The 57,671-nt window shown below is 33.8% G+C and carries 62 protein-coding genes (2 of these 62 cut by a window edge); 52 read left to right on the top strand and 10 right to left on the bottom strand.

Annotated elements, in window-relative coordinates; genetic code table 11:
- A protein-coding gene (locus BN349_RS08650) for a nucleobase:cation symporter-2 family protein (RefSeq protein WP_019241896.1) crosses the window boundary here: on the bottom strand, positions 1 to 677 show its 5' portion. 670 nt of this gene lie to the left of the window's left edge; the window shows 677 of its 1,347 coding nt (coding positions 1-677); its start codon is at positions 675 to 677; its stop codon lies off the left edge, out of view.
- A 283-nt stretch (positions 678 to 960) separates the two neighbouring features.
- Between BN349_RS08650 and BN349_RS08645 the strand changes: the two genes are divergently transcribed.
- Positions 961 to 2,184 (top strand): PucR family transcriptional regulator, encoded by a 1,224-nt coding sequence (locus BN349_RS08645; protein WP_198286495.1) that lies wholly within the window; start codon positions 961 to 963, stop codon positions 2,182 to 2,184.
- A gap of 84 nt (positions 2,185 to 2,268) precedes the next feature.
- Here BN349_RS08645 and BN349_RS08640 read toward each other — a convergent pair whose 3' ends face one another.
- The gene (locus BN349_RS08640) at positions 2,269 to 3,483 is read right to left on the bottom strand and encodes a PucR family transcriptional regulator (RefSeq protein WP_019241894.1); all 1,215 of its coding nucleotides are present in this window, start codon (positions 3,481 to 3,483) and stop codon (positions 2,269 to 2,271) included.
- A 222-nt stretch (positions 3,484 to 3,705) separates the two neighbouring features.
- Here BN349_RS08640 and uraD point away from each other — a divergent pair, with 222 nt between their 5' ends.
- From uraD to BN349_RS08590, 10 genes are all read left to right on the top strand, one after another.
- The gene (uraD, locus tag BN349_RS26745) at positions 3,706 to 4,212 is read left to right on the top strand and encodes a 2-oxo-4-hydroxy-4-carboxy-5-ureidoimidazoline decarboxylase (RefSeq protein WP_019241893.1); all 507 of its coding nucleotides are present in this window, start codon (positions 3,706 to 3,708) and stop codon (positions 4,210 to 4,212) included.
- Between the two features lie 12 nt (positions 4,213 to 4,224).
- Positions 4,225 to 5,214, top strand: a complete 990-nt coding sequence (gene pucL / locus BN349_RS08630; RefSeq protein WP_019241892.1) for a factor-independent urate hydroxylase — start codon at positions 4,225 to 4,227, stop codon at positions 5,212 to 5,214.
- On the top strand, positions 5,211 to 5,570 hold the full coding sequence (uraH, locus tag BN349_RS08625; RefSeq protein ID WP_019241891.1) for a hydroxyisourate hydrolase: 360 nt from the start codon (positions 5,211 to 5,213) through the stop codon (positions 5,568 to 5,570). The genes pucL and uraH overlap by 4 nt, the downstream gene beginning before the upstream one ends.
- A gap of 26 nt (positions 5,571 to 5,596) precedes the next feature.
- Complete coding sequence (tpx, locus tag BN349_RS08620; protein ID WP_019241890.1) at positions 5,597 to 6,136, top strand: thiol peroxidase; 540 nt, start codon at positions 5,597 to 5,599, stop codon at positions 6,134 to 6,136.
- A 402-nt stretch (positions 6,137 to 6,538) separates the two neighbouring features.
- Positions 6,539 to 7,393 (top strand): DegV family protein, encoded by an 855-nt coding sequence (locus BN349_RS08615; RefSeq protein WP_019241889.1) that lies wholly within the window; start codon positions 6,539 to 6,541, stop codon positions 7,391 to 7,393.
- A gap of 5 nt (positions 7,394 to 7,398) precedes the next feature.
- Positions 7,399 to 9,282 (top strand): ABC-F family ATP-binding cassette domain-containing protein, encoded by a 1,884-nt coding sequence (locus BN349_RS08610; RefSeq protein WP_019241888.1) that lies wholly within the window; start codon positions 7,399 to 7,401, stop codon positions 9,280 to 9,282.
- Positions 9,283 to 9,717: 435 nt separating this feature from the next.
- Entirely contained in the window at positions 9,718 to 10,152 is a 435-nt protein-coding gene (locus BN349_RS08605) for a BrxA/BrxB family bacilliredoxin (RefSeq protein WP_019241887.1), read from the top strand.
- Positions 10,153 to 10,154: 2 nt separating this feature from the next.
- Positions 10,155 to 10,925: a class I SAM-dependent methyltransferase gene (locus tag BN349_RS08600; protein ID WP_019241886.1), complete on the top strand. Its 771-nt coding sequence runs from the start codon at positions 10,155 to 10,157 to the stop codon at positions 10,923 to 10,925.
- 376 nt (positions 10,926 to 11,301) lie between these two features.
- Positions 11,302 to 11,925 (top strand): YpjP family protein, encoded by a 624-nt coding sequence (locus BN349_RS08595; RefSeq protein ID WP_019241885.1) that lies wholly within the window; start codon positions 11,302 to 11,304, stop codon positions 11,923 to 11,925.
- A gap of 163 nt (positions 11,926 to 12,088) precedes the next feature.
- Entirely contained in the window at positions 12,089 to 12,949 is an 861-nt protein-coding gene (locus tag BN349_RS08590) for an EamA family transporter (protein WP_019241884.1), read from the top strand.
- A 446-nt stretch (positions 12,950 to 13,395) separates the two neighbouring features.
- On the opposite strand, the gene BN349_RS08580 is transcribed toward BN349_RS08590, so the two are convergent.
- Positions 13,396 to 13,761, bottom strand: a complete 366-nt coding sequence (locus BN349_RS08580) for a GIY-YIG nuclease family protein (protein WP_019241882.1) — start codon at positions 13,759 to 13,761, stop codon at positions 13,396 to 13,398.
- A 90-nt stretch (positions 13,762 to 13,851) separates the two neighbouring features.
- Here BN349_RS08580 and BN349_RS08575 point away from each other — a divergent pair, with 90 nt between their 5' ends.
- The 6 genes from BN349_RS08575 to tatC all read left to right on the top strand — a co-directional run bounded on the left by BN349_RS08575 (position 13,852) and on the right by tatC (position 19,221).
- Entirely contained in the window at positions 13,852 to 14,796 is a 945-nt protein-coding gene (locus tag BN349_RS08575) for a thymidylate synthase (RefSeq protein WP_019241881.1), read from the top strand.
- 314 nt (positions 14,797 to 15,110) lie between these two features.
- Positions 15,111 to 15,599 carry a dihydrofolate reductase gene (locus BN349_RS08570; protein ID WP_019241880.1) on the top strand — a complete coding sequence of 163 codons (489 nt, stop codon included), beginning with the start codon at positions 15,111 to 15,113 and terminating at the stop codon, positions 15,597 to 15,599.
- An 82-nt stretch (positions 15,600 to 15,681) separates the two neighbouring features.
- Positions 15,682 to 16,404 (top strand): lysophospholipid acyltransferase family protein, encoded by a 723-nt coding sequence (locus BN349_RS08565; protein WP_019241879.1) that lies wholly within the window; start codon positions 15,682 to 15,684, stop codon positions 16,402 to 16,404.
- A 148-nt stretch (positions 16,405 to 16,552) separates the two neighbouring features.
- Complete coding sequence (ilvA, locus tag BN349_RS08560) at positions 16,553 to 17,821, top strand: threonine ammonia-lyase IlvA (protein ID WP_019241878.1); 1,269 nt, start codon at positions 16,553 to 16,555, stop codon at positions 17,819 to 17,821.
- Positions 17,822 to 17,948: 127 nt separating this feature from the next.
- Positions 17,949 to 18,158: a twin-arginine translocase TatA/TatE family subunit gene (locus BN349_RS08555; RefSeq protein ID WP_019241877.1), complete on the top strand. Its 210-nt coding sequence runs from the start codon at positions 17,949 to 17,951 to the stop codon at positions 18,156 to 18,158.
- A 310-nt stretch (positions 18,159 to 18,468) separates the two neighbouring features.
- A complete protein-coding gene (gene tatC, locus BN349_RS08550) occupies positions 18,469 to 19,221 on the top strand; it encodes a twin-arginine translocase subunit TatC (protein WP_034293930.1) in 753 nt (250 codons plus the stop codon).
- 88 nt (positions 19,222 to 19,309) lie between these two features.
- On the opposite strand, the gene BN349_RS08545 is transcribed toward tatC, so the two are convergent.
- Entirely contained in the window at positions 19,310 to 19,819 is a 510-nt protein-coding gene (locus tag BN349_RS08545) for a PCYCGC motif-containing (lipo)protein (RefSeq protein ID WP_019241875.1), read from the bottom strand.
- Positions 19,820 to 20,009: 190 nt separating this feature from the next.
- Between BN349_RS08545 and BN349_RS08540 the strand changes: the two genes are divergently transcribed.
- From BN349_RS08540 to BN349_RS08530, 3 genes are read left to right on the top strand one after another with little or no spacing between them, the layout of a single operon-like run.
- Positions 20,010 to 20,591, top strand: a complete 582-nt coding sequence (locus tag BN349_RS08540) for an SCO family protein (RefSeq protein ID WP_019241874.1) — start codon at positions 20,010 to 20,012, stop codon at positions 20,589 to 20,591.
- A 55-nt stretch (positions 20,592 to 20,646) separates the two neighbouring features.
- Positions 20,647 to 21,495 (top strand): DUF459 domain-containing protein, encoded by an 849-nt coding sequence (locus BN349_RS23660; protein WP_019241873.1) that lies wholly within the window; start codon positions 20,647 to 20,649, stop codon positions 21,493 to 21,495.
- Between the two features lie 27 nt (positions 21,496 to 21,522).
- The gene (locus tag BN349_RS08530) at positions 21,523 to 22,131 is read left to right on the top strand and encodes a YpmS family protein (protein ID WP_019241872.1); all 609 of its coding nucleotides are present in this window, start codon (positions 21,523 to 21,525) and stop codon (positions 22,129 to 22,131) included.
- A gap of 200 nt (positions 22,132 to 22,331) precedes the next feature.
- On the opposite strand, the gene BN349_RS08525 is transcribed toward BN349_RS08530, so the two are convergent.
- On the bottom strand, positions 22,332 to 23,087 hold the full coding sequence (locus tag BN349_RS08525; protein ID WP_019241871.1) for a DUF4397 domain-containing protein: 756 nt from the start codon (positions 23,085 to 23,087) through the stop codon (positions 22,332 to 22,334).
- A 325-nt stretch (positions 23,088 to 23,412) separates the two neighbouring features.
- Between BN349_RS08525 and msrA the strand changes: the two genes are divergently transcribed.
- The 24 genes from msrA to BN349_RS08400 all read left to right on the top strand — a co-directional run bounded on the left by msrA (position 23,413) and on the right by BN349_RS08400 (position 47,430).
- Complete coding sequence (msrA, locus tag BN349_RS08520; RefSeq protein ID WP_019241870.1) at positions 23,413 to 23,952, top strand: peptide-methionine (S)-S-oxide reductase MsrA; 540 nt, start codon at positions 23,413 to 23,415, stop codon at positions 23,950 to 23,952.
- Positions 23,945 to 24,370, top strand: a complete 426-nt coding sequence (gene msrB / locus BN349_RS08515) for a peptide-methionine (R)-S-oxide reductase MsrB (protein WP_019241869.1) — start codon at positions 23,945 to 23,947, stop codon at positions 24,368 to 24,370. The genes msrA and msrB overlap by 8 nt, the downstream gene beginning before the upstream one ends.
- Before the next feature lie 154 nt (positions 24,371 to 24,524).
- Complete coding sequence (locus BN349_RS08510; RefSeq protein ID WP_019241868.1) at positions 24,525 to 24,989, top strand: PTS sugar transporter subunit IIA; 465 nt, start codon at positions 24,525 to 24,527, stop codon at positions 24,987 to 24,989.
- Positions 24,990 to 25,265: 276 nt separating this feature from the next.
- A complete protein-coding gene (locus BN349_RS26870; RefSeq protein ID WP_019241867.1) occupies positions 25,266 to 25,430 on the top strand; it encodes a YjcZ family sporulation protein in 165 nt (54 codons plus the stop codon).
- Between the two features lie 319 nt (positions 25,431 to 25,749).
- Positions 25,750 to 27,105: an aspartate aminotransferase family protein gene (locus BN349_RS08500; RefSeq protein ID WP_019241866.1), complete on the top strand. Its 1,356-nt coding sequence runs from the start codon at positions 25,750 to 25,752 to the stop codon at positions 27,103 to 27,105.
- Positions 27,106 to 27,114: 9 nt separating this feature from the next.
- Positions 27,115 to 27,807 carry a 3-oxoacid CoA-transferase subunit A gene (locus tag BN349_RS08495; RefSeq protein ID WP_019241865.1) on the top strand — a complete coding sequence of 231 codons (693 nt, stop codon included), beginning with the start codon at positions 27,115 to 27,117 and terminating at the stop codon, positions 27,805 to 27,807.
- On the top strand, positions 27,792 to 28,451 hold the full coding sequence (locus BN349_RS08490; protein WP_019241864.1) for a 3-oxoacid CoA-transferase subunit B: 660 nt from the start codon (positions 27,792 to 27,794) through the stop codon (positions 28,449 to 28,451). Before BN349_RS08495 ends, BN349_RS08490 begins: the two co-directional genes overlap by 16 nt.
- A gap of 14 nt (positions 28,452 to 28,465) precedes the next feature.
- Positions 28,466 to 29,746, top strand: a complete 1,281-nt coding sequence (locus BN349_RS08485; protein ID WP_019241863.1) for a peptidase — start codon at positions 28,466 to 28,468, stop codon at positions 29,744 to 29,746.
- 15 nt (positions 29,747 to 29,761) lie between these two features.
- Entirely contained in the window at positions 29,762 to 30,607 is an 846-nt protein-coding gene (gene ablB / locus BN349_RS08480) for a putative beta-lysine N-acetyltransferase (protein ID WP_019241862.1), read from the top strand.
- 499 nt (positions 30,608 to 31,106) lie between these two features.
- Entirely contained in the window at positions 31,107 to 32,486 is a 1,380-nt protein-coding gene (locus tag BN349_RS08470) for a sigma-54 interaction domain-containing protein (protein ID WP_019241860.1), read from the top strand.
- Between the two features lie 107 nt (positions 32,487 to 32,593).
- Positions 32,594 to 33,997, top strand: coding sequence for a lysine 2,3-aminomutase (gene ablA / locus BN349_RS08465; RefSeq protein ID WP_019241859.1), 1,404 nt, complete (start codon positions 32,594 to 32,596; stop codon positions 33,995 to 33,997).
- 2 nt (positions 33,998 to 33,999) lie between these two features.
- Positions 34,000 to 34,278: a YokU family protein gene (locus BN349_RS08460; RefSeq protein ID WP_019241858.1), complete on the top strand. Its 279-nt coding sequence runs from the start codon at positions 34,000 to 34,002 to the stop codon at positions 34,276 to 34,278.
- Positions 34,279 to 34,446: 168 nt separating this feature from the next.
- On the top strand, positions 34,447 to 38,037 hold the full coding sequence (locus BN349_RS08455) for an AAA family ATPase (RefSeq protein WP_019241857.1): 3,591 nt from the start codon (positions 34,447 to 34,449) through the stop codon (positions 38,035 to 38,037).
- A gap of 2 nt (positions 38,038 to 38,039) precedes the next feature.
- Complete coding sequence (locus BN349_RS08450) at positions 38,040 to 38,477, top strand: hypothetical protein (protein WP_148335235.1); 438 nt, start codon at positions 38,040 to 38,042, stop codon at positions 38,475 to 38,477.
- 12 nt (positions 38,478 to 38,489) lie between these two features.
- Positions 38,490 to 39,095, top strand: coding sequence for a hypothetical protein (locus tag BN349_RS23650; protein ID WP_019241855.1), 606 nt, complete (start codon positions 38,490 to 38,492; stop codon positions 39,093 to 39,095).
- A gap of 334 nt (positions 39,096 to 39,429) precedes the next feature.
- Positions 39,430 to 39,618, top strand: a complete 189-nt coding sequence (locus tag BN349_RS08440; RefSeq protein ID WP_019241854.1) for a hypothetical protein — start codon at positions 39,430 to 39,432, stop codon at positions 39,616 to 39,618.
- A 634-nt stretch (positions 39,619 to 40,252) separates the two neighbouring features.
- On the top strand, positions 40,253 to 40,468 hold the full coding sequence (locus BN349_RS08435) for a YozE family protein (protein WP_019241853.1): 216 nt from the start codon (positions 40,253 to 40,255) through the stop codon (positions 40,466 to 40,468).
- Between the two features lie 330 nt (positions 40,469 to 40,798).
- The gene (locus tag BN349_RS08430) at positions 40,799 to 41,500 is read left to right on the top strand and encodes a hypothetical protein (RefSeq protein ID WP_019241852.1); all 702 of its coding nucleotides are present in this window, start codon (positions 40,799 to 40,801) and stop codon (positions 41,498 to 41,500) included.
- A gap of 213 nt (positions 41,501 to 41,713) precedes the next feature.
- The gene (locus tag BN349_RS25320; RefSeq protein ID WP_019241851.1) at positions 41,714 to 41,884 is read left to right on the top strand and encodes a YozD family protein; all 171 of its coding nucleotides are present in this window, start codon (positions 41,714 to 41,716) and stop codon (positions 41,882 to 41,884) included.
- A gap of 311 nt (positions 41,885 to 42,195) precedes the next feature.
- A complete protein-coding gene (locus BN349_RS23645; RefSeq protein ID WP_019241850.1) occupies positions 42,196 to 42,972 on the top strand; it encodes a serine/threonine-protein kinase in 777 nt (258 codons plus the stop codon).
- Between the two features lie 16 nt (positions 42,973 to 42,988).
- Entirely contained in the window at positions 42,989 to 43,759 is a 771-nt protein-coding gene (locus BN349_RS08415; RefSeq protein ID WP_019241849.1) for a sporulation protein, read from the top strand.
- A 395-nt stretch (positions 43,760 to 44,154) separates the two neighbouring features.
- Positions 44,155 to 44,862 carry a purine-nucleoside phosphorylase gene (gene deoD, locus BN349_RS08410; RefSeq protein ID WP_019241848.1) on the top strand — a complete coding sequence of 236 codons (708 nt, stop codon included), beginning with the start codon at positions 44,155 to 44,157 and terminating at the stop codon, positions 44,860 to 44,862.
- 265 nt (positions 44,863 to 45,127) lie between these two features.
- Positions 45,128 to 45,919 carry a M15 family metallopeptidase gene (locus tag BN349_RS08405; RefSeq protein ID WP_019241847.1) on the top strand — a complete coding sequence of 264 codons (792 nt, stop codon included), beginning with the start codon at positions 45,128 to 45,130 and terminating at the stop codon, positions 45,917 to 45,919.
- 53 nt (positions 45,920 to 45,972) lie between these two features.
- Entirely contained in the window at positions 45,973 to 47,430 is a 1,458-nt protein-coding gene (locus BN349_RS08400; RefSeq protein ID WP_019241846.1) for a S41 family peptidase, read from the top strand.
- 121 nt (positions 47,431 to 47,551) lie between these two features.
- Here BN349_RS08400 and BN349_RS23640 read toward each other — a convergent pair whose 3' ends face one another.
- The 3 genes from BN349_RS23640 to BN349_RS08390 all read right to left on the bottom strand — a co-directional run bounded on the left by BN349_RS23640 (position 47,552) and on the right by BN349_RS08390 (position 49,646).
- On the bottom strand, positions 47,552 to 48,541 hold the full coding sequence (locus tag BN349_RS23640; RefSeq protein ID WP_087960622.1) for an MFS transporter: 990 nt from the start codon (positions 48,539 to 48,541) through the stop codon (positions 47,552 to 47,554).
- Between the two features lie 15 nt (positions 48,542 to 48,556).
- A complete protein-coding gene (locus tag BN349_RS26740) occupies positions 48,557 to 48,769 on the bottom strand; it encodes an MFS transporter (RefSeq protein WP_019241844.1) in 213 nt (70 codons plus the stop codon).
- A gap of 286 nt (positions 48,770 to 49,055) precedes the next feature.
- Positions 49,056 to 49,646, bottom strand: coding sequence for a TetR/AcrR family transcriptional regulator (locus tag BN349_RS08390; protein ID WP_019241843.1), 591 nt, complete (start codon positions 49,644 to 49,646; stop codon positions 49,056 to 49,058).
- 128 nt (positions 49,647 to 49,774) lie between these two features.
- On the opposite strand from BN349_RS08390, the gene BN349_RS08385 reads away from it, so the two are divergent.
- The 3 genes from BN349_RS08385 (at position 49,775) to BN349_RS08375 (ending at position 52,225) form a co-directional block, all read left to right on the top strand.
- Positions 49,775 to 50,524 carry an AAA family ATPase gene (locus BN349_RS08385; protein ID WP_019241842.1) on the top strand — a complete coding sequence of 250 codons (750 nt, stop codon included), beginning with the start codon at positions 49,775 to 49,777 and terminating at the stop codon, positions 50,522 to 50,524.
- 323 nt (positions 50,525 to 50,847) lie between these two features.
- Entirely contained in the window at positions 50,848 to 51,336 is a 489-nt protein-coding gene (locus BN349_RS08380) for an RNA polymerase sigma factor (protein ID WP_019241841.1), read from the top strand.
- Positions 51,337 to 51,355: 19 nt separating this feature from the next.
- On the top strand, positions 51,356 to 52,225 hold the full coding sequence (locus BN349_RS08375) for a DUF3298 and DUF4163 domain-containing protein (RefSeq protein ID WP_019241840.1): 870 nt from the start codon (positions 51,356 to 51,358) through the stop codon (positions 52,223 to 52,225).
- A 237-nt stretch (positions 52,226 to 52,462) separates the two neighbouring features.
- Here BN349_RS08375 and BN349_RS08370 read toward each other — a convergent pair whose 3' ends face one another.
- Complete coding sequence (locus tag BN349_RS08370; protein WP_019241839.1) at positions 52,463 to 53,176, bottom strand: AlbA family DNA-binding domain-containing protein; 714 nt, start codon at positions 53,174 to 53,176, stop codon at positions 52,463 to 52,465.
- A gap of 181 nt (positions 53,177 to 53,357) precedes the next feature.
- On the opposite strand from BN349_RS08370, the gene BN349_RS08365 reads away from it, so the two are divergent.
- Together BN349_RS08365 and BN349_RS26640 are read left to right on the top strand one after the other, a co-directional pair.
- Positions 53,358 to 54,293 (top strand): CobW family GTP-binding protein, encoded by a 936-nt coding sequence (locus tag BN349_RS08365; protein WP_019241838.1) that lies wholly within the window; start codon positions 53,358 to 53,360, stop codon positions 54,291 to 54,293.
- A 56-nt stretch (positions 54,294 to 54,349) separates the two neighbouring features.
- Positions 54,350 to 54,478 carry a hypothetical protein gene (locus BN349_RS26640; RefSeq protein WP_019241837.1) on the top strand — a complete coding sequence of 43 codons (129 nt, stop codon included), beginning with the start codon at positions 54,350 to 54,352 and terminating at the stop codon, positions 54,476 to 54,478.
- 2 nt (positions 54,479 to 54,480) lie between these two features.
- Here the strand turns inward: BN349_RS26640 and BN349_RS08355 are convergent, their stop codons facing one another.
- Positions 54,481 to 54,723 (bottom strand): hypothetical protein, encoded by a 243-nt coding sequence (locus BN349_RS08355; RefSeq protein ID WP_019241836.1) that lies wholly within the window; start codon positions 54,721 to 54,723, stop codon positions 54,481 to 54,483.
- Between the two features lie 313 nt (positions 54,724 to 55,036).
- On the opposite strand from BN349_RS08355, the gene BN349_RS08350 reads away from it, so the two are divergent.
- The 3 genes in view from BN349_RS08350 to BN349_RS08340 are tightly spaced (at most 6 nt apart) and all read left to right on the top strand, a layout consistent with a single transcriptional unit that may run on beyond the window.
- Positions 55,037 to 56,005: a YncE family protein gene (locus BN349_RS08350; RefSeq protein ID WP_019241835.1), complete on the top strand. Its 969-nt coding sequence runs from the start codon at positions 55,037 to 55,039 to the stop codon at positions 56,003 to 56,005.
- Between the two features lie 6 nt (positions 56,006 to 56,011).
- Positions 56,012 to 56,701 (top strand): response regulator transcription factor, encoded by a 690-nt coding sequence (locus BN349_RS08345; protein WP_019241834.1) that lies wholly within the window; start codon positions 56,012 to 56,014, stop codon positions 56,699 to 56,701.
- On the top strand, positions 56,685 to 57,671 hold the 5' portion of the coding sequence (locus BN349_RS08340) for a sensor histidine kinase (RefSeq protein ID WP_148335232.1). It continues 435 nt past the right edge of the window; 987 of the gene's 1,422 nt are visible here — the first part of the coding sequence; the start codon lies at positions 56,685 to 56,687; the stop codon falls past the right edge of the window. The genes BN349_RS08345 and BN349_RS08340 overlap by 17 nt, the downstream gene beginning before the upstream one ends.

The following is a 57,671-nucleotide window of genomic DNA, read 5'->3' as shown; positions in this document are numbered from 1 at the left end:
GGCATACCAAAGTAAAAAGGTGTGACCATTGTAAACCAGCTTGCATCATTCAACGCTGATGTATTAATCATTCCTAAAAATCCTGCTAAAATGCTTCCCATCAGCATGGCCACTAAAATAGAAATCGCTTTCATAAATCCGCGAGATAACGTGTTAATGATTAGAAAGCAAATAAGTGTTAATGCTGCGATTAGTAAGTTAATTGGATCACCAAATGTAGATGAACCCGCTCCTCCAGCGGCATTTTTCATGGCTACAGGCATTAAAGAAACACCAATAATGAGAATGACGGATCCAGCGACAAGAGGTGGAAAGTATGCTACTAGTTTACCAATGTATTTTGACAGAAGTGCCACGATCAAACCCGAGACCATAACAGCACCTAATACACCTGTTATACTATGGATTTTACCTATAGCTATTACTGGTTCAACTACAATGAAAGAAACGGCCATAAGAGCGGGTAGCCTAATTCCAAAACCTTTACCACCGATAACTTGGATTAATGTAACGATTCCACATGAAAGTAAATCAAATGAAATTAGATAAACGAGCTGTTGCGGCGTTAAGCCAATAGCCGGACCTACAATTAGAGGGACAGCGACCGCTCCACCATACATTACACAAACATGTTGGAAACCTAACATTAGCATTTTTAATTTACCTATATTATCCATACTATTCTTCCTTATTGGTTTTTATCTTTTAAAATAGTGTTAATCACTATATTTGTATAATTTTGACATCCCTCCGTTCTAAAAATTCAATTATTTTTATAAATACAATTTCAAAAACTAGTATTAAAAAGTTACTTCTTGTTGTTTATTAAGAAACAGTATTTACATTTTTACTTTAATCAGAATATTAACACTATAACGAAAGTGAAAACAAGTTATTTTTGAAAAAATTGGATATTATTTTATTTCATTTGTGATTATAATTAAGAAAATGGGAGGGGATATGTTGAACTTTACTGTTGCAAACGCTTTAAAGACGTCAGTATTAGATCAATTTAAAGTTGTGGCTGGAGAGCAAGGATTGAATCGAATGATCAGCTCAGTAAGTATCATGGATAATCCTGATATCTCATTGATAAAAAGTGGAGAGTTACTATTAACAACTGGCTATGTGTTTAAAGACGATTTAAAAGCGCAGGTAGAATTAGTTGGAGAACTAGCAAAAAGAGGATGTGCTGGATTAGCAATTAAAGTACATAGGTTTTTAACAGCTATTCCCGAAGAGATGATTCTGGAGGCAAATCGGTATAGGCTCCCTATATTAGTGATTCCATACGAAGCTCCATTGTCAGACCTGCTCTATAGCTTAACAAAAGAAATCATTCTTACTGAGAACACGAATGAATCTTATACACGAAAAAGAGATGTATTTAATAGTATTATAAAAAGAGAACTAACAGATTCAAGAATAGTATCTAATCAGCTAAAGGAATTAGGGTTTTATACTGGAAACGACTTTATAGTACTTCGTATTGAATCCAACTTCAATGGTGAAAGAGTGGTATTCCCGTATGATATTAATGATTTGTATAAAAATGTCATTCCGTTCATTAAGCATGAAATGGATTTAAATCTTATAAGTGTTGAACTAGATTATCAATGGGTTATTGTTCAAAATAAAAGATTGAAAGTTGAAAATCGGTTAAGTAATCTAGTTAAATTTTTTGCTTTACAACTTGAGAAATATGTTTATGAAGTTTATCCAGGTCATTCTTTAGTTATAGGGATTAGCAAGGAAAAGCATGATATATTAAAAATTCCCGAAGGATTTGAAGAGGCGAATAAAGCTATCCGTCTAGGATTGAAGGATCATCTACTGGCTAAATCAAAAATATTTGAGTTTTGTAAATTTGAAGTTGATAGTTTACTGAGTAGTATTCAGGATAATGCTCTCGCTCAATTTGTAGAATCGACTCTTAGTCCAATCATTCAATATGATAAAGACAATAATGGCGAGCTTGTTAAAACATTAGAAATTTACTTGTTTTCAAGAGGGAAAATGGAAGATACATCTCGGGCGCTATTTGTTCATCGAAATACTGTGAAGTTTCGGTTAGCGAAAATTGAGGAGCTTCTTAGTATAGACTTACGTGATGGAGAGGTTCATTTCAGACTTCAACTAAGTTTAAAAGCTGCAAAATTATTAGGAATGACAACGGGAATGTAATGTTTTGATAAATGAAATGTTTTGGAAGAGTAAAAGACCGCCATCATTATTACATGCATGGTGGTCTTTTAAAATCCATTGTGATTATTGTAGTGTTTTTTCTGAAATCAAACGTTTAGCGTATAAAGCTAGTTTAAGCTCAAAAATCAATTGATCATAGCTGAAATCTATGTGTAACAGGTTTTTAATTCGTTTTATACGAAAGTGCATAGTATTACGATGAATACCTAGTCTTCTTGCAGCATCTGCTGGACGAAGTCCACTGCGAAAATATGTATCAAGCGTGTTTACTAAATCAGATTTTGTTTCAGCATCTTGTTGGATCAGAGGATGCAAGTAACTGTATACATAATCCTCTAGCACATCTTGGGGAGCATATTGCAGGATATTGTATGCTTGTAATCCAAAATAATCATGGATATTTTCAACTGAAGATAGTTTATTACCAAGTTCAATGGCTCTTGTAGCCTCTTGATAACTCTTCACTACTTTATTTAAACCAACCTGATAAGTTCCGATTCCAATATTTGCTCGAATCGATGGGGTTATGTGTGAGATATTTTGAATGAATTCTCTACTCACTTGTTTTACAAAATAATTGATTTCATTTCTGTCTGATTTACCATTGTCATGTAAGATGATTATGGTATCGTTATTCATTTCTGTAGTTAACATATCTATATCAGACTGGAGCTTAACTTTTTCTGTGAATTGCTGGAAATGGTTGTAAGTAAATTCGTCTTGATACTGTTCTTTTTGTTGCATCATTCGTAAGACAACACAAACAAATCCTCCGTTACGCTGTAATCCAAGGCTCGTTCCTTCCGTAAAGATTGCATCTTCTTGTTGAAAATCCGCACTTATTATTCGATATATAAATTTAGCTCTAGCATTGAGTTCCTGCTGTTCTTTCTGTACGGCTATAACTTCTTTTAGGATTGGAAACATGATGTCGGATAAAGAGAGATGGGGAGGTATTTCAAGAATGGGTAGGTTTAATTGGTCAGCTATTTGTAATAAATCACTAGGAATACCATTTAATTTTATACCTAATCCTACACATTGTTTCTTTGCTAATTCCTTTGTCAGTTCAATAATCTGATTGATATCTTTTTGGAAAATATATCCTGTTGTGAGTACTAGTTCTCCAGGCTTTAGCCAAGAAAGGACATCAGGAGCGTCGAAGCTATTTACAGATTTGATTTCTTTATTCAGCCCATCCATTCCAGCTAATATTTTACATTGCTTTAAAATGGGGATTTCTAATGCTTTAGCTAATGTGAAATTCAAGTTTATCAACCCTTCCACCTTTCATATTGTTCAATTCCATTATTTGTCATGTGTGTGTTTTAGTCAATTAAACATTTACAAAAAATGTAAATTTGTTGTGCGGAGAGAACAATATAAGAGGCCATTATTTGTCTTATTCAGATAATGACAAGAAGCTAATGGAATTTTATAATTAACTTAAATTTCTGATTTATCAGACTAAATAGTTGGATTACTTGAAGGAAGGAGGGGATGGATATCTCTATTAGTCTAGGAAAACTAAATACTATGAATCAAACAGCGTTCATCGAATCTCTAGGGTGGATATATGAGCTTTCCCCTTGGGTAGCAGAACGTACATGGTATGAAAAACCATTTCGCTCCTTAGATCATTTGAAAAAATCCATGTCTGACATTGTGCAAAAGGCTTCTGATATTGATCAACTTCTTTTGATTCGATCTCATCCAGACTTAGCTGCACGAATTGATATGGCGGAAGCTTCAGTTAAAGAACAGTCAACTGCAGGATTGGATAAGCTTACACATGAAGAGTATGTTGAATTTCTTAATCTTAACCATAGCTATAAAGAAAAGTTTGGATTCCCATTCATAATAGCCGTACGTAATCATGATAAACATTCGATTAAGGATGCTATGAAAAAACGTATGCTTGAAAATCCTGAAGTAGAAAAAAAACAAGCCATAAAGCAGATTAACTATATTGCTTCACATCGATTAGATCAATTTATTAATAACTAAGGAGGAATTAATATGAGTAATAAAGAGAATGAGAAACGAGTAATGTTCTATGGTAAAGGGGATGTTTTTGTATATCGCACATATTTACAACCACTAACAGGTGTTAAACAAATACCAGAATCAAATTTCACAGAAAGAAGTAATGTGATTTTTGGATTAAATTGCCAAATAGGGCTTAAAGGAGAAGCTTTCTTAACTTCTTTTACTGAAGGAGATAATAGCCTTGTTGTTGCAACTGATTCAATGAAAAACTTTATTCAACGTGAAGCGGCAAATTATCAAGGCACTACAGCTGAAGGTTTTATTAGGTTTATTTGTAATCGCTTTCTTGATAAATACGATCATGTTGATGCTGTAGAGCTTACTGCTAATGAAATTCCTTTTGATCATGTACTCGTACCAAACGGAGATAAGTTAGAAGTTAGTGGATTAGTTTATCGTCGTTCAAGAAATGAGTTTGCAACAACAACAATTGAGGTAGAGAGAACGGACACTGGAAATCAGGTTGTGAAGCATACAAGTGGCATCGCAGGTGTTCAACTTATTAAGGTTAAAGGTAGTTCATTTTACGGGTTTATCCAAGATGAATATACCACTTTACCCGAAGCATATGATCGTCCGTTATTTATTTATCTTGATTTCGATTGGCAGTATACGAACTTTGAGGATGCAACTGGTGCGAATCCAGAGAAATATGTAGCGGCTGAACAGATTCGTGATATCGCCAATTCTGTCTTCCACGAGTTGGATAATCGTTCTATTCAGCAGCTAATTTATCAAATTGGACTTAGAATTCTTGAGCGTTTTCCTCAACTTTCCCAAGTTCAATTCAAAACAAATAATCGTACATGGGAAACAGTTGTTGAGAATATCCCTAATTCTGAAGGGAGTGTGTATCAGGAGCCTCGTCCTCCATACGGTTTCCAAGGTTTTATTGTTACACAAGAAGATCTTAAAAAGGAAGCAGCAGTTTCTGACACTGCCTGTGCCTCACAAAAATGAGCGGTGGATTGACTACTCACGTTTTAGATTTATCTAAAGGAATGCCTGCAAAGGATTTACAGATTGAATTATGGTTAATTGGAGATAATGATGTTCGCACTTTATTGAAGACAAAATACACAAATGATGATGGAAGAATGGATAACCCTCTTCTCAGTGGTGAAGAAATGCAAACGGGAGAATATGAGCTGGTTTTTTATGTCGGAGATTATTTAAATGGCGAACATACAATATCTTCTGGATTACCTTTTTTAAATAAAGTACCCATTCGTTTTGGAATTGGGAGTAATCAACAACATTATCATGTTCCACTACTGGTAGCTCCTGGGGGATATAGCACTTATAGAGGTAGTTAGAAACAATGATAAAAAAGGAGACTTTTATGATACAAGAACGCATTGGAGTCGTTACGTTGGCAGAAAATCCTGTAACTTTGATTGGACCTGAGATTAAGATTGGAGAGAAGGCTCCTGATTTTGAATTACTAACAAAAGAACGGACAAAAGTTACTCTTTCGGATTTTAAAGGGAAGACACGAATGATTACGGTTGTACCTTCACTTGATACAGGTGTTTGTGATATGCAAACACGTCGCTTTAATGAAGAAGCAACTAAGCTAATGGATGATGTTGTAATACTAGCAGTGAGTGTTGATTTGCCATTTGCACAAGGAAGATGGTGTGAGAGCAATGGGGCTCAATCGATAACTGTACTGTCTGATCATCTGGAGATGTCATTTGGGAAAGCATATGGGACTTATATGAAAGAACATCGATTAGAGTGCCGAGCTATATTTGTAATTGATGCAAATGATACTATAACATACGTCGAATATGTACCAGAAGTAACAAATCACCCGAATTATGATGCAGCTATTAAAGCTGCTAAAGAAACATTAGATCAGCCAAATGCCACAAGATAATCATCCCTTTCTATATCCATGGTATAAAAATGTATATAATAGAAGAAATTGGATGTGGAATGATTGTGAGTATTTCCATAATCCTCATTTAAAATGGAAACAAAGGACGGCATTCTATAGATTTTATTATGAATTATATAAAAGTAAAAACCACTTTCTCAGTCAGGGTAAGTGGTTTTACTGTTTTTACAATTTTTTCTAAAAAGATGTTTTCTATCGTAAGTTAGTAATCTACAATATTCATATATATAAATATTGTAGAAGATTCAGTTGACCACTTTCGATACCATAAGCCCCTAAAGTATATGCTTCTAATCTTGTAAGAGTAGCATTAGCTGCAAGATAGTTAATGGAAAGGGTTACGTGAAAGAAATAATATTCTGGTAGCAGAGGTGAAAGTGGATGAATGAAAAAGTTGCTTGGGTAACTGATAGTACAGGATTTTTAGATGAAGAGTTAAAATATAATGAAGACCTTTATGTTATTCCAATCCAAATACATATAGAGGGGAAAGATTATAATGATGGTATTGATATAACAAATGCAGATCTGTATCAAGTAATGGAAGAAAGAAAAGCAATCGTTACAACATCACAGCCATCTGTTGGACAATTTACTCATATGTACGATAGTTTACACAAACAGAAATATGAACGTGTATACTCTTTCTTAATTTCAGAAAAGTTAAGCGGAACAGTTTCATCAAGTATTCAAGCTAGTCACTTGGTACAAATACCTGTAACAACTTTTGATTCTTGGTTGTTGTCTTATCCAATGACATATATAATGAAAAAAGCGATTAGTTGGCAAAGGCAAGGAGATCAGCCTGAAGAAATAATCCGTAAGGCCAAAAGATTAAGAAATAGCAATGAAACGTATGTTTTGATAGGTAGTTTAGAACAATTACATAGAAGTGGTAGATTGAATTCATTGCAATATTTTCTTGGAAACATTCTCAAAATCAAACCAATTATTTCGCTATTAAAAGGAAAGCTTGAGATTCAAGATATTGCTAGAAATGACAGACATACGGATAAAATTATTTTTAAAAAACTTCAACATGCAGTGGAACAATATCAAATTTCCGAATGCTTGATTTTATATGGACAATCAATAAAGCAGTCTGAAAAATGGGTAGAAAAAATTAAACATTCATTTCCTCAGCTAAAGGTGCATATTTATCCTTTAGGGACAGCAATTGGTGTTCATGCAGGAGGGAATACAATAGGTATAAGTTGGTTTAAGGAGAAGATCTAATCATAATGAAAATACTTACAGCAGAACATATAACAAAACAAATGGCAGAAAAAACTTTGTGGACTGACATCTCTTTTTCTATTTCAGAGGGAGAAAGAGTAGGGATTATAGGAGTTAATGGATGCGGTAAATCAACACTTATGAAATTGATAGCAGGTCTTGAAGAAAGTGATAACGGTGAAATTATTTCTCCTAAGGATTATCGAATTTCATACTTGGCACAGGACCCGACCTACGATGATTCATTAACAATAGTCGATTTCTTATTCGCTAGTGATACACCCTTATTTAATCTGATTAGAGAGTATGAGGATGCACTTTTACAGCTACAGAAAGATCCAGAAAATCAAAATCTACAAGATAAATTACTACAATTACAGCATCGAATGGATGTTGAAAAAGGATGGGACAGAAGTTCAGAAGGAAAAGTAATACTAAATAAGCTGAATCTTCCGGATGGTTCATTAAAAATCGGAACTTTATCAGGTGGCCAAAAGAAAAGAGCTGCATTAGCTAAAGCATTGATTGAACAACCAGATTTATTAATCCTTGATGAGCCTACGAACCATTTAGATGCCTCTAGTATTCAATGGCTTCAAGAATATCTAAATAAATTTCCAAATTCGGTTTTGTTTGTTACCCACGATCGTTATTTTCTTGATTCTATTACTACGAAAATTTGGGAACTCGATCAAGGAACATTATTTGAATATAAAGGTAATTATGAGAGCTTTCTAGAAAGTAAAGCGATACGTGAAGAAAATGAACAAACATCAGCTGCTAAATTGCATAGTTTATATAAAAATGAACTTGCTTGGATGAGAAAGGGAGCAAAAGCTAGAACAACGAAGCAAAAAGCTCGAATCCAACGTTTCGAACAGATAGAAAATGATGTGAATCGTCAATCATCAACTGAAAGTCTAGAAATAGAACTTGCCGGCGCTCGTCTTGGTAGGAAGGTAATCGAATGTAAGAATATCTCTAAGTCGTATGGACAAAAAGTTGTAATTGCTGGTTTATCTAGATTGTTTAAGCGCGGGGATCGTATAGGGGTTATTGGAAATAATGGAACCGGTAAATCCACATTACTCCGTATTTTAGCTGATCGAGAAGAAATTGATAGTGGAGAAGTAGATAAGGGGCAAACGGTTAAAATCGGTTTTTATACGCAAGAAAATGAAGATATGAATGAAAAATTACGAATGATTGAATATATTCGTGAGGAAGCTGAAAGTATTCAATTGAAGGATGGTAGTTATATTTCAGCCTCCGCTATGTTAGAAAAGTTTCTATTTCCAATGCATACTCATGGAACACCAATCTATAAGCTATCCGGTGGGGAAAAGCGGAGATTGTATTTGCTCAGAATATTAATGTCTTCACCAAATGTCTTATTACTTGACGAGCCAACCAATGACCTAGATACTCAAACCTTAACAGTATTAGAAGACTTTTTAGATGGTTTCTCTGGAGTAGTCATTACTGTTTCTCATGATCGTTATTTTCTTGATAAGGTAGCATCTGAATTGCTTATATTCAAAGGAAATGGACAAATTGATTCATACTTCGGTGAATATAGTGATTACCTACAGTCGTTAACGCCTGAAAAAGAGCAAAAGGTGATTGTAGAAACATCGATTGAAAAATCTGAACCGAAAGAGAAAAAGAAAAAACTTTCATACATGGAAAAAAGAGAATGGGATACCATTGAAGATGATATCCAAAAGGTTGAAGAAAAATTAGGCAAAATAGAAGAGGACCTACTGTTAATAGGCAGCGACTTTACAAAGGGTCAACAATTAATGGAAGAACAAAATGAATTAAATGAACAATTAGAGAAATTAATGGAAAGATGGGAATATCTATCCGAAATTGTTGAGAATAGTTAAAAAGGGGGCGCCTTCATAGTGATGGAAACACTAGAGGTGCCCTTTATTTTGATGAAACAGATTGCATTAGTACCTCATGTTAATCGGCCACGATATTAGATAATTTAGTAGTAACATTATGGCCTTTGTCTTTATAGTGATCTAGAATACCTAGATAAATGGCTTCGGTAGCTTTGTACCGATAAAGAGGTGAGGCAAGCTTTTCATTTTCTTCTTTGCAATCAATAAATGCAAGTTCGACTTATACGGCTGGTATTGTTATATTATCTCTCAATACTTGATAATTTGCTGGTTTGGTTCCTCGATTGCTTGTATTCATAGCAATATAGACAATAGAGTAGCAAGGTGATAAAAAAGTATCCTTTCTTTTAAAGAACACATATTTGTAGTATGCTTATTATTATTTACAAAATCAATAATTGGAGTGAATGTTATATGTCTAATGCATATGAAGAATATATGAAACAAGTGGCTCAACCGATGAGGGATGAATTATTACATGCAGGTTTTTCGGAGTTAACAACAGAAGATGCTGTTGCAGATTATATGGAAAAGGCTGAAGGATATACATTTGTTGTTATTAATAGTGTTTGCGGCTGTGCTGCTGGTTTAGCAAGACCAGCTGCTGTTCAATCCTTGTCAGAAGCAAGTAATAAGCCAGCAGCGATTACTGTATTTGCTGGTCAAGATAAAGCAGCAACAGCTAAGATGAGATCATACATGGCTGATATTGAGCCTTCTTCACCATCAATGGCTTTATTCAAAGGAAAAGAGTGTGTTCATTTTATCCCAAGACATGAAATTGAAGGACATACTATTGATGAAATAAGATCGAACATCGAACAAAGCTTTCGGGACCATCTTTCATAATAATGATTGTAACTACAGGTGGTCGTACGAATGACAGCTATATATTAAAAGCCAAAAATGTTGCTAAAGATTTACAGGCTTCCTATATTTCGCGTAACAAAAAGTCTATAGCAAATCTTCTTACAACCTATGATAATGTATTAATTGTAGGAAAAGACGGGCTACAATTATACAATGTCACCGGAAATGAACCGTACTTTTTTCATCCTAATTTAGCAATGATTCGGGTCAAAAGATTAATAAAAGGGGAAGCAGATCCTTTTATTGATGCAACTGGTTTGGAAGAAGGAAGTAGTATATTAGATTGTACTTTAGGACTTGCAGCAGATAGTATTGTAGCAAGTTTTGTTGTGAAGGAGCGAGGGCATGTTATCGGAGTAGAATCCAGTCCAGTGCTATCTTACATGGCAAAACAAGGTCTACAGAGTTGGAACGATCATAATATCGAGATAGTGGAAAGTATGAGAAGAATTCAAGTGGTAAATGATGATCATTATTCTATTCTAACTTCCATGAATGATCGAAGTGTTGATGTGGTTTATTTTGATCCGATGTTTGAGGAAAGTATTGAGGAATCTAATGCTTTGCAAACAATCTCACCTTTTACAAATTTTTCTTGCTTAACGGAAGAAACGATTGTAGAGGCTAAGAGAGTTGCTAGAAAGAGGGTTGTATTGAAGGACCATTTTAGAAGTACTCGTTTTCAGCAATTTGGTTTTCATCAACAAATTAGAAAAACAGCTAAATTTCATTATGGTATAATTGAGGTCTAAATAATGGGGCTTTTCAAAAGTTATCGTCGATTCCTTTTGAAGAGCCCCTAATTTGTATACTGGAAAATTTAAGAGGAGAGTATGTATAAAAGCAGTATTTATCCTAATCTGCAAAACATAGGTACATAAAATAGCCTAATTCAAAGATAATGAGGATTAGTATAACAATTGCCCATTCCATTACAAAACCTCCCTTAACACTGTCATTACCCCAAATATATGATAATAATTAGAAAGTCAGTCATTATTTCTTCTAAAATATGAAATAAACGAATTAATTTGTGAAAAAACATGAAACCTCTATCATTTTATTTCGTATTAAGTAGGTAATCGTGTATATTAGAATTGTAGAAAGCTATTAATGAGGTGTAATAGTATGAGTATCCCTAATTGGATGAAAAGAAGTTTTGTTATACTATTGTCCATTTTAACTTTAGGATTAGTATCTCCAGATGATTTCCATTGGCAAGATGAAGCCTCGGCTAATAAGCCTGGTAAAAAAAGTCTACAAGAAGAACGAGATTATTCTGTTGCAACAGCAACGTTTCCAACAATTAAAGAAACAAGTGAAAGAGAAAAACTTTTAGAAGATTTGTATGAAAAAGCAGAAGAAAGTAGCTATAGTAAATTTGGTGAAAGAATTAAACCTCGTATTGAAGAAGAATTTAATACGATTATCCTTCCTAAAATGGAAGAAACTATTTCGAATTACATTGAGAATTGTTCAGATGAAGATTTAGTGTATATCGGTATTTCTGAAAAGCCTTCTAAAGGAATGGGAGAGAAAATCTTCCATATTTATAATAAACAATCTGGTAAAGACATAATACGATTCCATGTAAGAAGAGAAAATCCCCCTCAACAAGGTTATTGGTTTAATTTTCATTATCATACCAGCCAAGATAATTATGAAACCCATCATAGTTTAGGTAGTATCTATTGGGACAAAAACACGCCTCCAAATTGGGGAGCAGAACAAAGAGAATATATGTTAAATTAAGAAAAAGCACCCTTATTGTAGTTGGTGCTTTTTTCTTTTATTACTATTCCTAAAAAAGAATATGCATATTCTTTACTGATAATCAATATCAATTAGAGTGATTATTTAACGGTAATGAGTTAAACTAAGTAATGGATAAATAATAGATAGAGAGATGATGAACATGAGTATTGTTTTGGCATTACTTGCAGCTTTATTTGCTGCATTAACGGGGATTCTTGCTAAGATTGGAATAAAAAATGTGAATTCCAATTTAGCAACGGCGATTAGGACCATTGTGGTATTAATAATGGCTTTTATGATGGTTGTTGTATCAAATCAGCTAGATAATATTTTTTTAATCAGTACAAAGGCTTTTATTTTTCTCGTCTTATCTGGTATAACAACTGGATTGTCATGGCTTTGTTATTTTAAAGCCATTCAAATAGGGGATGTTTCAAAAGTAGTTCCAATCGATAAATCAAGTGTTGTTATGACAATTCTTCTTTCATTTATCATTTTAGGTGAGCCAGCTACAGCAATGGTCATTGCCGGGGGAACCATCATTACAATAGGTACATTTGTTTTAATAGGAAGAATAAAAAGGAGTTCAAATACATCATATTCTAATTCATACATAGTATTAGCCTTCCTATCAGCCATTTTTGCAGCATTAACAGCCATTCTTGCCAAGATTGGTATAGAAGATGTGGATTCCAATTTGGCTACCTTTATTCGTACAATCGTCATTATTATTTTTGCTTGGGGAATTGTCTTTTTTCAACGTACGCACACTCAAATGAAAACAATTTCTAAAAAAAGTTATATTTTCTTAATTTTATCTGGCATGGCAACTGGATTGTCATGGCTATGTTTTTTTGCTGCTATTTCAATTGGAAAAGTATCTATTGTAGCACCGATTGATAAATTTAGCGTAGTTATTACGATGATTTTAAGCGTTATTATATTAAAAGAAAAGCCAACGAAAAATACAGTAATTGGCTGTATAATTATTACGATTGGAACGATATTTCTTTTATTTTGACTTTTGTTAGTGTTGTGAGGTTACCTTGTAAAAGGCCAATTCGAAGATCAGGAAAAAAGAATAGAGTTCCTCTAAATGGATGTATGGAGACTTGAAATGACTTTGCAAGATAGGATAAATAAAAAAAGACTACATCATTTTTGTATGATAAATGTAGTCTATGATTTTTTCATTTTCTCTTTAAAAAATAGTTTATAGAGAATAAAAAAGAAAAAATAAAAAGATATGGATATAACGAATGGAAGTAGATAGTGGTGGATTTGTTTAAATAAGAAAATACCTAAAAATAGTGAAAAAAAGAAAATATCTACATAGATAAAGGAATCCATGTTTAAATCCTTATATAATTCTTGAACGTCTTCTAAATGGTCGCTATACTTATTTCGATTTTCCATATAATCTCACCTATCGTATTGTATGATGATTTATGGAAAAGGTTCTAAGTATTAATCTAGAAGGATGAGATGACCTTTACATTTACAATCAGAGGCACCAAAATGTTTGATAAAGTATTGCCCTTTTTTAGCAAAATCGGCGCTTAATGCACATTCTCCACCTTCATGCTGATACGTTTGAATTTTTGTAACGATTGTATAGGGGCGAAAATAATCTAAATGCCAGCGCTTTTTTTTATCAACATCGAAATGTCTTTTCGTACGATGGATTATATTTTTCTTTGCACTGCCTATATAAACATAATGCCCTTTAGGGAAGTTAAACGTTCCCAACGCTCCAATTTTAATTTCTTGTGGCTCATTTAATGTAAGAAATACGGCATATAAAGTATGGCTAGAATCAATATTCCATTCCATTATTATCATTCTCCTTCAGAAACATTTTGAAAAAAGCTAAGAAAGTAAGGTAAAATAAATAATATTATACTGTATAGAGGGGTTATTTCGTTGAAACAATATTTAGAACTATGTGAACATGTATTACAAAATGGTGTGAAAAAAGAAGATCGAACAGGTACTGGGACAATCAGTACTTTTGGATATCAGATGCGCTTTAATCTACAAGAAGGATTCCCTTTATTGACAACAAAAAGAATTCCATTTCGCTTAATTGCAAGTGAGTTGCTTTGGTTTATTAAAGGTGATACGAATATTAAATATTTACTACAACATAACAATAACATTTGGAATGAGTGGGCTTTTAAAAAATGGGTAGAAAGCGATTCTTATAGAGGACCAGACATGACTGATTTTGGGCTTAGATCTCAAGCAGATGAACAATTTAATAAGCAATATGAAGAGCAAATGGCTTTCTTTATTCAAGAAGTTTTAAATAATGATGAGTTTGCTGCTGAATTTGGTGAATTAGGAGATGTATATGGTAAACAGTGGAGAGCATGGAAAACAACTTCAAATGATACAATAGATCAACTTAAAAATGTTATTGAAACGATTAAGAGTAATCCTGATTCAAGAAGATTAATTGTTTCTGCATGGAATCCTGAAGATATCCCAACGATGGCTTTGCCACCTTGTCATACACTGTTCCAATTTTACGTCATAGAAGGGAAATTATCTTGTCAGCTTTATCAACGAAGCGGAGATGTATTTCTTGGTGTACCATTTAATATTGCTAGTTATGCGTTATTAACGCATTTAATTGCACATGAATGTGGATTAGAAGCTGGTGAGTTCATTCATACACTTGGTGACGCTCATATATATAGTAATCATATAGAACAGGTGAATATCCAATTAGATAGAGAGCCAAAAGAACTTCCAAAATTACAATTAAGTAATAATTTTTCTTCTGTTTTTGACTGTGAAATGGAGGATATTTCTATAGAAGGCTATCAACCACATCCAGCAATAAAAGCACCAGTTGCTGTTTAATATAAGAATAAATAAAAAAGGCAACCTTTTTCAAAGATGGTTGTCTTTTTTCATTTTTTGAAATTGATTTTAACTCTTTATAATCTTTTCTATACATAATGGATTCGATATCGTAAAATCATTATGATATAGTGTGTTTATTTGATTAGAAAAATAATACATTTCATTAATGAAATGTAAATATAGATCAGTTCCAATATTGGTTGATATAGTAACTGTATCAAATAGTTTGATTGGAAAATCGAAATCATTATAGTAGCCGTTGTTACTAATAAAGGTATGGGGCAACGCTTGTTAGAGAGGATAGGGGATAAATGATTGTATCAATAATAGTGGCAATGGATGTAAATAGAGTAATTGGTAAAGATAATAGCCTTCCTTGGAGGCTTCCTAGAGAATTACAATATGTGAAAAAGACTACGATGGGTCATCCGATTATTTTAGGAAGAAAGAATTACGAATCAATTGGCAGACCGCTACCAGGGAGAAGAAATATCATTCTCACTAGAGATCATAATTTCCAAGCAGAGGGCTGTGAAATTACTCATACAAAAGAAGATGTGTACAAGCTGTGTGAAGGTGAGGAAGAAATATTTATTTTTGGTGGAGAGCAAATTTACAAGCTGTTCTTGGATGAGGTCAATAGAATATATGTAACGAAAATTCACCATGAATTCGACGGAGATACATATTTTCCAAGTATAGATGAAAAAGAATGGAAAGAAGTATTTGTAGAGCAGGGTATTACAGACGAAAAAAATCCTTATATATACTATTATCATATTCTGGAAAGAAAGAACTGATTTATTTTCTGCAAAGCTTTGTTTATAATGATGAAGTTGTATACAATAGCACAGCTTGAAATTCTTAGGAGGGAACAACTAGATGCGTTCGATAGCATTTTTTATGTATTTTTTTGGTTATTTAATTTATAGTGTACCGTTTTTAAATAAAGCAAGAAAATATACCAACGATTCAGAAACTATAGAGCAGCAAGATATGAAAAAACAAGTGATGGCAAAAAAGTGGGCAAGCACATTAGTGAAAATTTCTGGTGCGGATATTACGGTTAAGGGGGAAGAAAATATACCTGCTGGTTCTGTCTTAATGGTTAGTAATCATGAAGGTAACTTTGATATACCAGTATTGATTGGGTTCTTAAAAAAACCATTTGGATTTATATCCAAAGTGGAAGTGGAGAAGATTCCAATTGTTTATAAATGGATGGAAGTTATGAATTGTGTATTAATGGATCGAAAAGATCGAAGACAGTCGATTAAAGCGATAAGACAAGGAATTTCTTTAATTAAAGAAGGACATTCAATAGTTGTATTTCCAGAAGGTACAAGAAGTAAAGGTGGACCAGTAGCAGAATTTAAAGCAGGAAGCTTAAGATTAGGTATGGATGCACAAGCTCCTATTGTACCTATAGCTATTAAGGGTACTTCGAAGCTAATGGAAAAGAATAAAGGTTGGATTAAGCCGGGTAAAGTAACTGTATCCATATTACCTGCCATTACATATGAGCAATATAAAGATATGAAAATTAATGATTTAGCCATTGAAATTCAAAAAAGAATTCAAGTGGAAAGAGAAAGTTTACTTTAAACATGAGAGTGATTTGATCTAAATGCTAGATGAAATCACTCTTTTATTTTATAATTATTGAATTATTAGAAAAATCAGTTGATTTATATATTCATAGTGTTAAAATTTAAGGAATTATTAGTATTAGTTCTTAGAAAGAAGGGACCTTATGAATACAACAGCTAATGTGAAGAAGTGGGTTAGTGTAGAAGATATCCTAATCGCTTATCAACAATTAAAAGACGTAGTATTACATACGCCATTGCAAAAAAATGAACGATTATCGGAAAAGTATGAGTGTAATGTGTTTATTAAACGCGAGGATTTGCAGCATGTCCGTTCTTTTAAACTTAGAGGTGCTTATTATAAAATGAAAAGTTTGTCTGCTGAGGAAGCGTCCAAAGGTATTGTTTGTGCTAGTGCGGGCAATCATGCTCAAGGTGTAGCATATGCTTGTAAACAAATGGGGATTGAAGGTAAGATTTTTATGCCTGCAACAACTCCTAGACAAAAAGTAAATCAAGTGAAAATGTTTGGGAAAGAGATGGTGGAAATTCATCTAGTAGGTGATACTTTTGACGATTCTTTTGATCAGGCCATGGAATGTGCTACTAGTGAAAATCGTGCATTTATACATCCGTTTGACGATGAGAAAGTAATTGCAGGTCAAGGAACAATTGCGGTGGAAGTCCTAAATGATACGGAGGAAGCAATCGATTATATGTTTGCTGCGATTGGTGGTGGAGGGCTGATTGCCGGTATGTCCACGTACTTTAACAGTGTTTCACCTAATACGAAATGCATTGGTGTTGAACCAGAGGGTGCAGCAAGTATGAAAGCATCAATGCAGCATAATGAAGTAGTATCTTTAGATGAGATTGAAAAATTCGTTGATGGAGCGGCTGTAAAATGTGTTGGTGAGAAGACATTTGATATTTGTCACAGTCTTCTAGAGGATATAGTTGTTGTACCAGAAGGAAAGGTATGTACAACCATTTTAAGTTTATATAATGAACATGCAATTGTTGCTGAACCTGCTGGTGCTTTAACGATTGCAGCACTTGATTTCTATAAAGATCAGATTAAAGGGAAAAATATTGTCTGTGTAATTAGTGGTGGAAATAACGACATTGATCGTATGCAAGAAATTAAAGAACGTTCACTACTTTATGAAGGATTTTTACACTACTTTATTGTGAACTTTCCTCAAAGATCTGGTGCGCTTCGTGAATTTCTAGATGAAGTTTTAGGGCCTAAGGATGATATTACAAGATTTGAGTATACTAAAAATAATAACAAAGAATCTGGACCTGCATTAGTAGGTATTGAACTTAAATATCCTGAGGATTATGAAGGTTTGATCGTTAGAATGAAGAAAAAAGGTTTTCATTTTGTAGAGGTAAATAAAGACCAAAATCTATTTAATTTATTAATCTAAATAGTGTTATTTCTGAATTTTTAGATGTGGAGTTTTTATGAACAAACCTTCAATATCCACGCAAAGGTATAAAATAATAATATAATCTAAATAAGATTTGATTTAATTATTGAAAGGGTTGTTAGCAATGCTTCAAAACATTGGTATTCCAGGATTAATACTTATACTTGTACTAGCGTTGATTATCTTTGGACCAAAGAAATTACCTGAAATCGGTCGAGCATTTGGTCAGACTTTACGTGAATTTAAGAAGTCTACTCGTGAATTAACTAGTGACGTTATGGATGATTTAGATGATGATAAGAAAAAAGTTGAAAAAGTAGAAAAGCAAAATTAAGATGTATGACTGAAGGTGTGAGATGACGAACCATCTTACGCCTTTTTATTCGATTTTAATTTAGTAAATACTACAATGTGTGTAAACAACTTACTTATCTCGTTAATACTACTTTTAGAACATTTTTGATTTTTGACGTTAAAAGTAGTAATAAACAATAGGTTTAACAAAGTCTCAAAAGCAATTACTGCCAATGGGGTAGTGAGGAATGAGACATGAAGATGTCCGATGAAGCTAGACATCTAACGATCTAAGGAGAATGGACGATCCACTGATCAAAGTTTCAACAGAAGGTAGGCTTGATTATTCAATGGCAGATAAAGATTTGAATATGTTAGATCATTTAGATGAGCTCCGTAAACGTTTAATTATTATTGCAATAGCATTTGTTGTTTTCTTCTTAATAGGTTTTTTAAATGTTGAACCAATATATCATTGGTTTGTTAGAGGTTTAGATACACAGTTAATAGTATTAGGACCAGGTGAAATCATTTGGGTTTACTTTAAATTAGCGAGTATAATTGCCATTGCAGGTACAATACCAGTCTTTGCCTTACAATTATGGCTTTTTGTTAAACCAGCTCTAAAAAAGAATGAGATTAGATTGACACTATCCTATGTACCAGGTCTTTTTGTTTTATTTATCTTAGGGTTATGTTTTGGGTACTATGTAATATTTCCTTCGATTATGCATTTCTTAATTGAATTAAGTGGAGATATGTTTGTAACCAATTTTACAGCAGAAAAATATTTTAGCTTTTTAATCAATATGACTTTACCAATTGCTTTAGTTTTTGAATTACCTGTAATTGTGATGTTCCTCACATCAATTGGATTACTAAATCCGAAAGTCTTGTCTAAATTTAGAAAGTATGCATATTTCATCCTAATAATCATTGCTGCAATGATTACACCGCCTGATTTTATCTCGAATATTCTCGTTTCAATCCCGCTGATTTTGTTATACGAAATTAGTATCAGTCTTTCTCGAATTGTATATAAGAAACGACAAAAGCGATTGAATTCAGAAGTGGATTTTGAAGATTATGAAGAGGTAAAATAAAAAACATCAGCAACTAGCTGATGTTTTTTATTATCCTATAGTAATTATAGGGGGTCGTATTTTTGTTAGCCGAATAAGACAAAGAGAGTTATGCTTTTGGCATAGGAGTTGGTGTTGGCTTTGCATAGCCTTCTTTATATTTCTCGTCAATATATTTTCTAATTTCTACTGGGGTTTTACCTTTGTTTAACAGTACAACAGATTCGGCTGCGATTTCTTGGCAGACTCCACAGCGAGTACCATGATCATCCCATACGATCGAGCCGTCCTCGTTGTTTTTAAAAACAAAACAGTCATAGTTATTTTTATGATTAGCCGATTCACCACATCCGCAATAACATGGCATACTTTCTAATAAATCTTTATGTTTAGCAGCAGCACTGTAAACTAATTGCATTTCTTCAGGTTTATCAGCTAAAAAAGTAGGTAATTTTTCAACGCTGCTTGTTTTTTCTTGGATGTCGCCATTTTCTGCATGTTGTGTATGATTATCGTTAGAATGTGATTGTTCATCCTCATTTGATTTATTAGAGGAACATCCTGCTAGTGCTAATATAACTGCAGTCAGTATTGGCAAGAATAGTTTCTTTAATTTCATGTCATCACCTTTATTTTTTAATTAAATTCCATTATATAGTAACATACAATAATACTAAAATCTTCTATTTTTTGCTTACTTAGGAAATTTCAGCTTTGATCATAAAGAAGATATTCTTTTATTGTTCTAGCTAGTTTGATAGAATAATGTAAGAAAGTAGCATTTCAATAAAGGGATGGATGGGATTTTTTTGAGGAAAATTAGTGTAAAATTCGGGATATTATTCTTACTAATCGTACTTGCTGGATGTAAAGCGGAGGCTATTCCAAACAGTACTAATTGGGAATTAGAAGATTTTTCAGTAACAAATCAAGATCGTTCACCTGTGTCTCTTGACGATTACAAAGGAAAAGTCACTGTTGTTAATTTTATTTTTACGAACTGTAATGATGTTTGCTTACCAATGACTTCTAATATGTCAAAGTTACAATCAGCTTTAAAAGAAAAGGGATTTAAAGATGTAGAACTTTTATCTTTTAGCATCGACCCAACAGTAGATTCGCCAGAAAAGCTAAAACAATTTGGGGACCAATTCAAAGCAAATTATTCAAATTGGAGTTTTGTAACCGGTTATAATCAATCATATATTGAGAAATTTGCAGAAAAAAATTTTCATATGATAGTGAAGAAACCGGAGGCGTCTGATCAAGTGCTGCATGGTACAGATTTTTTTCTTGTGAATGAAGAAGGTAGCATTGTAAAAAACTATCCAGGTACAACTAAGTTCCCACTTGAAGAAATTTTAAAGCATATAAAAATTTTACAAAAATAATGATCTCTCGTCTATCATCCAAGGTTGAAATTCAGCATCAAAGGGAGTGAAGAACATGCTTAAGAAAATGATTGTATTATCTTTCATTTGTGTCCTATTATCTTCGTGTTCTTTACCTGATTTTAAGACGAAACTAACGAATCAAAATGTAAATGAAGCGCAATCAGAACAAAAATCGCAAATAGAACAAGAAGAGAAGAACCAATCCTTTGTAGATCAAACTCCAGCAGACCTTAAAATCGCTACAATTGGTGATTCTTTAACAAAAGGCGTTGGTGATCATTCTGAAAATGGTGGTTATCAAGCAACTTTATCTGCCCATCTAGAAAAAGATCAAAAGATCAAAGACATTAGTATATCGCATGATGGTAAAAAAGGGCTAACGTCAAAAGGGTTGGTTAACAAAATTCAAAATGATGAAGTGATGAGTGTTTTAAAGCAAGCTGATGTAATCATTATTACAATCGGTGGAAATGACGTGATGAAGGTTGTAAAAGAAAACTTTAAGCATTTAAAAACTTCATATTTTGAAAAAGGAATGCAGAGCTATGAAAAAAATGTACGAGAAGTATTAACTACTATTCGTGCGCAAAATAAGGATGCAGATATTTATTTAATGGGTTTATATAATCCGTTTGATAAGTGGTTTAGTAATATAAAAGAATTTGATGAAATTTTGTTGGAGTGGAATCGAACAAGTGAAGAAATAGCGAAATCATTCGATAACGTTCATTTAGTCAAAATTAGTTCTTTGTTTGAAAACGATAAAGAAAATTTGATTTATGAGGAAGATTACTTTCATCCAAATTCAAAAGGATATCAATTAATGGGAAATGCGGTTTATGAAGAATTGAAAAAATATACGATTTCTCCAACTGAACAACAAGAGAATAAAGAAAACTAATCATATTAAGGTTAAGGAGGAATCAACTTGAGATCAAGAACTAAGAAAAGAAATGTATGGAAAATTCTTTTCTTTACACTAGTTGGAATTATTGTGGCTTCTTTACTATCTATTGTTATTCTAGTGGGAATTCCAAGTGAAGTCCCTGAAATAGATAATTCAAAATCAAACTCTGAGGAAACATCGATTCTTCTTCAAAGTAATAAAGAAAGCTTAAATCAATTAATTAATAATAATATAGCTAAATATCAGAAAACGGGCTCGTTTCAATATGACGTTAGATTGACAGATGTTATTGAATTATATACGACAATACCTGTTTTTGATAATAATCTTCAATTAAAGATGACGTTTAAACCATATACTTTAGAGAATGGAGATTTATTATTGAAACAAGAGACAATGAAATTAGGGCAAATGAAATTGCCTGTTTCTTATGTCATGAATTTTATTAAAAAACAGAATGATTTACCGGAATGGCTTGTGATCAATCCGAAAAAGGAAGAAATTCAAGTACTCCTTTCCGAGATTATTTTAGTAGATCATTATACAATGAAAGTAAATAACTTTGATTTGAAAAAGGACGATATTTCCTTTCGGTTAGTCATACCTTCAGAAGGAGTGAAGAGTCATTAAGTTAATGATTCATTAACTGACTGCACACTCAATATCATGATAAAAAAACCTAGTAGAACATTCAATTTGAATGGCTTTCTAACTAGGTTTTTTTATTAGGAGTATATGAATTTTTTTGTTTGAACAAACTTTGTGAAATATTACGAAGTAGGGTGCCTAGGTTGAGTTTTGCTCCTGATGCTTGTTACTCATGTTGTTCATTATGGAGAAAGAATTAATGCTTCTAATGGTGCTCTTTCGTTCTCTAACCCGATAATATAAATAGAATGAATGGTATTAGGCATGAATTCTGTATTTGGTATCTCTAATGCAATAGTTTCTGTACCTGAAAGTCGAGCTTCAAGATCTAAAGTCATAGGAGTAACGCCTAAATAATTTGTTGACTTTCGAAATGGAATATTTGTAAATACACAATCAGCATGTTTAACTGCCAAATCCATTGGTGCTGTTTCTGGAGACAAATGGATGAAACGTAGCTTTGCTTCGCCATTTGGGACATTAAATTCTTCATGGTAAGTAAGAAGTTTAAGGTTGTTTTCACTACCCACTGTTGCAAGAGTATAACTTTTACCGCTTTCAACAATGATTTTTCTGCTAATGATGGTGGATATTTGGTTCCCGGTTGGATAAATGTCCATTTGATATTTCCCTTTAGGTAAAGCTAAATAATCCGTTACACTTTTATAAGGAAAATCTTTTATTATTCTAGTGCCATTAACGTAAATATCTACATTAGGCGCATCAGGTGCAACATGTAGTAATCTTATTTTTGCTTGTTGCTCTGGTGTTGAATCAGTGAAAGCAGATCTTTCGGATGCTACTGCTTTTTGTATGTTATTGTAATGTTTTTTATAGTAATAAATGTGTAAGGTAGGATTAATATATTTATAGTAATCTGCTAATAAACCATATTTTTCTGCTTTGGCTAAGTAATGATCAGGTGACATTGAATACATGCTAAATCTCCTCTCAATTTCCTATTATTCAGTGTTAAAAATCACAAAGATAGCCACTTAAAGATAAAAATAGTTATTCTTTAAGTGGAGTGTCACAATATTTTATTTAGTACATACTAATTTCATTTACTCATTTTTCGTACGTTATAAATGTATGCATAATAACTTGGGTAGGTGTCATATGAAATTTCTTTATTTTACACTCTCTTCACCCAGCTATTGAAAGGTAATAATAAGTGCTTATATTTGGATGATGGAAATAAAAAAGGTAAAATGAATGCAGTTCTTAAATAAATACATACTTAACCATAAAGGAGTGAATAGTATGGATAGAAAAGTAGAAATTGCAACCTTTGCTGGTGGATGTTTTTGGTGTATGGTTAAACCATTTGATCGATATGATGGTGTTGAAAAAGTCGTTTCTGGGTATACAGGAGGTACAAAAGAAAATCCTACTTATCAAGAAGTGTGTACGGATACTACAGGGCATTATGAAGCTGTTCAAATTACCTTTCACCCTGAAATCATTTCATATGAAAAATTACTTGAAATATTTTGGATGCAAATTGATCCAACTGATGTGGGTGGACAATTTTATGACCGTGGTGGCTCCTATAAATCAGCGATATTTTATCATAACGAAGAACAAAAACATCTAGCAGAAAAATCAAAACAGAATTTAGAAAAAAGCGGTAGATTTCCTTTGAAAATAGTAACTCCTATAATACCTGCTTCTACCTTTTATGAAGCTGAAGAATATCATCAACAGTATTATAAGAAAAATCCAGATCACTATAATTCCTATCATGTTGGATCTGGAAGAGCTGGTTTTATAAAACAATACTGGGGTGATAAAAATGAATAATGAAGACTTAAAAAAGAAATTAACTTCTATTCAATATGAGGTAACACAAAATAATGCAACAGAACCACCTTTTCAAAATGAATACTACAATAATAAAAAATCGGGAATTTATGTTGATATCATTTCTGGAGAACCTCTATTCACTTCACTTGATCAATTTGATGCTGGCTGCGGATGGCCAAGTTTTACAAAGCCAATCAAAGAGGAAGAAATAATTGAAAAATTTGATGATAGCTATGGAATGAGAAGAACGGAAGTGAGAAGCAAAACAGCTAATTCACATTTAGGTCATGTTTTTCCGGATGGTCCTGGTCCAAAAGGGTTACGATATTGTATTAATTCAGCTTCATTACGCTTCATTCCAGTAGAATCATTAGAAAAAGAAGGGTATGCAGAGTTTGTGAAACTATTTACATAAGTATCGCTTTTATGATAAAGTATGTTCTTGAAAAATAGAAATTTCTATTTTGAAATAGTTTTAAACTTGAAAGGCGGCAATAAAATGTTCTTTAAAAAAACTTTTTGGCAAAAAAAATGAAACTGAAGCAACAAATGAAAAAGTAGAACCTTTAATGAATAAGGATGTGCTAGTTGCTCCAGCAACTGGTAAATTAATACCTTTAGAAGAAGTACCTGATCCAGTGTTTGGTCAAAAGATGATGGGAGAAGGTCTTGCTATAGATCCATCTGAAGGAGTAATTGTAGCTCCGATTGATGCGGAAGTTGCTACAATTATTGGTTCGAAGCATGCAATTGGATTAAAAACGAAGAACAACACTGAAATATTAATTCACGTTGGTCTAGAAACAGTTGCTATGGGCGGAGAAGGATTTGAAGTATTTGTAAAAGAAGGAGATCAAGTTAAGCAAGGTGACAAATTGATTACATTTAATTTAGATCTAATTCGTGAAAAAGCAAAAAGTACGATCACACCTGTTATTATTACAAATACAGATGCACAAGAAAAAATTGAAAAAACATCAGAAGCTTCTCTTGTTAAAGGAGAAACAACATTATTAACTGTAACACCTAAATAATTATTATTTCTTAACAGACTTCTCAAAGGAAATACTTTGAGAAGTCTTTGATTAGTAAAAGAGTGAATTCCAAAAGTATCGCTTTTGGAATTCACTCTTTTTTTGATTACTGAAAAATAACTGACATCGTATAAGGGAATGGACGTAAGATAAAAAACAGCCAAGAAAATTTATGGTCTTTAAAAAAAATGGGCATATGCACATACAGACACAAGCCCACCGTCATAATGTATCAGTGTAGCATGACATTAAGAAATCTATGAGGAGCTGAAATATATGTACGGATATGGCGGATATGGATATGGCGGTTGCGGTGGCGGTGGATATGGTTATGGTGGAGGCTGTGGCTGGGGAGGCGGCAGCTTCGCTCTAATCGTAGTATTATTCATCCTTTTAATTATCATTGGAGCTTCCTTCTGTGGAGGAACTTGTGGCTGCTAATAAAAAAACGAAAGAGTTTGAAGCTTAGTTATAAGCTTCAAACTCTTTTTGCCGAAAAAGGGCATGTAAATATCATTTCAAATGATTATGTGTAAAATTGAGCTTCTCAAGGGAATGAACTAAGCGAACTATTTTAAAGAATGTTTATTGAAAAATTTAAAATTTATCATACTGACTTAACTCATATGAAGATTCTCTTGTTCATCTTTTTTTGGGTAAATGGCAATGTCTGAATGGAATGTGAATGCAAAAATATTAGCAAGAAAAATATATATACTCATATACATAATAGTAGCCTATTGTTAGGGGGAAATATGTGATGCAAGATTCTCCGCTTATTAAACCAGATTTATCTCAAAGTTATCCCATGATCGAACGAGGAGAAGGAGTGTATCTTTATGATAAGGATGGTAAGGAATATATAGATGCTTCTTCTGGAGCAATTACAGTAAATATTGGTCACGGTGTAGATGAAATTAAACAAGCAATGATAAAACAAGTTGAACAGGTTTCCTTTGTTTATCGTTCGCAATTTACAAGTGAGCCTGCTGAGCTTCTAGCGGCGAAATTAAGGGATTTAACAGCTCGAGGACTAACATATAGCTTCTTTGTAAATAGCGGCTCAGAAGCCACGGAAACAGCCTTAAAAATCGCCCTGCAGTATTGGCAAGAGAAAGGTCAGCATAAAAAGACAAAAATAATATCTAGATGGATGAGTTATCACGGGATTACATTAGGGGCATTATCGATGTCTGGTCATACTGTTCGAAGAGAGCGTTTTTGTATATTATTGGAAAGTTATCCGTCGGTATCTCCACCATATTGTTATCGATGCCCATATGATAAAATATATCCTTCTTGTGAACTGAAATGCGCAGATGAGTTGCAATCGATGATCCGGAAAATGGGTAAGGAAAATATTGCGGCATTCATTTGTGAACCTGTAGTCGGTGCCGCAGGAGGAGCCATTTCTTCACCTCCAGGTTATTTAAAAAAAATAAAACAAATATGTAAAGAGAATGATATTTTACTTATCGCTGATGAGGTTATGACAGGTATTGGCCGCACTGGTACGATATTAGGTTGTGATCATGATCAGATGATTCCTGACATAGTAGCATTTGGAAAAGGGATGAGCGGTGGTTATACACCAATTGCAGCTACACTGGTAAGTGAAAAGGTCATGAGACCCATTATAGAAGGATCGGGTAGTATTATGAGCGGTCATACGTTTAGTGCGAATCCGTTATCATGCGCCGTTTCTCTTGCTGTGATTGAGTATTTAGAAAGTCATAATATCATACAGCAGGTTGAACAAAAAGGCATTTTCATTCAATCAGAATTAAAAAAATTACAAAATAAATATTCTTTTATAGGTGATGTGAGAGGAAAAGGATTACTGATAGGCATTGAATGTGTTCAGGACTTTGAAACGAAAAAACCATTCGATAGAGATGTTCGACTGACTAATACAATCATTCAGCTTGCCCAACAAAATGGACTTCTACTTTATCCAGCGCAAGCAGGTATAGATGGTCTTATTGGTGACGCATTTATTATTGCTCCACCATTAACGATATTGCATCAAGAAATTTCAGAGCTAATATCACGATTGGATCAAACATTTGAACATATTCAACAATGGCTAAATCAAGCTAACATAACAACTAAATAGGAGGATTATATGAAAAATTTATTCAATAAAATTGTCTCCATTGATTCTCTTCGTGACTTATTTCGTGATGAAATGTCTATAATGTTTGGGGGATTTGGAGGAATAGGTTCTCCGCCTACATTAATCGATTATATATATTCTCTTGAAATTAAAGAATTAACCTTAATTGGAAATGATACCGGTTTTCCTCAAATAGGTATTGGAAAACTTGTTACTGGTAAAAGAGCAAAAAAGCTGATTGTATCTCATATCGGTTCAAATCCAAATGCAGGATTACAAATGACAAATAAGGAATTGGATATTGAGTTTTCACCTCAAGGTATATTAATGGAGCGTATTAGAGCGGGAGGTTCAGGGATTAAAGGATTTTTATCTAATATTGGTGTCAACCATGAAGCTGTAAGATTGGATAAACAAACTATCACTGTAAATGAAGAGGAGTACCTACTAGAAACGAGTCTAACAGCTGACGTTTCTATTATTTTTGCAAAAGCCGCAGATGAATTTGGCAATCTTATTTTTGATAAAAGTGCACGGAATACGAATCCACTTATCGCTATGGCTGGAGATTTGACGATTGTAGAAGCAGAACATATTGTTCCTTTAGGCGCTTTACATGCTGAAGAAATCATTACTCCAGGAGTCTATATTGATTATATTGTCCAATCGAACGGGGTGAATTGGAAATGGGCATGGGAATAGATAATCGAATGAAAATTGCCGTTAGAGCAGCACAAGAAATAGTTCCAGGCAAGATTGTAAATTTAGGAATTGGCATTCCATCATTAATACCAAATTTTGTGACTAGTAAGGAGAAAGTTTTTTTTCAAGCAGAAAATGGCATACTTGGAATTGCTGGTACACCTGAAAGCGGTCAAGAAGATGAAAATTTATGCAATGCAGGAGGCTTTCCAATTACTTTAAGAGAGGGTGGAAGTTACTTTGATAGCGCCTATGCATTTAGTATGATACGCAAAGGAAAAATCGATATAACGGTATTGGGTGCTCTACAAGTGAGTGAAAAAGGAGATTTAGCAAATTGGATTGTTCCTGGTAAAAAAGTTCCTGGTATGGGGGGAGCTATGGAACTAGCAAGCTGTGCCAAGAAAGTGATAGTTACAATGAATCATTGTAATAAAAATGGCAGTTCTAAAATTGTGAAATGCTGTGATTTACCATTAACTGCATCAGGTTGTGTACATATGATTATTACCGAAATGGGAGTATTTCGAATTGTAGATGAACAGCTGTATTTAGAGGAAATCTTTCATCCATATAGCGTAACTGATATTGAAATGAAGACTGATGCTACTTTTAATGTAAGTGAAACATTACAATTTATATAAATGGAGAGAAGCCTATGACGGTTAAAAATATCGTTCGAAATTGGATTAGAACTCATGAATATAAAGCTACCACCTTATTAAAGAAAATGGTTCAGCAGCGATCTGTTCGAGGAAATGAGGGAAAGGCTCAAGCGATTGTTGTTGAGAAGTGTCGACAATTAGGTTTGGAGATTGATTTATGGGATATCGACGAGAATCCAGAAATAAAGCATCATCCATATTTTCATTGCGATCGAAGTGATTTTTCGGGAAATCCTAATTTAGTTGCTGTCTTAAAAGGGAGTGGAGAAGGAAAATCAATTATTCTCAATGGACACATTGATGTTGTACCTGAAGGAAATGTGGAAGATTGGGACCAATCTCCATACAGTGGCTACGAAAAAAATGGGAAAATTTATGGGCGTGGTACAACAGATATGAAGGGGGGAAACGTTGCACTTTTATTAGCGATAGAATCGATTATAAAGAATGATATACAATTAAAAGGAGATATTATTTTTCAAAGTGTAATAGAGGAGGAAAGTGGCGGAGCTGGAACATTAGCAACCGTGTTAAGAGGATACAAAGCAGATGCTGCATTAATTCCAGAACCAACAAGTATGAAATTTTTCCCTCATCAACAAGGTTCCTTATGGTTTCGTCTACGTATAAAAGGAAAACAGGCACACGGAGGAACTCGTTATGAAGGAGTAAGTAGTTTGGATTTATCGTATTTTGTTATAGAACAAATAAAGGAACTAGAAACAACTCGAAATCAAAGCTTACTAGATAAACCGTTGTATAGAAATATTTCGATACCAGTCCCAATAAATATAGGCACATGCCGAAGTGGAAACTGGCCTTCTTCTGTTCCAGATTTGACGGTTTTAGAAGGGAGATATGGCGTCTCTCCGTATGAAAGTGTCGAAGAAGCGATGTTAGAAATGGAAGAAATAATTGACAGAATCAATCAAACGAATAGTTGGTTTAAACAAAAACCAATTGAATTTGAGTGGTTTGGGGCACGTTGGTTACCAGGTAAAATGGATGTGAATCATCCTTTTATGCAAACTATTTTACAAAACTATCAAGCTATTGAACATAAAGAAGCTGTTATTGAGGCTTCTCCCTGGGGAACAGATGGAGGTATTTTATCGACAGTTGGGAATATTCCGGTAATGGTATTCGGACCTGGTACTACGGAAAAAGCGCATGATTGTAATGAATATATTGAAATTGCCTCAATTGTAAAAACTGCTGAAATTATTGCTTGTACATTAATCGATTGGTGTGGAGTTGATGAAACTATTAAATAATGAAAGAGTGGTTTGATGAATCAATTACCTTATTCCATTTATGAAGATTTAGACGATTGCACATACACATTAGCAAGAGATGATTATAATAAACGAATAAGAATAGATGAATATTATGGAAATATTGACAGTGTGTTAAATTCAGCTGAAGAACATGTTGTTGCAAGCAATTGCGAAAAATTAATTTTTAAGGCTAGACAAGAAGACTTTCAAACTTTATTATCCAGAAACTTTGTTCTAGAGGCTAAGGTTGATAAATATTATTTAGGTAGCGATATGTATTTCTTTTGCAAGTACTACACATCAGATCGCCGCAAAAGTGATTATTGGGCTGAAGAAGATTATTTACTTGAAAATATATATAACAATAAAGAAAAGCAAAAACCAAAAGCCTCCATTGATCAATACACATTAAAAATATGTGATGAAACAGATGCAGATTATTTAGCAGAATTATATAGTTCTGTATTTAAAATATATCCTGTTCCATTAAATAATCCAGAATATATAAAAAAGTGTATGAGGAGTGGAAGTGTATATATGGGATTTTGGCATAACGGTAAGATAATGAGTTCAGTTTGTGCCGAGATGAACGATACGTATCATAATGCTGAAATAACAGATTGTGCTACCTTGCCCGAATATAGGCAGTTTGGCTTAATGCAAATTTTAATTGCTCATATTGAAAAAGAGTTACATAAAAAGAAAATCTTTTGTTTGTATTCTATTGCTAGAGCTCGTTCGTACGGAATGAATGCAGCTTTTTATCGCTTAGGCTATGAGTATAGAGGTAGATTAGCCAATAACTGTTATATTTATGAGGATATTGAAGATATGAATGTTTGGGTTAAAAATATTTAACGCCGAAAAACCGGCAACAAAAGATGAATATTCAGCACAAGGAGAGTAAAAGTGCCTTGTTAGCCTTGACCTTTATAACGACATGGCTAGAAGGTGCTTTTCTTTTTGTACAAGTTGTCTTTTGACCTAAAATGATTGTCGAAAAGAAAAGGGACCTTTTTTTGATTAAGTTACTTTTTTGAGGCTTGAAAAAGGTGTGTTGTGATAGCAGAAGATGCGCCTATGTTATTGGCTATTTTCACATACTTTGTTTTCAATCAACAAGGTAGTGAATATAGGCTAAGTTGAATACCATTTCAGGAGGCATACCTGTCTTGGAGGAGGATCGAATCTTACGTTCCAATCTCCCTTTTTTATCACTGAACTTAGACGAAAGCAACAATCTTATAGAAATCATTCTTGTTATAAATGAAATGCCAATAATTCAGCAAAAGTAGTAAATAATTCAGCCCTGATTCATATACATATAGTAACTAAACCTGATAAAGGAAGTGAAAAAGTGGTTGAAAAAGAAATAGTAACGAAAGAAATAATGGAGTCTATATTGAAGGTCATTGATGAGGGCATACATGTAATAGATTTGGACGGGATGACTATATTTTACAATTCAATAGCGGCTTCACTTGATGGGATGCGTGTCCAAGAGGTAATTGGAAGACATGTTTTAGATGTTTTCCCCTCGCTAACAAAGAAGACAAGTACCTTACTTCAAGTCATTCAAAGTGAAAAAGCAATTTATAATCGTAGTCAATCTTATGTGAATTTACATGGAGTAAAAATTGATACAATCAATACCACTCTCCCCATTTATGTGAATGAAAGACTGATCGGAGCGGTTGAAGTCGCAAAGGATTATACGAAACTGAGAAAGCTATCGGAAAGATTAATTGATTTAGAGAAGGCACATTCAACTGTAGTAAATCGAAAAAAGCGAGCTTTAGGTGCTGTTTATCGGTTTGAGGATTTAATTACGGGAAATCAAGCTTTCAAAGACATTATTGTTAGAGGTAAAAAAGCAGCTAAATCTTCTTCTTCAATCTTGGTATATGGTGAGAGTGGCACAGGAAAAGAATTATTTGTTCAAGGTATACATAATGCTTCTCCACGTCGTGAGCAACCATTTATTGTCCAAAATTGTGCAGCACTTCCAGAATCATTATTAGAAAGTATCATATTTGGTACTGCAAGAGGAAGCTATACAGGCGCGGTAGATAGACCTGGATTATTTGAATTAGCTAATAAAGGAACGTTATTTTTAGATGAAATTCAATCATTAAGTCCTGCATTACAAACGAAGTTACTACGCGTAATAGAAGATGGTGTAGTAAGGAGAGTAGGTGAAACGAAAAGTGTAGGAGTAGATGTTAGAGTTATTGCAGCCCTGAATGTTCATCCTGAGAATGCCTTAAAGGAAAATCTTCTTCGATTAGATTTGTTTTATCGCCTCAATGTTTTAAGCTTTCAATTACCTCCTCTCAGAGAGAGGAAGGATGATATTTTATTACTTATCCAGCATTTTATTCAACAGTATAACGAATCTTTATCTTTAAATATTCAAGGGGTTGAGCATCAGGTGGAACAATTATTCCTCCAACATCAATGGCCAGGAAATGTAAGAGAATTAAAGCATTGTATTGAATATATGATGAATATTACAGAAACAGTATGGTTGAAAAAAAGTGAATTACCGGTCTTTTTTCAAAAGTCATCGAATTTTTTAATGGAACAAGATATCCCGCCACTTAGGGAGGCTTTGAAAAAAAGAGAACAAGAACTGTTAAACAAAGCTTTAGAGCAAACGGGTGGTAATGTTTTAAAAGCGGCACAACTATTGAAAATACCAAGGCAAACCTTACAGTATAAATTAAAAAATGTATAAAGAATAAGAAATCAATGATTAAAAGAAAAACTGAATCCTAAAAAGATTCATTTTTTTTGGCATATTACTTGCATTATTACCTAGCAAAGAGCGAGGAGGTATTATGCATGAAGGATTTTTTATATAAACCAAAAAGACATTGGAAAGATATTGAACTATGGAAAGATGTTACGGAAGAGCAATGGAACGATTGGCTCTGGCAACTTACACATACAATTCGAACGTTAGATGAACTAAAACAAGTCATTCATTTAACTCCTGAGGAAGAAGAAGGAGTTTTTATTTCAACAAAAACAATCCCTTTAAATATAACGCCTTACTATGCTTGGTTAATGAACCATGATGATGCTCGTTGCCCAATTAGAATGCAGTCAGTACCCATTGGAAAAGAATTATATAAAACGCAATATGACCTTGAAGATCCTCTGCATGAAGATGAAGACAGTCCTGTTGCAGGTTTAACTCATAGATATCCAGATCGCGTTTTATTTTTGGTGACAAATCAGTGTTCGATGTATTGTCGTTATTGTACAAGAAGAAGATTTTCTGGACAGATTGGGATGGGTGTGCCCAAAAAACAATTAGATGAAGCTATTCAGTATATACGAGACACACCAGAAGTACGAGATGTATTACTTTCTGGTGGAGATGGATTATTAATAAACGATACGATTTTAGAATATATTTTAAAAAATTTACGTTCTATACCGCATGTAGAAATTATCCGAATCGGTACTAGAGCACCCGTTGTATTCCCGCAAAGAATTACAGAAAATCTATGTAATATATTAAAAAAATACCATCCAGTATGGTTGAATACACATTTTAATACAAGTATAGAAGTAACGAAAGAATCTAAAGAAGCTTGTGAGATGTTGGCTAACGCGGGTGTACCTGTAGGAAATCAATCTGTCATTCTAGCAGGAATCAATGATAGTGTACCAATTATGAAAAAGCTCGTGCATGATTTAGTGAAGATTCGCGTTCGTCCTTATTATATTTACCAATGTGATTTATCAGAAGGAATCAGTCATTTTCGTGCTCCAGTTTCAAAAGGCTTGGAAATTATTGAAGGCTTGAGGGGACATACTTCTGGTTATGCATGTCCTACTTTTGTCGTTGATGCTCCTGGTGGTGGTGGAAAAATCTCCTTGCAGCCGAATTATTTATTGTCGCAATCACCGACAAAAACGGTACTAAGGAATTTCGAAGGAGTCATTACGACGTATCCAGAGCCGGAATCTTACACGTCAGGGTTGGCAGATGAATATTTTGAAAGTATTTACGGAACTCAGCAGAAAAAGGAAACCGGCATCTCTGGCTTGCTGCAGGATGAGCAGCTGAATCTTGTCCCGAGCAACATGCCTCGGATTAATAAGCGAAAACAATATGAGGTCAATCCGGAACATGCCTCTTTGAAGGATAAGCGTGCCAAACGTGATGAGCTTAAAGAAAAGAAATTTCAGGCGGAGCAAAAGAAAGCTGCTTCACTGGCGAAGGGGAATGAGTAAGTATGGAAGTCTGCTATTGGTGTGAGCAGCCTAATCCGGCACAAATCAAGGATACTGTCTATTGGGAGCTGCCGGACGGCACGAAGGCGATTGAAATCCGCAATGTGCCGTCGTTCTCCTGCGAGCATTGCGGAGCACGTTATCAAAGTGATGCAACCGTGAAGGAAATCGAAAATCATTTGTTCATAATTGATACGAAGAATATTGAAAAGTCTCTGACCTATGAGCAATTGATGGTGAAGCGGAAGTTGTTAAAGAGGAATTATTTTGATTTTGGGTGAGTATATTTAAAGAGGATAGAAGAGCTAAATCAACGTGCTCTTCTATCCTTTTTTTTACTTTAATGGAAGTTATAGTATGGTAAGTTTTAATATTCATTTATGATAGAATAGTAAAATGTAGTTGTGTATTTTAGTGTATAAGTATGAATGTAGAGATAGGGTGAGAAAATGAGTTTTCAAAAATGGCTACGGATAATTCTTCCGGAAGTCCAATTGTTTGATTTTATAAAGGCGCATGGTTTCAAAGGCAATCAGCAAAAACAAACAGCGACACTTCAAACGAATCAAGGAGGAGCTGTTTTTTCTTCTGGTTTGGCGCCTAATTTTTCAGGTTCTAATCATAATTTGCCACAAACAACGGGTGCGATGCAAGAAGTGATTCAAGATACGAAAAAGGGCATCAAAAACCTGGGTTTACATCAATCAAATGATGAATTAGATGCGATTTTCAATGATATTAAAATTGAACTGAATCGCAACGTATATTCTCAAGAGAGATATATAGATGATTTGCTCGTTATTTTTAAAACAGCTTTTTTTGCGAGAGAAAAGGGCGCAGTTCAGAATACGATATTATTGGCCGGGCCTGCCGGTACAGGCAAGAAGCGAAGCTTAACGATTCTGATCGATGCTTTGTATCGAAAAAAACTGATTCCGTATAAACGATATTCGATGATTGATTTAAGCCAATATGGAGAAAACGATGTCCATACAAATTTTATTGTCGATTGTTCGGCTGCTTTCAGTTACGGAATTGGCACAGTTTGTTTCACAGGCTTCGAAAAAGCGCAATCAGAGATTTTATCTTATGTTACGAAACTTTTTAAGGACGGTTATTTCAGAACGTCACAAGGAATTGTCGTAAGCGCTTCGGATTACTTTTTATTATTGTACAGTGATGCTGATGCGAAAGGAAAGGTCGTGAATCGACAAATTCCAACTTCCATTGCCGAGAAAATTTCACCTGCTTTGTTACGGGAAATCCGTTCTTTTGCGATTACTTCCGCGTTGGATGTTGATACGCTAAGCAGCATACTGTATGCGCAACTGACGACTGCTGCTAATAGACTGTATGCGCAGGCTCAAATAACTATTGAGTTTGAAGCGGAAGTGTTCATTGAGCTTGCCAAGCGAATTTTGCCGACGAAGCGATACGGTGAGGCGATTGAAGAATTAGTAGAGAAAGAGTTTTTTGAGTTGCTTCTGAACGCCCGAGCGAGAGGAGAGCTTACGAGTGGCGATACGATTGTTATTAAAATGGAACAAAATGATCTGCTTGCCTGCAGCCGCAAAGGAAACATTCTATTAAAATCCATTCCTCTCGTTCAAGAGGAAACATTAGAAGATGTATTGAATGAGTTGAACAGTTTAATCGGTTTGGAATCTGTTAAAACATTTATTCATGAATTACTGAAGACAGTTGCCTTGCAGGAGAAACGAAAAGCGCAAGGAGTTGAAACGGCTCCGATGACCTTGCATATGGTATTTACCGGAAATCCTGGTACAGGGAAGACAACGGTCGCCCGCATGATTTCCCGGATTTTGAAGGCGATGGGCTTACTTTCTCAAGGGCAGCTCGTCGAAGTCGCAAGACAAGATCTTGTTGGGCAATATGTCGGCTCCACAGCGCCTAAAACGAATGAAGTCATTCAACAAGCATTGGACGGTGTGTTATTTATTGACGAAGCTTATACGCTTTCCCGTAACAAGCATGACAGTTTCGGCCAAGAAGCGATTGATACATTGGTAAAAGGAATGGAAGACCACCGTGATGATACAGTCGTCATTTTAGCGGGCTATACGAATGAAATGGAAACATTCCTAAAGACAAACCCAGGTTTGCGTTCGAGATTCCCTTTAATTGTGGAATTCCCGGATTATACGCCGAAGGATATGCTGCAAATGATGGAGCTGCAAGCAAAGCAGCGTGATTATACAATTGATGTGGCAGCGCATGAAGGGCTATTAGAGCTGTTTGAAGTAAAACAAATTCCAGGAAGAAATGACGGTGGGAATGGCAGGCTTGTTCGCAATCTTTTAGAAGAAGCGATTCGAAAACAATCTGTTCGAATCATGGAGTCGGATTCACAAGCATCCAACATGCTAGTGGCGAGTGATTTTGGCATCGGTACGAAAGCAGCATTCAATTTAGAGGATGCTTTCTCCGGTATAATCGGTTTGGATAATGTGAAAAGCTTTGTTTTAACATTAGAAAAACAATTACTTGCTGACCGCCGCCGTAAAGAAGCAGGTATTCAGACGAAAAAAGAACAAACGTTGAATATGGTTTTCGCAGGAAATCCTGGGACTGGTAAAACAACGATCGCCCGTCTGCTAGCCAGCATGCTGAAATCGATGGGGGTTTTGAAAAAAGGTCATTTGGTTGAAGTGGATCGCACGCAGCTGGTTGCTGAATACGTCGGTCAGACGGCTGCTAAAACTACGGAAGTGGTGGAAAGCGCGTTAGGAGGCGTCTTGTTCATTGATGAAGCATATACGTTAGTTGAAGAAGGACAGGGTGGATTCGGAAAAGAAGCGATTGATACATTGGTTCGCTTAATTGAAAACCATCGTGAAAATTTGGTTGTCATCATTGCCGGCTATACCGAAGAAATGAAACAATTCATGAAAGCCAATCCTGGATTATCTTCCCGTTTTCCACTGAATATTGAATTTCCCGATTATACAGCGGATCAACTTGCAAAAATGACGGACATTCAAGCGCATTCAAAAGGATTTATACTGGATGAATCTGTATGTACAGCCTTAAAGCCGTATTATGAAGAAAAACAAATTCCAGGAAGAAATGATAGTGGAAATGGTCGTTTAGTGCGCAACACGCTTGAAGAAGCCATTCGTAATCAAGCCATTCGAATTGTTGAACACCAGGATTTGCCGGTCGAACAATTGAATGTGCTGACAGTCGAAGATTTCCATGTGCAGCCTGTTAAAGAGGTGACAAATGCGCTTAATGAACTGGCTTCAGTCATCGGAATGGACGAGGTTAAGCAATTTGTCCGTACTTTATCCGCTCAAGTTGAAATTGAAAATATGCGTAAGCAATTGTCATTGCCAAGTTTGGGCTCCCAGTCGCTTCACATGATTTTTAAAGGCAATCCGGGTACGGGAAAAACGATGATTGCTCGGATTTTAGCGAAACGTTTGAAAGAACTAGGTGTGATTAAGCTTGATCATGTCGTTGAAACCGATCGTTCCGGTTTGGTAGCCGGTTATGTAGGACAAACCGCTTTGAAGACGAAAGAGGTATTGGAAAGTGCGTTAGGTGGCGTGTTATTCATTGATGAGGCGTATGCGTTAATGGGAAGCGCCAATGATTTCGGTCAAGAAGCGATTGATACGATCGTGAAATTTATGGATGATCATCGTGATAATATTATCGTGATTTTAGCCGGCTACGGTGAGGATATGGAAAGGTTTTTACAATCAAATGCCGGTCTTCGATCGCGTTTTCCGAATATCATTGAATTCCCTGATTACAGCGCAAAAGAATTGATGCAGATCAGTTACCAATTCTTAACGAAGAAAGGCTTCCATGTATCGGCAGAAGTCGAAGAAACATTGCTATCTATTTTCGAAACTGGCATGAAAGTTGAAAATGCAGGGAATGGTCGTTTTGCACGCAATATATGTGAAGCAGCGATTCGCGCACATGCGTTGCGGGTCAGTCAAATCGCTCAGCCTACTGTTGAGCAATTGACCACAATCAATCAGGTAGATTTCGAGAAGGCAGGGAATTGAACATGAAGAAAATTTTTGCGCTCGGAGGCGCGATTTTATACTATTTGCTTTATCCGATGATTTTAATCGTTGTCGTTTTCGGACCGTTAATGGAGTTTGATGTGCTGATGGATGTATATAAGTACAATGCTCCGAAAGCTGCATTTGGAATAGGCGCCACCTGCTTCGTTGGGTTTATGTTATTTTTATCGTTCAAATATTCACGTCTCAAATGGCTATACATTAAATTTCCTGTTCTCATTCCATTTTTTCAAATGTGCTTGATTATGTTAGCGGGTATAGAAATGGCTCTTCTATTTGCGAACCTTTGGGCTGATAACCAAACATTCCATAAGGGGATTGCGATTACACTATCAATCATCAGCATTGCGGCAGCGAGAGCGTATTTATCCTATTGGTATTACAAATATCCAATTAGCTATAAAGTACACAAATTGTAAAGGTGATGAATGATGCGAGAAAGAAAAATAAATAAAAAACATGATACTAGGCATATAGAGACATGGGAATCAGACAATTTAAATCAAGAAGCGGAGGAGAAATTAGTCCCGCATCAATCGAAGCTGAAAGACTCTATTAAATGGATTGCTGTCTTCTGTTTAGTAGCCGCAATAGCGTCCAGCTTCTTCGTGACTAGTTCTTTAGATGAAGGTACGGCTGAGGAAGTTGTGGCCAATCGGGTCAGCACATCGACAAGCGCCGGGGAGCAAGTCATTTTGGATGAATCGTATGAGAACATTGAAGCAAGAGATTTTGAAGTGAGCAATGCCGGACCAGACGGTGGAGAAGCACGCATGCTCATCTGGGACTTCAATGCCGAAGACTTGGATGAAGTTTCCGTATTGGTCGATGGCGTGCCAGTAAAAGAGAAAATCATTTTGACGAATAATGCGACAGCCATCAGCATTCCTGTCCCGAGTACCATTACTATCACGGGTGTTCATGATAATGGCGGTGGAATCTCCTACGCAGTCAAATTCCCGAACAATAAAACGACGTATTTTAATATAGTCGGTGTTGGCCAGTCCAACACGTATACGGTTTTGCCAAATTTATAAAAAACAGATGTAACAGCTATTTATAAGAGATTCCTCTTCTAAATAGTTGTTATTTTATTTGAATTGAAACACTAGTATTAGGATGTTATTCATAAATCATGTAAGAAAATTCATACCTATCTTTGTTGTTTATTACAAAAACTATTAATAGAAGTATAGAATATGAGGATTTAATGTCAAAACCTAAATTGCTAAAAGAAATTACTTCGATTTTAGTTGATTGACAAAAATAAACATTTTTCACAAAAATTTCATTTTTCCTTCATTGTAATTTGAAGATATTTCTATATGATACATTATAGGGTATATTTTTGGGGTGAAGGGGAGAAAACACATGTATTTTGCATTGATGATCATGATGGTCGCAGCTATGTTTGTTTTATTTTTATGCGGGTACTATGTAGCTGTTATTAAACAAAAATACGGAAAAAATTGGTTGCACGCCGTACCAATTACAGTTGCTATTCTTATGTTTAATATTATATGGGCTATAGTAGAGATGGGAAAAGCAGGACGTTGGTAATAAATTGATTGTTAATTAAGGCTGTGGAAAAAGTGTTTTGTTTGCTCACTTTTTTCACAGCCTTTATGTGTTATTTAATAGGTTGTTTTTAAATCGCTAAGTAAAGAAAATAGTTGATAGCAAGGTATAGCAATTGGCTGTTTTCTAAAAGATTGTTGTTTCTAACAAGCTTGATAAAAAAAGCAGTGACCAAAAGGTTGATTGAATGGAACGTAAGGTGTGAGACTCCTGCGGGAGCAGCGAGACAGGTGAGATCCCACAGACGCTTTGCGTCAAGGAGGCTCACCGCCCACCCAGCGGAAAGAGAGCATCCTGGAGTGGAATTCGATCTATACTCGTTATTGTTAATAGGCAACAAAGTTTATGATAACAGCCTATGAATTAGAGCGTAAGTAAGGAGTTTCCTGTAGTAGCAAGCGGGCAGATAGGGGGCCATAGCTTCCCTATAGAAAGTAAACTATTTGGAGAAGATATCGAACTAAACTCTCTATTTGTACAATGAAACAAAGTTTTTGAAAACAGCTTAATAGGAACTATGTATGATAGTGTCAATTTAATGTTTTTCAAAGCTAGACGTAGGTGGAATATTTCGCTATATTATAACCAAAGAAATTTCGATAGATGGAGGAAGCAATTGAAAAGTTTTTATCACTTTTTAGTAACATTTAGACAGCCTAAAAATATAGATGATATAACAAAATTTGCAAATGATGCCTATCATGATCATAGCTTTCCTAAGCATTCAAAAGATTATCATGAAATTAGTCATTACTTAGAAATGAATGGCACTTATTTAGAAAGCATGACGATTTTTGATGATGCATGGGAGAAGTATATGGAACAAATGTAAAAGCATTAGTAGAGTTGATTTTCTCTACTAATGCTTTTTTCTTCGTTTAGGAAATGATAAAATCTTTGACACGTACTTCGTTCGTTTTCAAAACTGTTGAAGTCTAGCTCCGGCACCTTGCTTTTCTCTCAGAAATACTTGCTTTCCTTCTATTCATTTATTGTTAAAGATCCACAGTAACCAACATTTAATTAAGAATAATTTCACAAAAAAGATATGCAGATAAAATTGATAGATTGGTTGTGCCCATTGAAACGATTATCTATAACAGGTATCAGAAACGTGCATATACTATCATAAATAACGATTTGCTCCGAGAGGATGTCTCAAATGGGGAATAAAAAAAAGGCAAAATATAAAGTGGGTGATACAGTTGTCATTACGATGTATGGCACTGTTGGAAAGATAACAGATGTTAAATATCTAGAGGGCTCTTATGTGTACGAAGTAAATTATAGTGAAGGCTTATTTTTAGAATCACTTTTGGTTCCAATAAATGAATATGACGGCGAGATCCAAAAAGAAAAAGAGCATATAAATATAGAGTATAAGTATTTCTTTGGTGATCTTGTTCAGGTAGAAGGATATAAGGATGAATATTTTAAAGTGATTGGTTTTCGAACAGAAATTTGGAGATACAAAGAAAACGCATGGGAAGATGTTGTTTATGAGCTTTCAAGATTAACAGATGGAGAATGGCTTGAAGCTCACGAAGATGAGCTCATCTTAATCGCAGATGCAGAAAGTGCAGAACTATATTTTCAAAAATTAGAATTGTTGTATCCAATAAAAAAGAATGCAAGAAAAAAAGAAGTTCCCCCTTATAATGCTTTAAGAAAGGCAGAATGGCATACGCTGCAAGAGTTTCGAGCAAAGAGACAATTAATTGACGAATTGTTAGATTTGTATAATGATTATGCTGCTCTTTATCAAACATTTGAAGATGAAGAATATAAAAAAGTTATGTTACTTACACTGTTAAAACTAAAAGGATTATCGACGACACCTTATCAAAAGCAAAATAAAATATAAAAATAATCAGAAATGAAGTAAAAATGTTATTCTTTTTATTTTGTTATTTTACTTTGAAGAAAATATGTAATATTATAACAATTAAGCACATAAAGCTATATAGATACTAGGCTAGGAGTCTGCATTGGCCATATAGACATTTTTTGAAATGTAATGGGAATAAGAGTATTTATTTATGGCTTGCTTTATGTATTTAAAAAGGAGGCGATCTTTTTGAGAGAAATTGAGGTTGTAATTGATACAGAAGAAATAGCGAATTATTTCTTTCAAGAATTAACTAGGAGAGGATTTGTTCCGACTGTAGAAGAGCTCGAAGAAATTGCCGACATTACTTTTGAATATTTATTGGATAAGTGCATTATTGATGAAGAAACTGAAGAATGAGAAAAGATTCGAACGACGGTAAAAAAACCGTCGTTTTTATATGAAAAAAATTTTGTGTGAAATAAAAATTATGAAACTTTTGAAAGGATTTGTTCGTATGAATGAGAAAGGAGTGATTGACATGTTTAAAAAGATCATTAAATCGGTTTTAAATAATAGTAAGCCTAGCTATAAAAGATTTTCGAGTAGTAGTCGTAAACACTATTCAAAAAAACATAATTACTATGGCCATAAACATTATAAGCAATCCTATAAAAAGAGCTTTTTTAGTTCAAGAAGCTTTTCAAGTAGTTGATTGAAGAGGAATAAAAATGATTATTACAGCCTTACGTGAAAAGCGAATCAATCAGAAGTTCATTTCTTATTTTGAAAATAGCGCAACATATGATTTTATAACTATCTTAGGAGAGGGAACATTTGGAGTTACTTATTTAATTTTCGATAAGAAAACGAATAAAAAGGTTGTATTAAAACGTTTAAAAACGAAATATGCCAAGAAGCGAAAAAGTTTAGAGCATTTCCATAAAGAGATGAACTGCCTTCAAAAAAACATGCATCAAAATTTCCCTGCATTTATTAGTGAAAATACAATGGAAGAAATTCCGTATTTTATCATGGAATACAAAGATGGAAAAACGTTTGAACAACTAATATTTGATGAAGGTAAAGTATATTCGACTAGAGATACGATACAGATCGTAAAGCAATTATTAAAAATGGTCATGACGATTCATAGTTATGGAATTGTTCATCGAGATTTACGTATTCCTAATATTATTCAAAATAACGATGAACTCAGTATTGTTGATTTTGGTCTTGCATGCTCTATAGATAATGAGGCAATCATTAATCAAATAAAAAACCCGAAAAAGTCAGCTAGTTATATCAGTGATCTATATCATATTGGACATTTTATGTTGTATTTACTCTATTCAACTTACGAAATTTCGAATCGAAAAGAAAAAAGTTGGCAAGAAGAATTACAACTCACGAAAGATATAGTGGACTTTATTGAAAAACTGTTATTGATTCAATCACCTTTTCAAAACGCATTAGCAGCTTATGAAGCTTTAAATTCAATAGAATAATAGGGAGCGAAAAAGAATGTCTATGTTCAATAAAATATTGGCAAGTGTAGGAATTGGAAGTGCAAATGTTGATACAAAGCTAGAAAGAGACACATTTATGCCAGGAGACGAAGTATCTGGAGTAGTAGAAATTAAAGGTGGTTCTGTTGAACAATGTATTGATGAAATCTTTTTGTCTGTTACAACTTCATATGTAAAGGAAAGTAATGATAAGAAATATAACGAAACAGCTACTATTGAACGAATTAGAATAAACGAATCTTTTACAATTGGTGTCAACGAAAGTAAAACAATTCCATTCTCGTTCATCTTACCTTTAGATACACCATTAACTTACGGAAAAACCAAGGTGGTTATCTCAACTAACTTAGATATTAAAAATGCGCTAGACCCAAAAGATGATGATTATATTAATGTACGACCTACACCACTGATTCATACTGCATTTATTGCATTAACGGATTTGGGGTTTAAGTTAAGAAGCTCAGAATGTGAGCAAGCACCAAGAAATTTTCAAAGAAGAATGCCATTCATTCAAGAATTCGAGTTTGTACCTGTAAGTGGCCCATATCGTGGTAAATTAGATGAATTAGAGTTCACATTTTATCAGCCAAACGTTAATGAGGCGGAAGTGTTATTAGAGGTAGATCGACGTGCTAGAGGTCTTGCAAGTATGTTTGCTGAAGCTCTAGATATGGATGAAACAAAAGTAAGAGTAACATTAACTAGACAAGATTTAGCTGGAATGACGGAAACATTAAGACAAATTATATCTCGTTATAGCTAGTTGACCGATTCCAATATTAAAATGGTTTACAAGAACTAAAGCGATGTTTTCAAAATGATCAACAAAAATAAAATTTTGTTGATCATTTTTTTATTGTATTTGAAAATGAAAGCAATTTTTTTAGAAAATCTACTGTAATCAATCCATGACTTTATGTATGATAAAAAAGGCATAGGAAATAATGTTGAGTATATGAGATGAATAATAAGTATGTAAATATACTTTATAAAGATATAAGTAGATATTTATCCTTTCAAACATAAGGGAGATGATAAAGATAAAGGCGTTTTCATTTGATTAAAGAAAGTCGTATTTTCAGAAACATTTAATAATTTAACTACTTTAATAAGTTGTGATATAGTTATCTTGGAAATTTATTTAGGAGGATTATTACAATGAGTATTCATATTGGAGCTAAACCTGGAGATATCGCGGATACGATCCTTTTACCGGGTGATCCGTTACGTGCAAAATATATAGCAGAAACTTTCTTAGAAAACCCAGTTTGTTATAATGAAGTTCGAGGTATGCTAGGCTTTACTGGTACATATAAAGGCAAAAGAATCTCTGTACAAGGAACTGGAATGGGTATTCCTTCTATTTCTATTTATGTTAACGAATTAATTCAAAGCTATGATGTAAAGAACTTAATTCGTGTAGGTACATGTGGTGCGATTCAAGAAGATGTTAAAGTAAGAGATGTTATCCTTGCTATGACAGCATCAACTGATTCAAGAATGAATCAACTTACGTTTAACGGAATTGATTATGCACCAGCGGCAAATTTTGAATTACTAAAAGCTGCTTATGAAGCAGGTGAAGAAAAAGGTCTAAACCTTAAAGTAGGTAATGTATTTACTGCAGATCAATTCTACAATGATAATGCTGAACATAAAAAATGGGCTCAATATCAAATTTTAGCGCTTGAAATGGAATCAACAGCTCTATATACAATTGCTGCTAAATTTGGTAGAAAAGCACTTTCTATTCTAACAGTTAGTGACCACATCATTACAGGTGAGGAAACCACTTCTGAAGAAAGACAAACAACATTTAATGACATGATTGAAGTTGCTTTAGAAGCAGCAATCAAACAAAAATAAATGTATTATCTAGGGAATGGTCTAGCCACTATAGATGAAGGTTGTTGAACAAATAATAGTGACTAGACATTCTCTTTTTATAAGGTATAAACTAGATTAGACTCACATGTCGATAGGACAATAGCTATATGCTAGCTAGGAAGCACTAGTAAATAACCTAATGGTTTAACTTTTAATCCGTATGGAGAGAAAAGATGCTCCGATTGATTGAAGTTTCACCTAATCTTATTTATGTATAGCAAATTAAAGGTGATGGAAGAAACATATGAAAAAAAAATGGGCGTTGGCTGCCTTAGCAATGATGTTATTAAGTGGATGTCAATCACAACTGAATTTTTCTAGTGAGAAAAATCCGGCATCAAATGAAGGACAAGCTATTGAAAAAGAACAACAACAGAATATTGAAGATGAATTAACTCTTTCAGCCAAATACTTTAATCAAATTACTGAGACTAATGGAAAAAAAGTAATCCAAAATGCGGATAATACTTTAGTGCTTGTAAATAAAGAATTTTATTTATCCTCAGAATACATACCAAAAGATTTGGTTCGAGCGAATATAAGTTATTCTTTTGGGGATGAACAGCTCGAAAAGGCTCTATTAAGAGAAGATGCTGCCATTGCATTGGAAGAGATGTTTCAAGCAGCAAAAAAAGAACAAATTGAGCTTTTTGCAGTGTCTGGATATCGTTCTTATGCACGCCAAGAATCAGTATTTAATAATGAAGTCGCTCAACATGGAATAGAGAAAGCGAAAGAAGCAGTAGCCATTCCTGGACAAAGTGAACATCAGACAGGATTAACAATGGATATTTCGGCTCATTCGGTTGATTTATTGCTTACAGAAGATTTTGAAAAAACTGCCGAAGGGAAATGGCTAGCTGAAAATGCTCATAAATATGGGTATATTTTACGATATCCTAAGGGGAAAGAAGCCGTTACGGGTTATAAATACGAGCCTTGGCATTTTCGTTATGTAGGTAAGCCGTTTGCTGAACAAATTTATGTAAATCAACTCACTTTAGAAGAGTATTTTAATATCGTAAAAGAAATATAAATGTTATGATAAATACTTAGGGAGATTCGTATGAAGGTGAAAGTGGTGAGATAATGGAAGAAGAGAATCAGGTACATGAAGAAAATAAACCTAGTAAATTCATGAAAATAAAAAAATTCCACTTTATTATGGGAGTTTTTCTTCTTGTATTTATAACTGCAGCAGTAACTACAATCGCATTAACATTTGGTGATGAAAAAGTTCAAGCCAATATAGTAAATTCAAGACCAGAATTTGACAAATTATTCGCTACTTTTGATACGATCAAAAAAGAATATTACACAGATGTTGACGAAGAAAAGCTAGTAAATGGAGCAATAAATGGTATGCTTGATTCTTTAGAAGATCCATATTCAGATTATATGAATGTTGATGAAGCAAGTAGTTTTCACGAAAAAATTTCATCTTCATTTGAAGGAATAGGGGCAGAAATTCAAGAGAAAAATGGTAAGATTATCATTGTGTCTCCTATTAAAGGCTCACCTGCTGAGAAAGCTAATTTAAAAGCAAATGATATCATAGTTAGTGTAGATGGGAATTCATTAAGTGGGTTAAGTTCTACAGAAGCAGTAACATTAATTCGTGGTAAAAAAGGCTCTAAAGTAGAGCTGATGATACAACGTGGAGAAGATGAGCCATTTAAAGTTTCTTTAACTAGAGATACCATACCTATTGAAACGGTTTATTCGAAAATGTTAGCTGGTAATGTCGCACATATTCAATTAACAAGCTTTTCTGAGAATACTGATAAAGAGCTAACAAATGCTTTAACTGAAATGAAGGAAAAAGGCATGAAAGGGCTTGTTCTTGATTTACGTGGAAACCCAGGAGGAATCATGCAACAAGCTGTCAGCATTGCTAGTCTTTTTGTTCCTGAAGGAAAAGTATTATTTCAAGTAGAAGATCGAGAAGGCAATAAGCAAGTTTTAAAATCTGAGAATAAAAATGTCGAACAGTTTCCAGTAGTAGTATTAGTGGATAATGGAAGTGCAAGTGCTTCTGAGATTGTTGCGGCAGCTGTGAAGGAATCAGCTGGAATTAAATTAGTTGGTGAAACTACCTTTGGTAAAGGTACAGTACAAACAGCTAAAGATTTAGAAGATGGTTCTAATATAAAATATACAACAGCCAAATGGTTAACACCTGATGGTAATTGGATTAATAAAAAAGGGATTAAACCAGATTTTGAAGTTGCATTACCATCTTATTCACATTTAACTTTTATATCTCCAGATAAACAGCTAAAGGTTGGTGCTTCGGCAACAGAAATTAAAAATGCTGAACAAATGTTAGAAGCTGTTGGCTATAAACCTGGTACTGTTGATGGTATTTTTGATGAAAAAACAAAAGCAGCAGTAGTTCAATTACAAAAGGATCAAAAACTAGATCAAACGGGTGTATTAAGTGGAGATACAACCATTGCATTAATGAATTTACTTCGTGAAAAAATTCTTCATAATGATACTCAGCTAAATAAAGCTGTGGAAATCATTAATAGTGAACTGAAATAAATAAACATAACAGTAGGGAGGCTATGCGCCTCTCTTTTGTTATGTCTAGACTTCATTTCAAATAGCAGTAAGTTGATTGCGATTTTGAAAAAAAGCAATCAAGGTAGTAAAAGATAGATTTTTATAGCGATATTCCGTTTGTTTCTTGTTTATGCTTTGGTTCAGAAGTAATTCCAAAGGCAGGAATAGCGGCTAATGCAGTTATTATTCCAGCGATAATGTACACTGTAATTAAGGAAGTAGATTGTACGCCTATACCAGATAAAGAAGATCCTAATAGTAAAGCAGCAGTAAAAATGGGGGTAATAATTCCGTTCGTACGCCCAATATATTTTTCTTCTACGAGTGTAATCATTAATGTACTTAAGAGTATCTGTACAAAGGCAAGAATGAAAGCAGCTGCAAAACGCATTGAAGCGGTCAACAAGAAAGAAGTAGATAATACTTCCATAATTGTTGCGAAACCAATGGCTAAAAAAGTACTGGCGAATACGACTTTTGTATTTAATTTATTCGATATGACAGCGGCAAGAATTCCGCCAAATAATAAACCGACACCAGCGATTGATGATAGCCATTGTAACGCTTCTTTTGGCAGGTCTAAACGGTCTGTAATTAAGAACACTTCTAGTGGTTGTACAAGCCCAGCTCCAAATCCTAATATGGAAAATGTAATGGTAATGCGTTTTAAATAGCGATTTTGCCATACATAGTGAAAGCCTTCTTTGATTTCTTTCATAATAGTTGAAGCTGGATTTTTCTCGATTTCATCATCTTTTGGAAGAAAAAGAGTGATGATGGTAGATAATCCGAAAGTAAATACTAAAATATAGAGTGCAGGAAGTACTCCCAATGAAGTGAATATGGCTGTTCCAATGATTGGCCCGACAATAATAAATAAGGAGCTTAAACTTTGAATAATTCCAATAGCCCCACTAACCTGTTCTTCTGGAATGTAACGTTTAAAAATTTTCGAGGAAGAGGGTTGTGAAAATTGAGATACGATTGCTGAAATGAAGGTAGCAAAGAAGATTGCTTCCCAAACTCCAAGTGAAATGCATATGATAATTAGGATAATAGAAGCTATGCTTAACAATCCACCACTAATAATCGTTTTCTTCGGTTTCTAGCGATCGGCAAGTGTCCCTCCTATAAAGGAAAATAGGAAAAGTGGGATATACTCAATTACTGTAATTAACGAAACAGCGATGGGATTTTGATTCGTTTTTTCGATTACAAAAAACAAAATAGCCATATTTCTAATCCATATACTTAATTGATCTAATAAGTCCGAACTAAGCATAATAAGAAATATTCGATTTTTCATTAATGATTTCATGTTTATTCTTTCCTTTCTATATTAATCTGACTGTTCGGTTTAATATAAGTTAAATGATAGGAGGCTGAGCTAAAAAGAATTAAAAATCTCTTTTAGACGCCTCTATGCTTCATTTTTGTATTATTTTAAAGAGGTATGATATGGTTTTGTTTATTCTTACTTTTAATAAAAGTTGATGCATCACGCCTGATAATTTGTTTGACTTGATTTTTGTTTCCTCTATCAAAAGAAAGATATTCACTTTGAAACAATCTAAAAAAGACCTTTCGAGTCAACTTCGTCTTTTTTATTTTTTTTGAATGCCTCTTAAAAGAACCTCAATGCTTTTATGATACAGTTTTTTTATTTCTTCAAAATCCATTTCATAGTATGCAATACTTAATCCAGAATGCGTCGCAAAAAGCAAATACATTAAATCTGTTGGATTTTCCTCGATAAATTCGCCTGCTTTTATCCCATCCTCGAAAATATGTAGATAGGCATCATAATATTGATTTCGTAATATTTGTAGTAACTCAGCTACCACTTCTGGATCGGCTGTTTGACTTCCACCGAATTCTTCAGCCGCTTTTAGTAATGGATTATGGTAATCAGTTAAGTAGTGATCTGCTAGCGCATATAATTTTTCTGTATTTGTCTGATACAGTTCTTTCTTTTTATTCCATTCTTCCTTCCATTCATTTGCTTTTGTTTGTATTATAAAAATAAAGAGTTTTTCTTTACTTTTAAAATGATAATAAATACTTCCTTTACTGCTGCCAGATGCCGTTGTAATATCTTCCATTGAAGTTGCGGCATATCCTTTTTTAGAAAATAATTCTTCGGCTACTTTAGCAATTTTTAGCTTAGTAGGCGATATATCCTTTTGTTCTACCATTTATTGATCCTCCTAGTAAGAATAAACTGAACGGTTGGTCTATAAAAAGGGTAAAGGAATTAACAATTCTTGTCAAGTAGTGACTGGGAATTGTTTTGGATGACATAATAGTTGAAAAGGGGAGAAAGATGTCGAATAAATTAAATCAGCCCTATATTAAGAGTATATATGTAAACATAGAGGAAAGTGTTCAATCGAATGAATATCCTTTTTCATTACCAGCTGTGAAAAACTTGACTCAATTGCAATTTCACCCGAATGTTACGTTTTTAATTGGAGAAAATGGTAGTGGCAAATCGACTATATTAGAAGCAATTGCTACCTCGTATGGTTTTAATCCAGAAGGAGGGACAAGAAATTTTAATTTCTCATCCTTTTCTTCTCATTCTACATTACATGACTATATTAGAGTTGTAAAAGGGGCTGAGAGACCGTTAGATGGCTTTTTTTTCAGAGCAGAAAGCTTCTATAATGTCGCAACGAATATTGAAGAATTGAACCGTGAGGTGCCTGGCTTGTTGAACTCATATGGAGGCACATCACTCCACGCGCAGTCGCATGGAGAGTCTTTTATGTCGATCTTTTTACATAGATTTAGAGGGAATAGTATGTATATATTAGATGAACCGGAAGCGGCTTTGTCTCCATCAAGACAATTAACCTTTATTGCTAGATTACATGAATTAGTTGAGCAAGGATGTCAGTTCATTATTGCTACGCATTCGCCAATTTTAATGGCTTATCCCAATTCTATTGTTTATGAAATTAAAGATGATTATCAAGAAGTAAATGCGAGAGATACAGATCATTATCAAATTACGAAAGCTTTTTTAGATTCACCAGAAAGAATGTTACAAATATTAATGAATGATAAATAAAAAGTTTAATCAATAAGAACCGGTAACGGTTTTTATTTTTTTGTTGGCGGTTTTCTAATAGCTTGTTGCTCTTAAATAAATCAGTGAATATAGCAGCATAAAAGGTGGATTAGAGCATAACTCATTAGGCACTTTACACTGAGGATGCTCACTGCCTACTCCTTAAAAGCGAAAATCCTGCTGTCAAATGTAACTCAACCTCTATTCACTATTTGTTTATAGGAAATAAATTTTGTGAAAACCGCTTTTTATTAAAACTATTTAAATAGTTCTAACGTCTTAGTGATGTATACAAAATTGATACGTATCAGGGGAGTAGACATATGTTCAAAAAAAATAAATTAGAAAAGGCATATATTCAATTTGTTACAGAAAATCAAGAAAAGCTTTATCGTTTTGCATTCAACTACGTTAAGAATAAGCAAGACGCTTTAGATGTTGTTCAAGAATCCATAAGGAAAGGACTTAGTTCTTATCATACTTTAAGTGATGTTAGTGTCATCAAAAGTTGGATGTACAGAATTGTCATCCACACGTCTATTGACTTTTTAAGGAAGCATAAAAAGTTTGAAGTTATGGAAGAAGAAAAAATAGAATATTTCTCAAGTGGACAGCACGATCACTATGAAAATATTGATTTGAAAAATGCGATTGAAATGTTACCTCATCCATACCGTGTGATTATTATTCTTCGCTTTTTTGAGGATTTAAAAATTGACGAAATTGCACAAATTCTGGATGAGAATATTAATACGATTAAAACGAGACTATATAAGGCATTAAAGCTACTTAAGATAGAATTGGAAGAGTAGATTATAGGAGGCAAATAAAATGAATGCAATGAGGAAATTAATAAATGATTATAACAATACGGAAATACCAGAAGAATTAAATATACTAGTGAAACAAACTTTAAGCAAGAAAAAGAAAGGGAAGGCAAGAAATATATGGATAGCTGTGGCAGCAGCGGTCATTCTTTTCATTACAACTGTAAATACGAGTTCGACTGTTGCTTATGCTTTCGAAGATGTTCCGGTATTAGGGAAAATAGTAAAATTAATCACGTTTAGAGAATATAAAGTAGATGATGGAACGTATAATGCCAATATTAAAGTGCCGGCAATTGAGAATTTAGATAATAAGGAATTAGAAGCAAGTCTAAATGAAAAGTATTTAGCAGAAAATGAAAAGCTTTATGAACAATTTACAGCGGATATGGAAGAGTTAAAGAAAAACGGCGGAGGACATTTAGGTGTTGAAAGTGGCTATGAAATAAAGACTGACAACAAACAAATTCTTTCTATCGCAAGATATAATGTTAATATAGTCGGATCATCGTCAACAACTATGAAATTTGATACAATTGATAAAAAGAATGAAGTGTTGATAACTTTACCTAGCTTATTTAAAAATAATGATTATATCTCAATTATAAGTGAAAATATTAAAGAACAAATGAGAGCTCAAATGAAAAAAAATTCTCAAAAAGTATATTGGGTAACAGGAACTGGTGACGAGCTTTTTACTGAGCCTTTCGAAAAGATTTCTAAAGATCAAAACTTCTATATTAATAAACAAGGGAAGCTTGTCATTTCTTTTGATAAATATGAAGTTGCACCTGGTTATATGGGAGTCGTAGAATTTGTAATCCCAACAAAAGTGATTCAAAAGCAATTAGTTAGCAATGAATACATCAAATAACCAATTAAAAAGATGTTATGGACAATAAGATGTTACTGGATACTTTGTTGCTTGTTAACAAGTAGGTAATATAGGTAGAGTGAAAGTCCGCTTATGCTAGTTTTATCTCTGAAAAATAATCTGTTAGAAAAAACCTATAAAAAAGTTATTGAATAGCAGCAATAGCTTCCAGACTGTAGGGAAACCAGAAGAATTTCTAGTTTCCCTACAGTCTTTTTTCTTTGCTGCCCATTTTAATCAGTAGCTTTTATTAATTTGAAGATATTTTCGTATACAATTCTTTTTTTCTTCAATTAATTCTTGTAGAAACTGTATGTATTCCTCATTATGATCAGAATGTAATTCATCAATAAGGATATTTAATTGTTGAAGGTGATCGCGAAGGTTAAACTCCTCTACACTTGAGCCTCCAGCTTGGACCTTTCTTAAAATGATTTCAACTAATTTTTCATTGCTCGCTTCTATAGACTTTGTCCCTTGCCTGATGTAGATAGCACCATATTTTAATTCCCCTTGATTAATGACAGATGTATATGGGACATACTTTGGATCATATTCTATAATAAGGACTTGAAATGTTTTTCCTTTAAGCAAATCGTGAGTTCTCTGTGAAAATGTAAAATCCTCTGTTCGATATTTAATGTATTTTGGAAGCAAATGTTCCAGTTTATTATCTACATCTGCTTTGTCAAGAATATCCTCAGGTTTCAGTCCGTCTAGTACAGGTGTACCGTCATCTTGCTGGCTAACTCCTACTATTATGCATCCTCCACCAGAGTTAGAAATGGCTAAAACATGTTTGGCAAGTTTGGTCATATCAATCCACTTAGACTTAAAATCTAGGAAATCTGTTTCTCCAGTATTTTGAAGCAAAATGTTTTTTAAATGATCAATAGTGGGATCAAGCATAAATTGTCTTAAGGTTGCTGGGACAACATTGGCATATTTCATGATAAAACCCTTTCCTGTTAAATAGATTACTATGTATTAATTTCTTTTTATCATAAAGTTCTATGATATTTAAAGTGATAAATGTAAAAAAATCCTTCTTTAAAACAAAATCAATTGTACAGAGTGAAACAGTTTATGATACTATTTCTTAAAGAAGTTTGGATTCGATGAGGTGTGAAAAATGAAAACAACGGAAGTATATATCATTGGTGGTTTTTTAGGTAGTGGAAAAACGACACTGTTACAACATATTATGAAAGCAGAGAAAAAAGAGAACCGAAAAATAGCGGTACTATTAAATGAATTAGGTAGTATATCAATTGATTCGGCAATCATTGAAGGGGAAGGAGTACCATTTAAAGAGCTTTTTGATGGTTGTATTTGCTGTACCATTTCAGAAAAATTAGAAGCTCAGCTAACTGAACTATTGCATGAAAATGAACTAGATGCGATATACATAGAAACAACAGGTGCAGCACATCCAGTTGAGGTGGTAGATAGTGTGATGTCACCTTTATTAGCTAAGCAATTAGAATATCGAGGGATTATTACAGTTGTCGACATTTCAAGATGGAAGGACCGTAATCAACTATCACCACAAATTCGTCAATTAATGGTTGAACAAATCGTTCATGCGGATACAATTCTACTGAATAAAGCAGATAAAGTTTCTGAAAGTGAATGTGCAACCATACTTTTCGATATACAATCGTTAAATAATGAAGCACTTTGTTTGTTTACGAACCAAAGTAAAGTTTCGTTGAGTGATTTTCAAAAAAGAAATACTCGTCAAATTGATAAAAATGAAACATCTAAACATAGTATCAGTCATTTACAATTAGAAACGATTTTATATACATTTAATAAGTCTATTCAATATGACTCGTTTGAAAAATGGCTAAAATCTTTACCGGATACTGTTTACCGTATTAAAGGATATATTGGCTTTACACATTCTCAATATCCATTTTTATTCCAATATTCCTATGGAACACCAGTTATGGTTCAAGAGTTAATTAAAATGCCGTTGAATATTGTCATAATCGGACAACATTTGAACAAAGACGAAATCATTGAAAATCTACGTAATTTAGAAATAGAAACAGAGCTTTCATAAAGATTTTTCTATTCTAAAAAGTACTCTAGTAAGAAATAACGAAGGGAGTCTACAAAATGAAGCAACATTTTGTAGACTCCCTTTTTGACGATGTTTGGCAGTGTGACTTTATCAGTGAGAAGGTGGATATAGAAGGTAGAAAAAGAGAGCGATTGGATTTATGTAAGGCATCTGTTATGACTTGACATTATGTAATATCTCCATAAGCAACAAATGTTTTTTCTGCTTCAATTAAACCGCAAGCAGCACATTGGACTCTTAGTTCGGGACCATTATATGCCAGATGAAAAGGTTCGAGTTGATCATGATTATATTCCTGAATGACTTCACCAGATTGAGGATCCTTTTTTACAGCATGGACAATTTGTTCAATAAGGTTAAAGCGAGTTTTATTTGTTTTACAATTTGGACAACAATATTTACTTGGCATATTTTTTCTCCTTTTTCAATGAAATTATTTTATATTTTTTGTGTCTACTTAATAAATTATGTATTTCTATTATTGGATTCTTTTTTACATATTGAAAGATTGCTGTATATTGATAATATAAGCCTGATTGGATGAATTTGTAAGTGTGTAAATATGCGGAAATATTAGATAAGTTTGATGGGGATGACATCGCTTACAGAGAAAAAAATAATAAAAAAGACATTTTCTTATAGTTTTTTTTATAAGTAATTCATACATATTTCACATTCTATGTGTAAACTAATGTAAGTATAAGGGGATTGTAGGGAATAAAATGAAAAAACTAGGGGTAGTTTTGACTTTGTTATTTTTGTTTGTATTGAGTGCTTGTAATGATGAAGTATTTCCATCCATTCCAGCGAATGATCCTTTCATTGCGACTGTTAATTTAAAAGAGTCGAGTATTACATTTGTAGATGGGCATTCGTATAATGAAATTGCAACATGGGATGTTCACCAACCATTAACTGGTGCAGTATTAATACCTGAGTTGGATGAAATTGTGATTTATGGGAAAGAAATGTCCGAAGCTATCGTCTATTCATTAGAAAAGGGCGAAGAGATAGCAAAATGGGAAACTGGAAAAGGAATTGTACATATTTCGCGGGTAAATGATAAGGATGAATTCGTTTTAGTTGATCAAAACCAGGATAGCATTCGTATATTTACATATGATGGCAAAGAAGTCGCGAATAAAAAAGTGGGTAATAATCCTATTTTTACTTATGAAGAACAGCAAAATAAAAAGCTTTATGTGGTTAATTTTAACGATGAAAAAATTACTGTATTGGATTCTAAAACGTTAGAGACTATACAAGAAATCAAAATATCTCCCTTCTCCACAGGAATTTTACTGAGAGAAGAAGAAAAGCAGATATGGGTTGGTGGCCATGGTAAGGGTGAAAAAGTGGAAGAAAATATCCACATTTATTCAACGCAAAATGGAGAATTAATCCGAACTTTAAAGGCTCCTTCAATGCCAATACAGTTTTTACAATACGGAAAGGATATATTCGTCGTATCTCATGGAACGAATATGTTATACAAGTGGGATCATAATTTAGAGGAACGAGGATCTCTTAAAGTAGGAGTAAATCCATTTGAAATTAAGAGATTTAAGAATAAATTAGTTGTTGCTTCTTATGATAGTGATGATATTTCTATCATTCATCCACAAAAATTTATTATTGAAAAGACTATAAAAGTTGGAAAGGGTCCTTTTCAAATATTGATAAGGGAGTAGGTATGTATGAGTGACTATCACGTATTAGTTGTTGATGATGAAGAAGATATGAGAAATTTAATTGAAATGTACCTGCTAAACTCGGGTTTTCAATGTATTAAAGCGAGTAATAAAAGAGAAACTTTATTGGCTTTAGAAACAGAACCAGTCGATATTGTATTATTAGATCTTATGATGCCTGAACATGATGGCTATAATGTTTGTGAGTCAATCAGAGAGTTTTCGGATGTGCCTATTATATTTGTGAGTGCTAAAGGAGAAGAATGGGACAAAGTAAAAGCTTTGAAAATGGGTGGAGATGACTATGTTGTAAAGCCGTTTAGCCCGGGAGAACTGATGGCACGAATTGAGGTTCTATTACGCAGAGTAGGTAAAAGACATGAATCTTCTAAAGATGAAGAAGTCGTATTTGGTGAAATTACAATCAACAATAAATCACGTAAAGTAATGGTCGGAGATAGAATTATTACATTAACGTTGAAGGAATATGAATTATTAACCTTTTTAATTAACCATGCCAATCAAGTATTAAGTAGAGAGCAATTATTAGAAAGAATATGGGGAAATGATTATGGCGGGTCTTTAAGAACGGTAGATACTCATATTAAAACATTGAGAATGAAACTAAAAGCAGCGGACTATATCCAAACTGTATGGGGTATAGGCTACAAGTTTGAATATGATAATGAAGCGTAAATCCATTAAGCTTCAACAAAAACTGTGGTATCTAGTTTTTATTGTGATTTTAGTAAGCCTAATATTCTCATACTTTTTATCAAAGCATTTCTATGAAACCGTATTTGAAAAAAGTGCGAAGGATGATTTGTATAAGGTTACCACAGAACTAGCGAAAGACTATCATGGTGGGCCTTTAACACAGGAATTTATCGATCAAGTGAAATGGTATAATGACAAAGCAACTATGGAATTAATAGCCGTAACTAATCCTAAAGAGCTTAGTGCTTGTAATCCTTTTGATGTGCAATATACAACATTAGTGAATAAGCAAGAAAGAGAACAACTCTTGCAAGGTAAAAATATCTATAAAAGAGAGTACTCACCTCGATTTAATAAGGATATTGTTGCTGTAATAACACCACTCTTAGATGGGAAGTCTTTAGAGGGAGTACTGTATGGCTATATACCATTATCACAAATTACGGAAGTCGGTAATACTTTTATTCTTTCGTGGATTTTCATGGCGATATTATTTACAATATTAATGTTCTATATAGTGACCAAAATAATTGAGAAATTTGTAAACCCATTAAAAGCAATAGAACAAGCTACCAAAAATGTATCCAAAGGTGATTTTTCTACTGTTATCAAAACGGATAGAAATGATGAAATCGGTAATCTAGCGGTTGCGTTTAATAAAATGTCGCAAGCCATTCAGGAAGAGGACGAGAGAAAAAGAAGTTTTTTAGCGGATATTTCTCATGAATTAAGGACGCCATTAAGTTATGTGAAGGGATACACACAGTTGTTAATTGATGGCTTTGTGAAGGATAAAGAGGTGCAAGATAATTATTTGAAATTAATTGCACGAGAAACCAATCGTCTACAAGCCTTAGTTCAAGATTTATTGGATCTGACTAAGCTAGAATCCAATGCTTTTAAAATCCAATGTGGTCCAATAGCATTTGCGCAATTTATAGAAGATTTC

The organism is Bacillus sp. AP8, from assembly GCF_000321185.1.
Classification (GTDB): domain Bacteria; phylum Bacillota; class Bacilli; order Bacillales; family DSM-1321; genus Bacillus_AD; species Bacillus_AD massilioanorexius.
Note: the sequence above shows the minus strand (reverse complement) of the source record. Positions and strands in the feature narration are given on the sequence as shown.

Excerpts from the sequence above, each read along its gene's own strand:
- BN349_RS08645 (WP_198286495.1), top strand. The coding sequence starts at position 961 with ATGTTGAACTTTACTGTTGCAAACGCTTTAAAGACGTCAGTATTAGAT.
- uraD (WP_019241893.1), top strand. The coding sequence starts at position 3,706 with ATGGATATCTCTATTAGTCTAGGAAAACTAAATACTATGAATCAAACA.
- pucL (WP_019241892.1), top strand. The coding sequence starts at position 4,225 with ATGAGTAATAAAGAGAATGAGAAACGAGTAATGTTCTATGGTAAAGGG.
- uraH (WP_019241891.1), top strand. The coding sequence starts at position 5,211 with ATGAGCGGTGGATTGACTACTCACGTTTTAGATTTATCTAAAGGAATG.
- tpx (WP_019241890.1), top strand. The coding sequence starts at position 5,597 with ATGATACAAGAACGCATTGGAGTCGTTACGTTGGCAGAAAATCCTGTA.
- BN349_RS08615 (WP_019241889.1), top strand. The coding sequence starts at position 6,539 with ATGAATGAAAAAGTTGCTTGGGTAACTGATAGTACAGGATTTTTAGAT.
- BN349_RS08610 (WP_019241888.1), top strand. The coding sequence starts at position 7,399 with ATGAAAATACTTACAGCAGAACATATAACAAAACAAATGGCAGAAAAA.
- BN349_RS08605 (WP_019241887.1), top strand. The coding sequence starts at position 9,718 with ATGTCTAATGCATATGAAGAATATATGAAACAAGTGGCTCAACCGATG.
- BN349_RS08600 (WP_019241886.1), top strand. The coding sequence starts at position 10,155 with ATGATTGTAACTACAGGTGGTCGTACGAATGACAGCTATATATTAAAA.
- BN349_RS08595 (WP_019241885.1), top strand. The coding sequence starts at position 11,302 with ATGAGTATCCCTAATTGGATGAAAAGAAGTTTTGTTATACTATTGTCC.
- BN349_RS08590 (WP_019241884.1), top strand. The coding sequence starts at position 12,089 with ATGAGTATTGTTTTGGCATTACTTGCAGCTTTATTTGCTGCATTAACG.
- BN349_RS08580 (WP_019241882.1), bottom strand. The coding sequence starts at position 13,761 with ATGGAATGGAATATTGATTCTAGCCATACTTTATATGCCGTATTTCTT.
- BN349_RS08570 (WP_019241880.1), top strand. The coding sequence starts at position 15,111 with ATGATTGTATCAATAATAGTGGCAATGGATGTAAATAGAGTAATTGGT.
- BN349_RS08565 (WP_019241879.1), top strand. The coding sequence starts at position 15,682 with ATGCGTTCGATAGCATTTTTTATGTATTTTTTTGGTTATTTAATTTAT.
- ilvA (WP_019241878.1), top strand. The coding sequence starts at position 16,553 with ATGAATACAACAGCTAATGTGAAGAAGTGGGTTAGTGTAGAAGATATC.
- BN349_RS08555 (WP_019241877.1), top strand. The coding sequence starts at position 17,949 with ATGCTTCAAAACATTGGTATTCCAGGATTAATACTTATACTTGTACTA.
- tatC (WP_034293930.1), top strand. The coding sequence starts at position 18,469 with ATGGCAGATAAAGATTTGAATATGTTAGATCATTTAGATGAGCTCCGT.
- BN349_RS08545 (WP_019241875.1), bottom strand. The coding sequence starts at position 19,819 with ATGAAATTAAAGAAACTATTCTTGCCAATACTGACTGCAGTTATATTA.
- BN349_RS23660 (WP_019241873.1), top strand. The coding sequence starts at position 20,647 with ATGCTTAAGAAAATGATTGTATTATCTTTCATTTGTGTCCTATTATCT.
- BN349_RS08525 (WP_019241871.1), bottom strand. The coding sequence starts at position 23,087 with ATGTATTCAATGTCACCTGATCATTACTTAGCCAAAGCAGAAAAATAT.
- msrA (WP_019241870.1), top strand. The coding sequence starts at position 23,413 with ATGGATAGAAAAGTAGAAATTGCAACCTTTGCTGGTGGATGTTTTTGG.
- msrB (WP_019241869.1), top strand. The coding sequence starts at position 23,945 with ATGAATAATGAAGACTTAAAAAAGAAATTAACTTCTATTCAATATGAG.
- BN349_RS08510 (WP_019241868.1), top strand. The coding sequence starts at position 24,525 with ATGAATAAGGATGTGCTAGTTGCTCCAGCAACTGGTAAATTAATACCT.
- BN349_RS26870 (WP_019241867.1), top strand. The coding sequence starts at position 25,266 with ATGTACGGATATGGCGGATATGGATATGGCGGTTGCGGTGGCGGTGGA.
- BN349_RS08500 (WP_019241866.1), top strand. The coding sequence starts at position 25,750 with ATGCAAGATTCTCCGCTTATTAAACCAGATTTATCTCAAAGTTATCCC.
- BN349_RS08495 (WP_019241865.1), top strand. The coding sequence starts at position 27,115 with ATGAAAAATTTATTCAATAAAATTGTCTCCATTGATTCTCTTCGTGAC.
- BN349_RS08490 (WP_019241864.1), top strand. The coding sequence starts at position 27,792 with ATGGGCATGGGAATAGATAATCGAATGAAAATTGCCGTTAGAGCAGCA.
- BN349_RS08485 (WP_019241863.1), top strand. The coding sequence starts at position 28,466 with ATGACGGTTAAAAATATCGTTCGAAATTGGATTAGAACTCATGAATAT.
- ablB (WP_019241862.1), top strand. The coding sequence starts at position 29,762 with ATGAATCAATTACCTTATTCCATTTATGAAGATTTAGACGATTGCACA.
- ablA (WP_019241859.1), top strand. The coding sequence starts at position 32,594 with ATGAAGGATTTTTTATATAAACCAAAAAGACATTGGAAAGATATTGAA.
- BN349_RS08460 (WP_019241858.1), top strand. The coding sequence starts at position 34,000 with ATGGAAGTCTGCTATTGGTGTGAGCAGCCTAATCCGGCACAAATCAAG.
- BN349_RS08455 (WP_019241857.1), top strand. The coding sequence starts at position 34,447 with ATGAGTTTTCAAAAATGGCTACGGATAATTCTTCCGGAAGTCCAATTG.
- BN349_RS08450 (WP_148335235.1), top strand. The coding sequence starts at position 38,040 with ATGAAGAAAATTTTTGCGCTCGGAGGCGCGATTTTATACTATTTGCTT.
- BN349_RS23650 (WP_019241855.1), top strand. The coding sequence starts at position 38,490 with ATGCGAGAAAGAAAAATAAATAAAAAACATGATACTAGGCATATAGAG.
- BN349_RS08440 (WP_019241854.1), top strand. The coding sequence starts at position 39,430 with ATGTATTTTGCATTGATGATCATGATGGTCGCAGCTATGTTTGTTTTA.
- BN349_RS08430 (WP_019241852.1), top strand. The coding sequence starts at position 40,799 with ATGGGGAATAAAAAAAAGGCAAAATATAAAGTGGGTGATACAGTTGTC.
- BN349_RS23645 (WP_019241850.1), top strand. The coding sequence starts at position 42,196 with ATGATTATTACAGCCTTACGTGAAAAGCGAATCAATCAGAAGTTCATT.
- BN349_RS08415 (WP_019241849.1), top strand. The coding sequence starts at position 42,989 with ATGTCTATGTTCAATAAAATATTGGCAAGTGTAGGAATTGGAAGTGCA.
- deoD (WP_019241848.1), top strand. The coding sequence starts at position 44,155 with ATGAGTATTCATATTGGAGCTAAACCTGGAGATATCGCGGATACGATC.
- BN349_RS08405 (WP_019241847.1), top strand. The coding sequence starts at position 45,128 with ATGAAAAAAAAATGGGCGTTGGCTGCCTTAGCAATGATGTTATTAAGT.
- BN349_RS08400 (WP_019241846.1), top strand. The coding sequence starts at position 45,973 with ATGGAAGAAGAGAATCAGGTACATGAAGAAAATAAACCTAGTAAATTC.
- BN349_RS26740 (WP_019241844.1), bottom strand. The coding sequence starts at position 48,769 with ATGAAATCATTAATGAAAAATCGAATATTTCTTATTATGCTTAGTTCG.
- BN349_RS08390 (WP_019241843.1), bottom strand. The coding sequence starts at position 49,646 with ATGGTAGAACAAAAGGATATATCGCCTACTAAGCTAAAAATTGCTAAA.
- BN349_RS08385 (WP_019241842.1), top strand. The coding sequence starts at position 49,775 with ATGTCGAATAAATTAAATCAGCCCTATATTAAGAGTATATATGTAAAC.
- BN349_RS08380 (WP_019241841.1), top strand. The coding sequence starts at position 50,848 with ATGTTCAAAAAAAATAAATTAGAAAAGGCATATATTCAATTTGTTACA.
- BN349_RS08375 (WP_019241840.1), top strand. The coding sequence starts at position 51,356 with ATGAATGCAATGAGGAAATTAATAAATGATTATAACAATACGGAAATA.
- BN349_RS08370 (WP_019241839.1), bottom strand. The coding sequence starts at position 53,176 with ATGAAATATGCCAATGTTGTCCCAGCAACCTTAAGACAATTTATGCTT.
- BN349_RS08365 (WP_019241838.1), top strand. The coding sequence starts at position 53,358 with ATGAAAACAACGGAAGTATATATCATTGGTGGTTTTTTAGGTAGTGGA.
- BN349_RS26640 (WP_019241837.1), top strand. The coding sequence starts at position 54,350 with ATGAAGCAACATTTTGTAGACTCCCTTTTTGACGATGTTTGGCAGTGT.
- BN349_RS08355 (WP_019241836.1), bottom strand. The coding sequence starts at position 54,723 with ATGCCAAGTAAATATTGTTGTCCAAATTGTAAAACAAATAAAACTCGC.
- BN349_RS08350 (WP_019241835.1), top strand. The coding sequence starts at position 55,037 with ATGAAAAAACTAGGGGTAGTTTTGACTTTGTTATTTTTGTTTGTATTG.
- BN349_RS08345 (WP_019241834.1), top strand. The coding sequence starts at position 56,012 with ATGAGTGACTATCACGTATTAGTTGTTGATGATGAAGAAGATATGAGA.